A 56,269-nucleotide genomic window follows, 5' to 3' on the forward strand; every position below is an offset into this window, starting at 1 on the left:
GTCTGCGATAGCTGCTGCGACACGCCATAGATGAAGCGCACGCGTTCTTCGGTGGGTGTGGAGATCAGCCCGTCCTTCTTGAACATCTCCCCGAGATTGGCATGCCGCTCATGCGGCAAGCCGTGCGCGCGCAGCACCTCCAGCGAATAGGACACCTGATCGTGCGGTGCGTTCACCGCCCAGGTCTTGCCATCGTCCGGAGTGACCTTGGACGCGTCTACGCCGGCATGCAGCAGCACCTCCAGCATGTCGTTCGCATCATTTTCGGTGAGCCCGGAATACAGCTGCTGACTGCACGCAGACAGCAGCAGCGCCACCAGCAGCACCACCAGGTATCTCAGCGCGCGCATGCTATTGGTTCTTGACCAGTGTCTGCACGGCGTTCTTTCCCGACTGCGCCACGCCGACGCTGACATTGAGGTTGAAGCCGACCATGGTCAGCTCGTGCATCAACTTGATCTGCTGCGCTGCCATTTCCTGCAGCCCCATGGTCGGTGCCTGCATGCTGAAGGCATCGATATGCTCGGCGATGGTGCGCACGCCATCGTTCTGCACATCGACCACCCGGCTCATCATGCTCGGGTTGCCCACCCTCTGCATGGCGGGCGGCAACGGGCTGGAGGACTGCATCAGCGCTTGAAAGCGATTCACCAGCGCCTGGTTGGGCGCTGCCACCGGCGACAGCGCCTGGGTCGCGGCAGCACCGGTGCCGGCAATTGCTTGGACAGGAGGAATGAGCGTCATCGCATACTCCTATGGGGTCGGGACTGGCGTCACTCAGGCACGCAGGTATTGCGAATTTGGAACTTCCATCGGTGCTGAAGATTCAACCGGCGCTTCCGCCGGCGCGGCCGTTGGGGTTTTTCGTCCGGACAGCGCCTTGACCAGGGCAACGGCGTCGGCATCGGCGTCTTCTTCGATCAGCCCGTCTGCAATGCCATGCCACGACTGGTCGCCCATCGCGAACAGGCAGCAGGCGTACAAGGCCCTGCACATCGGCTTGGAGCCGGCGTCGCCCTCCAGCTCGCGCAGCAGGCGCGCGCCTTCCACGTAATTGCCGCGCTTGATCGAAATCCATGCATCGAACGTGTCGAGCGCTTTCAGGTCTGGCCGCAGTACCCGGACTGCGGCCAGGACCGCGGCAGCGTCCTGAATCTTGTCATGGGTGAGTCCGACCGTGATCAGTTCGATGAGCCCACTCACGACCGACCCGGGACATTGAATCTTCTCCACACTGCACCTCGTTTTAATGGAATGCGGACCGTACACGTGGGGAAAGCTACGCGCGCCACGGCGGCCAGATGCCTTCGGAAGCGAATATCGGAATTCGCTGGCGAACAAATCATTCCGGCTTCGCCAGGCTATCCACACATTCGCCTGGCACGCGGATCGCTCGACCACAGCTGCCCACAATCGGGGTCGCAGCGATCGCGGAAGGAGCGGGCAATGTCGGAAGAAAAAACCGAGAAGCCGACCGAGAAGAAACTGCGGGATGCGCGCAAGGACGGGGAAGTGCCGGTCAGCCCGGACGTCACTGCAGCCGCAGTGCTCTTCGGCGCGTTATTGGTGATGAAATCGGCCGGCGATTACTTCGCTGATCACGTGCGCGCATTGATGACGATCGGCTTCGATTTCCCGGAGAATACACGCGATGCAGCCGCAATAAACCGCGCACTCGGCCATCTCGGCATCCAGGGATTGCTGTTGATGCTGCCATTCTTGGCTGCATGCCTGATAGCTGGCGTGGCAGGCGGTGCGTTCCAGACCGGCCTGAATGCCTCGCTCAAGCCGGTGGCGCCCAAGTTCGATTCCCTCAATCCCGCTGCCGGGGTCAAGAAACTCTTTTCGTTGCGAAGTCTCATCAACTTACTGAAGTTGATTATCAAGGCCATCTTGATTGGCGTGGTGCTGTGGGTCGGTATCCGCGCCCTCATGCCGATGATCATCGGGCTTGCCTACGAAACACCGCTCGACATTGCCCAGATTGCCTGGCACACCCTGGGCATGCTCTTCGCACTGGGCGTGCTGCTGTTCGTACTGGTGGGCGCAGCAGACTGGAGCGTGCAGCACTGGCTGTTCATCCGCGACAAGCGAATGAGCAAGGACGAGCAGAAGCGCGAATTCAAGGAAAGCGAAGGCGACCCCGAAATCAAGGGCAAGCGTAAGGAATTTGCCAAGGAACTGGTCTTCGGCGACCCACGCGAACGCGTGGCCAAGGCCAAGGTGATGGTGGTCAACCCGACCCATTACGCAGTGGCATTGGCCTACGAGCCCGATGACTTCGGCCTACCGCAGGTCGTTGCCAAGGGCGTGGACGATGGTGCGCTGGAACTGCGTGCCCTTGCGCATAACCAGGGCATCCCGATCGTCGCCAATCCGCCACTTGCCCGTGCGCTGTACCAGGTCGAATTGGGCGATGCAATCCCCGAGCCCTTGTTCGAAACGGTTGCGGTGGTGTTGCGCTGGGTCGATGAGCTCGGTCGCGACCACGACGACGGCGATGGAGCCCTGCCATGCTAGGAGACCGCGTTCGCGCGACGAGATATTTCGCTTATAGCGGCGAAGTGGCCATCGCCGCCCTGGTGGTGGCGGTCATCGGGCTGATGATCCTGCCGCTGCCAACGCCCATGATCGATACGCTGCTGGGCATCAACATCACCCTGAGCGTGGTGCTGCTGATGGTCACGATGTATGTGCCCGACTCGATCTCGCTCTCGTCGTTTCCTTCCCTGCTGCTGTTCACCACGCTCCTGCGGTTGTCGCTGAATATCGCCTCGACGAAGTCGATCCTGCTGCATGCCGAGGCGGGCCATATCATCGAGAGCTTCGGCGAGTTGGTGGTCGGCGGCAATCTGGTGGTGGGCCTGGTGGTTTTCTTGATCATCACCACGGTGCAGTTCATCGTGATCGCAAAGGGCTCCGAACGCGTTGCCGAAGTCGGTGCGCGCTTCACCTTGGACGCAATGCCCGGCAAGCAGATGAGTATCGATGCCGACCTGCGTGGCGGCAACTTGACCGCAGATGAGGCACGCCGCAAACGCGCGCGGCTGGCCATGGAAAGCCAACTGCACGGCGGCATGGACGGCGCCATGAAATTCGTCAAGGGTGATGCGATCGCCGGCCTGGTCATTACCATGGTCAACATCCTGGCCGGCATCGTGGTCGGCGTGACGTACCACGGCATGACGGCCGGCGACGCCGCTAACCGCTTTGCGATTCTGTCGGTGGGCGATGCCATGGTGTCGCAGATCGCCTCACTGCTGATATCGGTGGCTGCCGGCGTCATGATCACCCGCGTGGCCAACGAGAACGAGACCAGGCTCAGCTCGCTCGGGCTCGATATCGGCCGCCAGCTCACCAGCAACGCGCGTGCCCTGATGGCAGCGAGCGTGCTGCTGGCCTGCTTCGCGTTCGTCCCTGGCTTTCCGGCCGCGCTGTTCCTGTTGCTGGCAGCGGCCGTCGGCGCCGGCGGTTATACGATCTGGCGCAAGCAACGCGACATCAGCGGTACCGATCAGCGCAAGTTGCCGTCGACGAGCCGGAAAGGTGCCAAAGGCGAGGCGCCGCATATTCGCAAGAACGCCCCCGATTTCGCCTCGCCTTTGTCGATGCGGCTGTCGCCGCAGCTGGCCGCTCAGCTCGACCCTGCGCGGCTGGACCAGGCGATCGAAAGCGAGCGCCGCCAATTGGTCGAGTTGCTGGGTTTGCCGTTTCCCGGGATCGCGATCTGGCAGAGCGAGTCCCTGCACGACATGCAATACGAGGTGTTGATTCACGATGTCCCCGAGACACGCGCCGAATTGGAGAACACCGATGACATGCAGGCAGCATTGGCGCGGCAGGCCATCGCACCCCTGCATGCACGCGCGCACTTGTTCGTCGGTATCCAGGAAACCCAGTGGATGCTGGAACAGGTGGCCGTGGACTACCCCGGGCTGGTTGCGGAGGTGAACAAAGCAATGCCCGCCCAGCGCATAGCCGATGTGTTGCGACGCCTACTGGAAGAACGGATTCCGGTGCGCAATATCAAGAGCATCCTGGAAAGTCTGGTGGTATGGGGTCCGAAGGAAAAGGATCTTCTGATGTTGACCGAGTATGTGCGCTGCGATCTGGGCCGTTATCTTGCGCACACCGCAACCGCAGGCACTGGGCAGCTACCTGCAGTGATGCTCGACCATGCGGTGGAACAACTGATCAGGCAATCGATTCGCGCGACCGCGGCCGGAAATTTCCTGGCACTTCCGCCCGAGCAGGCGAACCAGCTTGTCGAACAGGTCGAACGCATCGTCGGCGATCAGGCGCAGCATCCGCTGGCGGTGGTAGCGTCGATGGACGTACGCCGCTATGTGCGCCGCATGATCGAAGCACGGTTGACGTGGCTGCAGGTCTACTCGTTCCAGGAGTTGGGCTCGGAGGTGCAACTGCAACCGATCGGCAGAGTGGTGGTGTGATGCGCAAGCCGCCGCTCCGCCCTGTGCGCATCCTGCCGGTCAGCGGCGCACTGCAGCGGCCGGCGGCTGCAGCCACGCCGGCTCGGTCGGCGCAGCGCTCCAGCTTCCTGCAACTGCGTCAGCGCCTGCGCAGCGCCCAGCTCGCGCTTCCCTGCATGGTGTTGCCACCGCAGTGCGACGAAGATCGACCGGAACCTGACGCCGAGGAGAGCTTCACCGAGGCGCATGACGGCGCGCCCATGCAAACGGACACGCCATCAAGTATCGAAGGGCCGAAACACCTGGCGCCGTCCCAAGGCAACGACGATGGCACGGTAGGGCGACAGATCGCGACCGAGTGGATACGCACCCAACGCGCCCAGATGGCAATCGACCACATCGCGCTGCGCGTGGCCGAGTTCTGCAACGCCACGCCAGTGCGCAGCGCAGGCAGCTGGGAAGCCTGGCTGGATATCGATCAAGAGGTCGTCGCACAGACCACGTTGTTTTTGCGGCTTTCGCCGGACCAGCTATCGCTTCGCTTCAATACCCGTTCGCCTGACGCGCGCGAGGTACTTTGGTGCGGAAGGCAGCGTCTGGAGGCTGCGCTGACGTCCACGCTGAGCAGCACGCTCCAGATCAGCATCGAGGTTGTCTAACGCGGCACTGGCGACAGAAAGCCATTTGGAGGAACTCCATCTTGCTAACCGAGCAGAGCCAGGCTCCACCGGCACGTGCACTCTCCCAGGCGTTGACGCGCGTTGCGGCCGAGCGCACACAGCTGGGCAGGGTGTTCGGCGACCCACGCGCGGCACGCCACTGCGGCTTCGTCACGCATTGCCGTCGCATCTCACCCAATGATGCGGCCCGCCTGCGACTGCAGTTGGACACCGGCCAGATGGATATGCGGATTGCCGCGCGCGACGGCCTGGCGCCGCTATTGAACGAGGACGACGACGCCCTCCGCGTTTCGCTCGCAGGAATGTTGCTGGCCGATCGCCTGGGCGCGCTTGCGCCGCTCGGCCTGGGCGCTGCCGAGGTGATCGGCTTCGAGCGCGATGCAGCGCCGGACCACTGCCACGGCATCGGCATCACACTGGGCGATCTGGACGCGATTGCGCTGACGGCAAGCGCGTCGCTGCTGGCCACGCTGCAGGCTGCAGTCGACGGACTTGCCGGGCCTACGCAGCTGCCAGCCTGGCTGGCTGCACTGCGCGTCAACACGCGCCTGCGCATCGGCGGGCGCACCGCATCGGCGGCATTGCTGCAGTCGCTGCGGCCTGGCGATGTCTTGCTGCATTGCACCGCCTCGGCGGCGGTCACCAGCGGCGAGCTGCTCTGGGGTATCGCCGGAGGCGCGGTATTGCGCGCTCCGGTGCGCTTGAACCTGCAAAAGATGATTCTGGAGGCCCCCCCCACCATGCAGCACGATACGTTTGAGCCCGACGTCGCACCGTCCACCAGCAATGTGGCGGAACTGGAACTGCCGGTGCAACTGGAAGTGGATCAACTTGCGCTATCTCTATCGACCTTGTCGGGTTTGCAGCCAGGGCAGATCCTGGAGTTGTCGGTGCCCGTCGATCAAGCCGACATCCGCCTGGTGGTTTACGGCCAGACCATCGGCACCGGCAGGCTACTGGCAGTGGGCGAACATCTGGGTGTGCAGATCCTCAGCATGTCGGAGAGCACGCATGCAGATGCCTGACGTTGGCTCGCTGCTGCTGGTGGTCATCATGCTGGGCTTACTGCCTTTCGCAGCGATGGTGGTCACCTCCTACACCAAGATCGTGGTCGTGCTCGGCCTGCTGCGCAATGCGATCGGTGTACAGCAGGTGCCGCCGAACATGGTCCTCAATGGCGTTGCATTGCTGGTGTCGTGCTTTGTGATGGCGCCGGTGGGCATGGAAGCGTTCAAGGCCGCTCAGAACTACGGCGCCGGATCGGACAACAGCCGCGTGGTGGTGCTGCTCGACGCCTGCCGGGAGCCGTTCCGGCAATTCCTGCTCAAGCACACACGCGAGCGCGAAAAGGCCTTTTTCATGCGCTCCGCACAGCAGATCTGGCCCAAGGACAAGGCTGCCACGCTCAAGTCGGACGACCTGCTCGTCCTGGCACCGGCTTTCACGCTCAGCGAATTGACCGAAGCCTTCCGCATCGGGTTTCTGTTGTATCTGGTGTTCATCGTCATCGACCTGGTGGTGGCCAACGCGCTGATGGCGATGGGCCTTTCGCAGGTCACCCCGACCAACGTGGCGATCCCGTTCAAGCTGCTGCTGTTCGTCGCCATGGACGGCTGGTCGATGCTGATTCATGGCCTGGTTCTGAGCTATCGGTGACGCCATGGACCACGACGATCTAGTGCGATTTACCTCCGAAGCCTTGCTGCTCTGCCTCAAGGTGTCCTTGCCGGTGGTCGGTGTCGCTGCGCTGGCCGGGCTGCTGATCGCCTTCGTCCAGGCGGTGATGTCGCTGCAGGACGCATCGATCTCGTTCGCGCTCAAGCTGGTGGTGGTGGTGGCTGCCATTGCCGTCACAGCACCGTGGGGTGCCTCGGCCATCATGCAGTTCGGCCAGGCCTTGATGCAGGCGGCATTCCCATGATCCGTCGCATTTCGCCCGGCACCTTGGGGCCCTCGGTTTCCATCGAGCATGGCGGCTCGCATCACCATGGCGATCATCATGCCGATGCGGCAGGCACCAGCGCGGGGTCGCCTACCGACATTGCGGCACGAGCACCGCGCCTGCGCCCAGCTCCACCGCGCAGGCGACGACGCGGGATCCGGTCGCTGGACGGCCAGGAGGATGAATTCGAAGCCACCGAGCAGGAAGAGATCGAAGCCAAACGCGAGTGCGTACTGCGCGGACGGGTGAGCGTGGCCGTCGTTGCGGCCCAGGGGCGTGAGCAGGGCCAGGGCGATCAGCATGGCGGTGGCCGCAACGCGCATGCCGACGATCCGCAGACAGGACCGTGGCAGGCTGCCGCACCGGCAGATTTGAGCGACGGCGTGCGTGCACGCATCGACGGAATTCTCGATCGCTATGTGATGACGCGCGACGCCGATCCGATGGTCAGGCGACACGCGCTTGCCGCTGCGCTTGTCGAGTTACGCGCCATCGGCGTTTCATACCCTGCCCTCGCCTCGTTGACCACGACGGTCTGGAGGTTGATGCGGGAGCATTTTCGCTCGACCGGCAGGGCCACCACGGCCGAAAATCTACAGGCGTTGCGGAAGCGCTTGATGGAGCTGATGCCGTCGGAGCTGGAACCGGTGCCAGCACTCCGCAATTTTCACCTTTTGCTCCCGTTGATACTGCTGAATGCGGAAAAGCCGCGCAGGCAGGCCGATCGTACACATGCCATCACACGTCTGAACACACTGCTGATTGAGCAACCACACCAGGTGGCTCAGGAGGTTCGCCCATGACCATGCAGCTTCGCGTACTGACAGGAACCCACGCAGGCGCACGATTAGATTTGGCACAAGGTCGTTACAGTCTGGGGAGCGATCCCCAAACCGATATCCGAATAGACGATTGGCCTGGTTGCTCACTCATTCTCGAGGTAGACCATGACGGTCAAATCCGTTACAGCAGCGACACGCTGCCAGAAACGTCTTTTGTTGCGTTTCAGCCGGTTCGCTTCGGCCCCCTGGTGCTGTGTGTTGGCGAGGCTGCTGCCGATTGGCCCGACGATGTGGCGCTGCTGGAGCGGCTGCTTTCCCCAGCCCCCACGCCGGCGCCGCCCGCGTCCAGGCGCAAAGTCCTGCGCGCAGCGGTGGGTGCCATGCTAGCGCTTTCCGCAGCAGCGTTGATCCCCTCGTTGCAACCGGCATTTCTTTCCGATGCCGCCACCCCGCAGCGCCCAGAAAATGCCGTCAACCAGGCCAACGCCTTGTTGAAACAACTCGGTTTTCGCGAGGCGCACGCCCAACGCGTCGGCACGCGCGTGCTGATCGAAGGCCTGGTCCCCAGCAGCGCCGATGCTGCGCGCTTGCGTGCGCAGGTGCATCGCTATCATCCAGGCGTTGCCGTCAACGTGGCCGTGGTGGACGAGGTCGTGGCGACGCTGCGCGATGCCCTGGCTGACCCCGCTCTCAGCGTACGTTACCAGGGCAATGGCGTTTTCTCGGTTTCCGGCAGCAGCGACTACGCAGAACGCGCAAGCCGCAGGATTGCCGATGTCCGCAGCGACCTGGGCCCTGAGGTCCGCGCACTGCACGTGGAGATCAGCCAGCAAGACCCGTCCATCAAACCGCCGGACAATTACGACGCGGCATTGCTCGCCGATGGTCTGCATTATGTCGAAACGCCGGACGGTACCAAGCACATGACATCCCTGCCGCAGCAGGCGGCGCAATGAGAGCCCACTATGTTCGATGCCATGACCGAGACGGTCACCCAGGATATGAGCAAGATTTTGCAGACCAAGGCAGCGGATCCGTCTGGCGAGCGGCTGCGTAACCTCGAGGCAGCGCTCGATGCCACCGCGCAACAGATTCGCGTGCACTGGTCCGCGGCGAGCGATCAGACCTCACGCAACGACTTCAATGTCTTGCATGACGGTATGACCGCGGCGCGCAACATCGTCGCGCACATCGCCGGCCTGTCGTAAGTAAATCGATTTCTTGGTCACTTCGACCAAGCACAACGCGCCAGCAGGCGCATCACTACATGCAATATGAAGGAGGCTTGGTATGGAACTATTTCCGCAAACGAGTTCAATCACATCGCGTTTTGACCAGGGCATGGATGGCTACACCGGGGGTGTGTCCGGTGGAATCTCTGGTGCTAGTGCACTGTTCGGCTCGAACGGTCAGATGAGATCGTTGATCAGCGACTTGACCGCTTCTGACGAGGCCCAGAAATCCATGAACAACAAGATCACCATGCTCAAGAACGATCTGGACTTCAACGTGGCGTTGAACAAGTTCATCGGCAAGGCCGGCGACAACGCCAAGCAGCTCGTTGGCCAGTAATCGACATTGGCATGCGCAGGACTTGTAGGGGGTCCTGCGCATGTACCACCGCCGATGAGCAGCGCACGATTCGAAACCATCGTTCGACAGATGTGCGAGGCACTGGATCTACCGGATGTGCAGTCTGTGCTCAGCAGACGTGTACTCTGGGTGGAAGGGTTTGAAGTCTACCTCCACGAGCCGACGCCACAGCCCGACGATGAGGTGCAAGAGCAGGCACTGTATCTGCGCATCTCCTACGGGCTGCCACCCGCCGGACGGACATTGACGGTTTACCGGCTGTTATTGGAAGCCAATCTGTCCGTGTACGCGCAAGACCAGGCACAGCTTGGACTGAATGATGCCGGCGTCATCGTCCTGATCGTGCGCGTGCCGCTGGACGATGATGTGGATGGATCATGGATATGCGACCTGCTTGCCCACTACGCCGAGCATGGTCGTTACTGGAACAATAATATCTTCGTTGCGCACGACGAAATGTTCGAAGGAATCGCGACGGGGAACTATCTGTGGTTACGTGCCTGACCAAGGCTGGCAAGCATCTCGCCGCCTTGGCCAATCATGGCGACAGCGACGCTGGTCAGCCATGGCACCACGACCCCGCTTTCCAGCCAATTCCACCAGCCCTGGCGCGTTGTCTGGACGATGTCACCAATGGCTCGCACTGAATGCAGGTCGATTGAGCATGTCGGGTGTGACGCGCCTGGATCTTTCCCTGCAGATACCCTGCAGGCAGCCGTCGCACACCTGCCACGCAAGATAGTCGCGAGGACTGGCACTGCACAGAACCAGGGCAGCTGCGTGACAGATCTGCCCTGCCGCGCATTTCTGCTACGGCGGCGGGTGCACCCACGCGTTGGCGCAGCAGAGACATACGGCGACTTTCTGACGAGTTCCCTTTCCAGTGCGAGTTGCACGATGGCATCGATACGCACCGCGTCGCCCAGTCCGCCAACCAGCGTCACAGCAAGATCATTGCACGGCGGCAGGCACTGCCACTACGACCAGGTTGCGCAGTGGCATCGCTCTATCTCTGCTGGTGGGTGCTCATCTTCCGGCCGCCACCACCACGCCACAGACGCGACGGCAACTACGTCTGTGGCGGCGGTGTGCAAGACGCACCAGGATCAACGCGATGGCTGAGCGCTCATGCTCGCCCGGTGTCCCACCGACGCAGTTGCTCGCGTTCATGCAACGCACGCTTGAGCGTTTTCAGTTGATCATCCAGCGCCTGCGTCACGTTGTAGCGTGGCGTTGCGCTAAACGTGTCCCTCCAAACATCACGCAGCGCGGTGCGTACGGCATCGATGGTCGCAATCGAGGGAGACTGCGCGCCGATCTCCGTGCGCAATGTCTCCAGGGCCGTCCGCAATGCCTGGCCAAGCGTCCCAGGCCCAGGTGCAGCGCCCACCCCCTCCTCCATGGCACGCGTTTGGGCAGATGTGGGCCCGGAAAGCGCGGCGATCGTCTGGTCGATGGGCTCTGCCAGGGCCTCAAGCGTCTGTGCGATGGTGCGTTCACGCTCGGCTGCCCGGGTGGCACGCGCGTTATCCAGTCGCGCTGCCGGGGAGCTGTTGGTACCGTTCCTGGCCTTGAGCGCATTCCAGAACGTATCGTTGAACAGGGTTTGGACGGTCTGCTGCAAGACAACAGGCACGGAATTGACTGGTTCGCCAGCAACACGGATATGGCTCCCTCCACGCAACGGTGCGACGATCATGCGCGAGGCCCCAAGCGAGCCGAAGCTGGCCATGATATTGCTGAGCATGTGGCGGGCAAAGACGTCACGTACCGTATCGACGACCGCATTGGCGCTGTTGAAACCTTGCTTTGCCAACGCAAAGGCTTCCATTCCGCTTTCCAGCAGATAACGCAGCGGGAAATGGACAGCGTCGGACCATTGTGCGGGCCGACGTGTTTTGTCGGGGAGAGCCAGCGAAAACAGGTTCAAGCGTTGCTCTCCGCCAAGCAGATCCGGCACGTTCATCTGGCCGGTGTGCGCCAAGGCCTTGCTCGTCTCCAGCATTGCTTTTTGCACGATGCCAGCTCCGCCGATGGCGAGCGCGCTCAAGCCCAACTGGCCGACCGGCGTCAGCAAGCCCGGGTCACTGCCGGTCCGACGCGCGGCATTGAACCCTGCATTGATTACTGGCTTGAGCCACAAGGTATCAACCGACTTGTCATCCAGGGTCGATTGGCGATTGGCGATCGCCTGGCGGCGGTCGTGGGCCTGGGCCTTGAGCTCGGCCACCGTGTGCGCCGTGTTCTCGCCCGGACGCGCGAATCGCTTGGCTTCCGCGGTCACTTCCAGAACGACCGGCGGCGGATCGGGCACCAGGACCTTCGGGTCGATGGCCTTGAAGCGCGGCAAGTTGCCGGCGCGCGCGCGCCGGTCCATTGCGGGAAGCAGCAGCGTATCGCTGGTATAGGACGCCATTCCCGCCGCCGCACCAGCAAGAACCGCCGTACTCAGTTGCTCGGCGTCAGGCGGGCGTGCGCCGGCGTAGGCCGCGCCCGTGGCCAGACCGACCGGGTTGCGCATCGCGCCAGTGATGAAGGCCCTGAGACATTCGTAGGCGATCGGCAGCGTTGCCGTTGCGCCTGCCGACTTCATATCGCCGATGATCTGGTACCCGGCATCCGGCCCGAAGGCCGTAACGCGTTCCTACACGCGTGCGTCCGCCCATTCCAGGTAACTTGCCTGCAATGCACGTTGCTCCTGCGAGGGCGCGGCAAATGGCAGATCGTCCAGCGCGGCGCGCAGCTGCGCTTTCGCCTCGGCGACGGCTGCAGCGCTACGCGCCTCATAGGTGCCCGCAACGACCGCCCCATGCTGTAGTTCCAACTCCGCGTGCGGGGCTGCGGTCTGCGCGCTGTAAAACGTTGTATCCGAAGACTGCGATGACTGCGATGACTCGGACCGATGCGACCGACCGAGTGCGTCCGCCTCTTCGTCTGTATGAGTGGTCGTCTGACGTGAGGAAGCCCGGCGACCGCGCAGAGCCGCGCCGGAAGAGGACAAGCCGGCAAGCGGCCCAGAGAGTGCGCGCTCTTCTGGACCGGCAGGGCGCTTTTCGGCCTGCGTTGGTAGTGCCGGAACAAGACCCGACGTTGCACGGCTACTGGAGGCGGTCCCGATATGGCTGGGGAGCTTCATGATGCCACCTCGGCCTTCGTATCGACCTGGGTCGCCAGCGCGTCGAGCACGACACGTGCGACCACCTGCCCAAGTTCCAGTGCAGCGGCCACCTCTTCAGGGCTGCGCACGCGCAACAGCGGACACACGCATAGCAGGCCGAGGTCCGAGAGCGTGAGCCGCCATCCGTACTCGGTCAGCAGCTGCTCCTGCAGCGAGAGCAGGGTCACCACCTCGTCGCCACCGAATTCACGTGCCGCCAGGGGCAAGATCACTTCCGGAAAGGCCATCAGTTCGTCTTGCTCTCCCTGCGTATGGACACGGCACAGCATGCCGGCTGGCCCCAGAATGGTTTCGCCTTCACCGAGCCGCCGTGCAAGCTCTCCCGGAAAGCCGAGACATGCGCTCAGGCCGATAAAGAAAGCGGTATTCGCTGATTTTCGATTGTGCGACTCCAAGGTCATCAGAGGTACTCCGTGAGGACGTATTCGATGTAGGACTCATGCACCAACATGTCGTGCCACTGCACCAATTGTGTGCGGCAAGATTGTCTTGCGCTGTGCTTCGCACCCGAGCGAAGCACAGCGAACCACCTGCGCTGCACACGAAGCTGGGGCACTGCCAATCGGCTAACCAAAACCTGCGCCACACTTTCGTAGCGGACACAAGCGAAACAGAGGTGACCTCGATCCGGTGAGTCATCCGGCGCGCTAGCGGTACCTACAGGCAATGCAGAAAGGCCTCGTAACCTGGCGACTTACATGCGCACGGCACATCACATCGGTATTAACTCGCTGCGCACATCATCGACTTCGATTCCAGCGATCTCCATTACGATAATGCGTGTATTTCCACTGGAGCAGCCGGATATTCCGAACAAAGCGTATGACACCGATTCTTGCCACGCATCGGTGTGCGACGTCACGACATGCCGTGCGAGCAGTGCCCGGCAGCGCCTGGTGTTCGCCGCTGGATCCAGGTCTCGGCGCCAAAGGTTGTCCCGCACACAGCCGATAGCAATAGCGCTCACGGTCCATGCGGCGTACGGCATCGGCAACGTGACGCCGAACGCGGATGATTTGAGCAGATCGCCACCGGCGGGACGCGCGGGCGCACACGCGCGCGGGTGTCGATCGAATCACGCGACGCTATCGGCATCGCACACGCAACGCCGTATTAACTCGATCGTCAGGTTTTTGCAGGTCACAACAGGGGGCGCGCGTCTACCGGTCAGCTGCGCGCAACCGAGCAGTTCCTGAATAGGACATCGACGCATCGGTCTTTGCGCTTTTTTCGCCAAAATAGTTCGTCGATCAAGATGCACAGTGCGCACATTGGCACCATACGGCTACACCGCACGGGCGCGCCCGTGCGGCCGTATAAGACAATGCTTATACGCAGGTACTCTGCCAATTCTGCTATTGCGAGGCCGCCTATATGTCGCTCAATACACTTTCTACCGGGAGTAACCCCAGCCAATTGCTGGGTACTCCTCTCAACGAGTCGGATTCGTCGGAGCTATTCGGGTCGGATTCGTCCACGGACGACTCCGACTTGCCATCGACGATGGATAACATCTTTCAGCAAATCTACCTGCTGCTGGCGGCCCTCCAGGCCAACACGGCCAGCGGCGACACCGACACCCAGCTGTCCGCATCGGACTGGCAAGCCACCCAGCCGATCGAAAAGCGCACCTCCTGGCCATCGCTGGGCTACGACTTCGACCCCAAGCACATCAAGGGGAAGGATGCGCCGCCGGCGCTGGAAGGCTCAACGGTCACCTGGAACGGTGGCACGCTCACTCCATCGGAGCTGCAGATCGTTTCGACCTTGAATGCCCACAAGGATCAGATGCCGCTCGAGTACAAGAATCTCGACGACAAGATCAACGACCCTTCCACGCCCGCCGACCTGAAGGCCGCATTGCAGGGACTGAAGCAGGACCCGCGCCTGTTCTTTGCGATCGGTTCGCAGGGAGACGGCAAGTGCGGCGGCAAGATCAAGGCGCAGGATCTTTGGGATTTCTCCGATTCGCATCCGCAGGTCAAGGAGCTCGGCGGCAAGAACGATGAGTTCAACCCCAAGAACATCAAGGGTTCCAACCCGCCACCAGCTGCGGAGGGCTCGACGGTCACCTGGAACGACGGCCAGCTCAATCAATCCGAATTGGAAATTGTTTCGGTCCTGGATCGGCACAAGGACCAGGTCGACTCGTTGTCCTTCGATCAGCTGGACGCAAAGATCAACGACCCGTCGACGCAATCTGACTTGAAGGAAGCGCTTAAAGGATTGCAGAAGGATCCGCGGCTGTTCTTTGCCATCGGCTCGCAGAAGGACGGCAAGTGCGGCGGCAAGATCAAGGCGAAGGACCTGACGGACTTTTCCTCCCATCACCCGCAAATTGCCGAATACAACGACAAGAAGGCCAAGGATTACACGCAGAACTACATCGCATCCGATAGCCCCGACAAAACCAAGGCGTCGGTCATGACCAAAAGCGATGCCTTGCGCGAGCTGTATCGCTATTCCGACTATCTGCCCGACAACCTGAGCGAGGACGAATTCGCCAAGATCGTCGATGGCGACAGCAAGACCGGCAAGTGCCCGCCCCAGGTGATCGCGGCTGCCCAATATTTTCGCGATCACCCCGACGAGTGGAAGGAGTTTGCAGGAGATTCCGGCTCGATGAGTACGCCGGACTTCCTGCAGAAATCCAGCTCCGAGATTCACCTGACGGCGGACGAGCAGAAGACGCTGGATACCATCAACAGTCATCAAGACGCGTTCTACGGCGACGGTAAGGAGGTCACGCGCGACAAGCTCGACGCGATCTCCAAGGACGACAAAGCCGACCCCGCAGTGAAGCAGGCCGCCACGCAGTTGTTGAACGATCCGTTGCTGTTCGGCTTGTTGAACAACTCGATCACCGGCTACAAGAAGCCCCATCACTTCTTCGGCGGCGGCCATGTCGTCGATTCGGGCAAGATCAGCCAGAACGATTTCCGGCAGTTCTATGACCACATGAGTGCAGACAACAAGACCGTGGATACGCCGGCCACGCACGAGGCCAGCTCGCCCGATCAGCAAAAGGCCGTCGCAGACATGCTGGTGGGCAAGGACGATCCGCCGGCGATCAAGAAGCCCAAAAAGGACGTTGGCACGTTCCAACACGGCCTGCATGAGTTCCTCAAGTGGGACAGCAAGATCCTGGACTGGATGTCCGTGGGGCTCAGCGCATTGAACGGGATCCCCATCATCGGCGAAATTACCGATGCGGCGTCGATTGCATTGGAGAGCGAGGCGCAGGCGGCGCAGGTGGTCGACACCGCGATTCAAGGTGGCGACATGTCGCTGGCGTTGAAGCTGGCCGGCATCAATATGGCCGGGGCAGTCGTCGGAGCAGTCGGCGGACCCACGGCCAGAATCGGGGCCAAGGCGATTGCCAAGGGGGTCGCCGAGGCCGCGACCAAGGAAGCAGGCAAGAGCGCGGCCAAGGCAACTGCAAAGGGAACGGCCAGCGGCGTCGCCAAGGGCACCGGTAAAACGGCGACACAGCGTCCGACTGCCGGGGAGTTCTTAAAAGGCTATGCCGCCGGCACCAGCATCAGTAAATTTGTGGAAATTCTCAAGACGCCCGTATTGGCGGGCCTGCATTACGAAGAATACAAGTTGGACCAGCAGCAAAACGGACAAATCCACCAAAATCTGGAGAAGTCGGGCGGCGTTCCGGTGGGCAAGCAAATTATTCCCACGAACATTGCCAACAACTTCGAGGGAGACATGCGCCAGAATCTGAGGAACTTCAGAATACGTCGTCGATAACCTGTATAGGGCGATAATCCATTCAACGTCTTGCAGCCGGCGTTGGCGCTCGAGAGGGCAGGTCTTGAGGCAAGGCTGATCGATCCGCCACGACGTGCTGCAGGGCGCGCTGCGATGATGCGTTTGCCTATCGCCTAGCGGCTTCGCAGCGCGTGCCTCTAAGCGCCTGCATGCACGTTAAGCCGCCGCTGTGGCGGTGACGTGCCTTCCGGCGAACAGGCGAGGGGATGCCGGGCGCTCTCCCCGGATCATCTACGTCCTTGCAAGGAAGACGATCGACGCGCGTGAATACTGCATCGCAAGAGATGCGCCGCACCACCTCCTCGATCGCCTGTCGCCACCGCGTGTATCACGTCGAAGACCGATGCGATCGAACGCCGGACCATGCCCCGCTGTCGGTGAGCAGGTATGCAGCACAGGGACGCGCTTGCAAGAAAGCGCCCGATTCGTCAGGCGATGCAATCGCTTCGCTTTGGTGCAGCGATTGCAATTGCATCGCCGTAGCCTGGCTTCGGGAACGCTGCACTCAGCCGACTACGCAGGAGACACCTCCATGTTCAATGTCAATCGCCTACTACGCTCTCGCCCGCGAACGGATACCGCCGATCAAGCGCCTGCTGAAGACAGGCCTTCACGGCAATCTTCGCAACCGGAGGGCTTGCTAAGCCCTCTGCTCGCGCGGCCGCGACGGCGCGAAAGCACGTCAGCGGCAGACACGTCGACGCCAAGAAATGCCGCGCAAGGGCGCCTTTTCCGATCGCCGTTGCATCCGTCGAGTCAGCCGGCGGCACTCGCGGGCGCCTCTTCTGCACCACCGGGCAGTATCGAGCGCGACATCGACGAATGGCTGGCGCAAAGCCTACCGATGGCAGAGCGGGTCCGGACGGGCTACAACCTGCACGACGGGCAGAGGGATACGTCGCGGGAGGTGCTGCAAAGCGTGGCAGACGAAATCCGCCGTGCAGCGACCCGCCGCAGCACCGAACTTGTTCTCGACTACGGCCTCCCTGCCACGACGCTCCCCGATGCGATCGGCCGGCTCGACGCCCTACAGAAATTGACGCTGGTGCATACCGGGCTTCAGTCGCTGCCAGACAACCTGGGACAGCTGCGCCAGCTCCGCCATCTGCAGGTCGTTGGCGCGCACGGTCTGAAAAAGTTGCCACCCTCGTTGACGCGCCTGTCCAATCTAGAAACCCTTCAATTGGCGTTGGCTCCGTTGGACGAGTTGCCCGCAGACCTGGGGCGCATGCAAGGTCTGCGCAGCCTCACGCTGGCAGGCGGGCACTATGCGCGCCTGCCAGCCAGCATCGTTGAACTGAGCCACTTGACCGAGTTGCGTATGCCGCACTCTTCGCATTTTCACGAGTTGCCTGAGAACATCGGCCTCATGCGGGGCCTCAGGTCACTGGAGGTGGCATCGAATTCCAAGCTTGAGCGGCTTCCTGGCAGCCTCACCCAGCTGCATAGGCTGGAAAAACTCAATCTGTCGTCCAACCGCCGCCTGGCGCACTTGCCTGAGGACATCGGTCAACTGCGCGGCTTGACGGAACTGTCGCTGAAAGGTTGCGCCGCGCTCCGGCAGCTGCCCGACAGCGTGGCGGATCTGGCCCAATTGCAACTGCTGGACCTGCGCGACACGGGCCTGCAGACCCTTCCACAGTCGCTGGCCCGACTGCCCGCTCAATGCGATATCAAGGTGCCGGATCATCTGGCAGACCAATTGCTGCAGATCCGCGACCCGGAGCGCGCGCAGCGCCAGGCACAGCGGCTGGCCGAGCGGAGACAACGCGCGCCCGTGCCGGCGGCGCAGCAGGCCGGGTCGTCATGGAACCGCGTCCCCGAGTTCACGCGCGTGTTGCGCAGTGTCGATGCCGACCTGGGCGAGCGTTTTGACAAGTGGGCGCAGGGCCTGGCGCAAAATGCCAGGATCTTCGGCGCAGCCATTACATCGGCCGACATGCCCCTGCTGGACCAGGTGGTGGCCGAGGCCATTCGATCACCCGAATTCCGCAGCAGCTTCGGCCAATTCTTGAGCGACCACACCCCCAAGAGACTGAACCTGGACGGCATGACGCAGGTGGGTGGTTCCGGGCCGGCCGTGCGAGGAGACGTCAAGACCGCGTTTGCGGAGATGCTCAAGCATAAGCTCATGCACATGCAGGACCCCGAGACGGCGCTGGGCCTGCTGCAGGAAGCGCTGCAAAATCCCGACCTGGGGCTGTCCAGGGAGAGGCTGCTGCGCAGCAGGAATGAACTCAACGGGCGTGTGGAAATGTGGCCGCCACTGAAGGCCTACATCTCCATGCACGATGTGGAGGGAAAAGCGGCGCAGGATGCGGCGATCACGTGGGCGATGGCTCAGCTTGACGAAGCGCATGAGGGTGTCATCGGGGAAGCGGAGGCCAAGCAGGAGTCCGAGCAGGCGCAGGCCAACGCGAACCGCTTCATCGAGCGGCGGGCGCGTGTACTGCTCGGGGAATGGGGCATCCGTTAGGCCCTGGCGTCCGGCGAGGCCACTCCCGCAGTTGAGAATGGATAGGCATGCTGATGATGTTGATCGCAGAACGCGGCGGGTGTTTGCCCGCCGCGTCCATGCAGTGGTTATTGGCTGCCGGCAACCAGCCACACGGCGGCGGTCTGTTTGTTCGCTTCGCTCAAACTGCGGAACCCGTGCATCTCTAGGACGCCGCGTTGGTCGCTGTCGTTGAAGCGTTCCATGAAGCCGCTTGACTGCATGGGACATCCCTCTTCTGCGTGGCTGCGTTGAGGGCGGATGCGCCCATCTATGCCCGATCAGCCTGGATGCCAATGGATCCGAGTGGACCGTTCGCTGTACAGGCAACAAAAAACCCCCGATCTCTCGAGGGTTTTTTTTAAATCCCAGCACAAGCTCTGGAACTGAACTGGTGCGCCCGGAGGGATTCGAACCCCCGACCAATGGCTTCGGAAGCCACTACTCTATCCGGCTGAGCTACGAGCGCCTGGCCGCGCATTATGCCAGAACAGCCGGCGTGCGCGTGATGGGGCCGGGCGCCGCGGGTCTTGGCGAGCCGCGGCGTCGCTCCAGACGTGATGACGCCGGCGTCTCGGCCCGGGCGGTCGCTGTGCGACACCGGGTGCCCAGGTTCAAGCGCGCAGGGCCACGCGTACAGCCGTGTGGCCATCTCAAGCGGCCGTTGCCAGACGCAAGCCTGCTCAGCGTCCCCACCTGACAGTCAGCTTGAGCACGCGCCTGAGCGCGCTCACTGCCAAGCTTGCGTGGCAACCACACCGCCTGCCGCAGCCCGCCCGCATCAACGCCCGGCCCCCGGCCGCTCGCAGCATTGCTTGCTGCGGCCAGCCGCACCCCATGAACAGCCGGCCATCGCGCAGGCAGGGCATTGCCAGGATTGCCGCCCGCACAGCGCCCACCCCGCGTCCACATGACCACGGCCGAGCCGCGCTGCTACCCTTTGCCGCATGAGCAAGCATGGTGTCGAACAATTGCCCACAGCGCGCGCGCTGACGTGGCCGCAGCGATTGGGCCAGTACTGGAAGCTGGTCCGTGGCGACCGTCCGATCGGGAGCCTGTTGTTGCTCTGGCCCACCTGGTGGGCGTTGTGGCTGGCGGCCGATGGCCTGCCGCCGTTGTGGACGCTGTTCGTGTTCACCGCCGGGGTGTGGCTGACCCGTTCGGCCGGCTGCGTGATCAACGATTACGCCGACCGCTGGCTGGATCCGCACGTGGAGCGCACCAAATCGCGCCCGCTGGCCACCGGCGCGGTCTCCGGGCGCGAGGCATTATGGGTATTCGTGGCGCTGATGCTGGCGGCCTTCGCGCTGGTGCTCACGCTCAACTGGCTGACCGTGATGCTGAGCGTGCCCGGCGTCTTCCTGGCCGCCAGCTACCCCTACCTCAAGCGCCATACCCACCTGCCGCAGGTCTATCTGGGCATGGCGTTCGGCTGGGGCATCCCGATGGCCTTCGCCGCCGTGCAAGGCAGCGTGCCGTTGCTGGGCTGGCTGCTGTATGCCGCCAACATCCTGTGGGCCACCGCCTACGACACCTGGTACGCCATGGTCGACCGCGACGACGATCTCCGCATGGGCAGCAAGTCCACCGCCATCCTGTTCGGCAGGTTCGATCTGATCGCACAAGGCCTCTTGTATGCGCTGATGGTCGCGACGCTGGTATTGGTCGGCCTGCGCGCTGATCTCGGCGCTGCGTACTGGGCCGGCCTGGGCGTTGCAGCGCTGCTGGTCGCCTACGAATTCCGCATCGCCCGCCACCGCGAGCGCGGCCCCTGCTTCCGCGCCTTCCTGCACAACAACTGGGTTGGCCTGGCGATCTTCGTCGGCATCGCAGTGGCGGTGGCAGGGCGTTAGGTGCGGGATTCGGGATTCGGGGATGGGAAGTTTGTCGATTGAAGATCAGACCTTGAAATTGCGAGCAAGGATTCAAAGCTCGCCAGCATCACTGCTCGATTCCTCCATCTCTTCTGGCCATCCACCTACCGAAGCCGCGTCGCCATCCATCGCGCTGTGCTGTCAGACAGAGAGCCCGTCTCCTGCGGGAGAGAGGCCGGGGTGAGGGTGCGGGCGAAGCCTCGCGCATTCGGCGGCGGCCGGCTAGATCACGGCACCCGCGCGCAAACCCAGGCATCCACCCGTTGAACACCCGCCTTGCGCAAGGCCTTGGCCGCGGCGTGGAGCGTCGCGCCGGTCGTCATCACGTCGTCCACCAAGGCCACATGCGCCGGCAAGGCGCCGCGGACCTCGAACGCATCGCGCAGATTGCGCTGCCGCTCGGCCGCATCCAGTTCGGATTGCGGAGCGGTCGCGCGAACCCTGCGCAGCAACGGCCGGCACGGCAGCTGCAGCGCGCGGCCCAGCGGTCGGGCCAGCTCCAGCGCCTGGTCGTAACCGCGCTGGCGCAGGCGCTGCCGGTGCAGGCTTACCGGCACCAATGCCTGTGGGCGCGGCAGCCCCACGCAGCGCCGGGCCATCAGTTCGCTGAGCAGGCGGCCTGCCGCCAGGTCCTGATGGAACTTGAACCGCCGCAGCAGCCCGTCCACCGGCCAGCGATAGGTAAAACAGGCATGTACCCGCTGCAGCGCTGGTGGGTGCTGCAGGCACTGCCCGCACAGCGCCACCGCGTCGGAGGCGAACAGCTGCGTGGCGCAACACAGGCAGGCGTGGCCATGATCGGGCAAGGCGGCGCGACATGCAGGGCATAGATCGCCGTCGGGCGTACCGGCCTCCGCGCAGACCAGACACAGGCTCGGCAGCAACAGCCGCAGCACCCGCTGCGGCCATCTGTAAACCGATCGGACCTGATTGAAGTTGACAGCCTCTTCCATGCTCACCAGACTGCCTGGCTTCCAAGCCGCTGACTGTCAGGAAACTCCGATGTCTGTTGTCATCCGCCATGACTGGGATCGCAAAGAGCTGCAGGCGCTGTTCGATCTGCCGTTTCCGGAGCTGCTGCACCGCGCCGCCAGCGTGCATCGCGCCCATTTCGATCCGGCGCAAGTGCAGGTCTCCACGCTGCTGTCGGTCAAGACTGGCGGTTGCCCGGAAGACTGCGCGTATTGCCCGCAGGCGCAGCGCTACGACACCGGCGTGAGCGCGCAGAAGCTCATGGAGACCGAAGAGGTCGTCGCCAAGGCGCGCCAGGCCAAGGCCGCCGGCGCCTCGCGCTTCTGCATGGGCGCCGCCTGGCGCTCGCCCAAGGAGCGCGACATCCCCAAGGTGGCCGCCATGATCCGCGAGGTGAAGGCCATGGGCCTGGAAACCTGCGCCACGCTCGGCATGCTCGACGCCGGCCAGGCGCGTGCGCTCAAGGATGCCGGGCTGGACTACTACAACCACAATCTGGATACCGCGCCGGATTACTACGACTCGATCATCCACACCCGCCAGTACCAGGACCGCCTGAACACGCTTGAGCATGTGCGCGATGTCGGCCTGAAGACCTGCTGCGGCGGCATCGTCGGGATGGGCGAAACCCGCGAGCACCGCATCGGCCTGCTGCTGGCGCTGGCCACGCTGCCGGCGCATCCGGATTCGGTGCCGATCAACCAGCTGGTGCAGGTACCCGGTACTCCGCTGCACGGCACCCAGCAGCTGGATCCGTTCGAGTTCGTGCGCATGATCGCAGTGGCCCGTATCGCCATGCCGAAATCGATGGTGCGCCTGTCTGCCGGCCGCGAGGCGATGAGCGACGAACTGCAGGCGCTGTGCTTCCTGGCCGGTGCCAATTCGATTTTCTACGGCGAAAAACTGCTCACCACCGGCAACCCGGACACCGAGCGCGACCAGGCCCTGTTCCAGAGACTGGGCCTGCGTCCGATGCAGATCACCGTCGATGCGGCCGAGCACGATCACCCCGGCACCGTGCATGCGGAGATCACCCGCGGCGCGGCCTGCGAGCACGCCGCCTGACCCGGTGCCGGGCACCGGTCGTCGGTGGCGGCTGGGCGCCCCGAGCCCGGCACGCTACGCTAGCGGACCTTCCCTGCCGTTGAACGCCCCCATGGCTCGCCCCGATCTGCACGAACGGATTTCGTCGCTGCGTAAATTGCGCGTGGCCCAGGAACGGGTGCGGGTGCGGCGACAGGTGGGCCGGCGCGATGGCGTGCGGCTGGAGATCGACGGCCGTTGGCTGACCGGTTTCTGTTCCAACGACTACCTGGGCTTGTCGCAACAGTTCGAAGTGGTCGCCGCGCTGCAGGATGCCGCTGCCCGCGACGGTGCCGGCGCCACCGCCTCGCATCTGATCTGCGGGCACCACACCGCGCACGAAACATTGGAACGCGAAATCGCCGAATGGCTGGGCTATCCGTCGGCGTTGCTGTTCGGCAGCGGCTTCATCGCCAACCTGGCCGTGCAACAGGCGTTGCTCAGCGAAGAAGACGATGTCTGCGTGCAGGACCGGCTCAATCACGCCAGCCTGCTCGATGCCACGCGGCTGGCCGGTTGCCGGTTGCGGCGCTATCCGCACCTGGATGTGGAAGGCGCGATGCGCCGGCTCAAGGGCGCGCCCGAAGGCGCGGCGATGCTGGCCACAGACGGCGTTTTCAGCATGGACGGCGATGTCGCGCCGCTGCGCGCCTTGAGCCTGGTGGCACGCATGCAGCAAGCGCTGTTCTATGTGGACGACGCGCACGGTGTTGGCGTGCTCGGTCCGCAAGGGCGCGGTTGCGTCGCCGATGCGGGGTTGGGCGTGGCCGAAGTGCCGTTGCAGTTGGTCACCCTGGGCAAGGCGCTCGGTGGCTACGGCGCGGTGGTGGTGGGCGAAGAGGCGTTGGTGCGCCATCTGGCCGAAACTGCGCGCCCCTACATCTACACCACTGCATTGCCGCCGGCGCAAGTCGCGGCCACCCTGGCGGCCGTGCGCCTGGCGCGTCGCGACGATTGGCGGCGTGCGCGCCTGGTCGAATTGATCGGTGCGTTCCGCGATGGCGGGCGCAAGCACGGCTTCGAACTGATGGCCTCCGACACGCCGATCCAGCCGCTGCTATGCGGCGAGGAAGCAACCGTGATGGCGATGTCGGCTGCGCTCGAACACGCAGGTTTCATGGTTGGTGCCATTCGTCCGCCCACCGTGCCCGAAGGCAAGGCGCGCTTGCGCGTCACCTTGTCTGCGCTGCATACGCCGCAGCAGGTGCAGGCACTGATCGAGGCCATCGTGCAGGCGCGCGATGTGGTCAGTCGGCAGCCGCTGCGTGCCTCTGCCTGAGGCAAGTGGCAGCGCGTGGCTGGCCTGCACGCAGACACGCGTGGGCCACTCAGCCAATGCAGCGATTGCACGACGCACCTGCGTGGCAGGCGACCACGGCGCGCTGACCGTGCATTGCGCGATGGTTTGCCTGCATTGGACCAGCCGTGCCACCGGTGCGTGCCGGCCTCCGATCGCACCCTGGCACTGACATGTCACTCGCGACACCAGGCACAGCCACGGCGGCGCAACGTCGCGTGTGGGAAGCGTTGTCGCGGCTGTACCTGGACAGCGACAGTTGCGACGACGACGGCATCGCCCGCGTCCTGGCTGCCTCGCCCTTCACCCTGGAACAGTTGCGCACGATGTTGTTGTACGAAGTGCATCCGGTGCTGATCGGCAATCTGCGCAGCGTGGTAGGCGTCTGGGATGGCTTCGATCCCGACTGGCTGACTGCGTCGATCCAGGCACGGCACGCACGGCGCTGGCACTGGCCGACGCGCTGGCGCTGGTGCGGTCATGCGCGTGCGCGATGGGCGTTGCTGGCCCCGAGGATCGTCGCACTGCGTGCAGCCGCCATGCATTGACGCCAAGACGCTGCACCCAACATCGGATCTACGTGCCTCCAATCACCATCGTGCATTTCAATGAGGCGTGCCGGCACGCCACAATCGGCGACAATACGCGTATGCATATCGATGTCATCGGCCACGGGCCTGCGCTGGTTCTCCTGCACGGTTGGGCACTGCACGGCGGCGTGTTCGCACCGCTGGTGGAGCGCCTGGCGCCGCACTATCAATTGCATCTGGTCGACCTGCCCGGACACGGCTTCAGTCGCGACGACAGCACGCCGCTGGCATTGCCGTATGTGGTTGCAGAAATTGCGGCCGCCACACCGCCGGCGGTATGGCTCGGCTGGTCGCTGGGCGGGCTGTTTGCGCTGCATGCGGCGGCCACCCTGCCGCAGGTGCGTGGGTTGGCGATGATTGCCGCCACGCCGCGTTTCGTGCGTGGCAGCGATTGGCCGAGTGCCGTCCAGCGCGAGGTGTTCGTGCAATTCGGCGTCGAGTTGTCGCGCGACTATCGCGGCACGCTGGAGCGTTTTCTTGCGCTGGACACACTGGGCTCGGCGCATGCACGCAGCGAACTGCGCAGCCTGCGCGAGACGCTCACTGCGCGCGGCGAACCGGCACCGGAAGCGTTGCAGCAAGGGCTCACCCTGCTTGAACGCACCGATCTGCGCCGCGCGGTGCCGCAGCTCGCACGCCCCAGCCTGTGGATCGCCGGGCAACGCGATCGCCTGGTGCCTGCCGCCGGCATGCATGCCGCCGCCGCGCTCAGCCCGCATGCGCAGGCGCTCACCATTGCCGGTGGTGGTCACGCGCCGTTTCTTGGTCATGCAGATCAGGTGAGCGAGGCACTGCAACGCTTCGTTGCGTCCGTGCCATGAGCCGATCGTCGATCATGCGACATCGCTGATCGAGGGACACTCGCATGGATCTGGGAATCGCTGGCCGCTGGGCGTTGGTCTGCGCCGCAAGCAAAGGGCTGGGTTTGGGCTGCGCACGTGCATTGGCCGGCGAAGGCGTCAATGTGGTGATCGCCGCGCGCGGCCGTGAGGCACTGGAGCACGCCGCCGATGCCTTGCGCGCATTGCCCGGCGCTGGTCAGGTGCGCAGCGTGGTTGCCGATATCGCCACGCCGGAAGGGCGCAGCGCCGCACTCGCAGCCTGCCCGCAGGTCGACATCCTGATCAACAACGCGGGCGGCCCGCCGCCGGGCGATTTCCGCCAGTGGGACCGCGCCGACTGGTTGCGCGCGCTGGATGCCAACATGCTGGCGCCGATCGAACTGATCCGCGCCACCGTCGATGGCATGCGCGCACGCGGCTTCGGCCGCATCGTCAACATCACCTCCAGCGCGGTGAAGGCGCCGATCGACATCCTTGGCCTGTCCAATGGCGCGCGCGCCGGCCTCACCGGCTTCGTCGCCGGGCTCGCGCGCAGCACCGTGGCCGACAACGTCACCATCAACAACCTGTTGCCTGGGCAGTTCGCCACCGACCGCCTGCGCGGCAACTTCGCCGCCATCGCGCAGCAACAGGGCAGCAGTGCCGCCGAGGTCGCCGAACGCAAGCGTGCGGGCATCCCGGCGGCGCGTTTTGGCGAGCCGGACGAGTTCGGCGCGGCTTGCGCCTTTCTGTGCAGCGCACAGGCCGGCTATATCACCGGACAGAATCTGTTGATCGATGGCGGCAGCTATCCCGGCACGTTCTAGCGTGGCGTCGTCGCGCACCACGCATCGATTCCCTCCGCCCTAGCCCTGGGGCGACAATAGCGGCGCCATGACCAGTACTTTCGATCCCCGCCACGTCCGGCGCGCCTTTGCGCGTGCCGCCAGTACCTATACCGCCGCCGCCGCACTTCAACGCGAAGCGGAAACCCGCCTGCTCGAGTCGCTCGACTACCTGGGCGAGCAGGTGCCCAAAGTGGTGCTGGATGTCGGCGCCGGCCCCGGCCATGCCAGCGCCGCAATCAAGAAGCGCTGGCCCAAGGCGCAAGTCATCGCGCTGGATCAGGCCATGCCGATGCTGCGCCAGGCGCGCAAGGCCGCGGGCTGGTGGAAGCCGTTTACGCAGGTGTGCGCCGATGCGCGCGCGCTGCCGGTCGCCGACGGCAGCGTGGATGTGATCTTCAGCAATCTGTGCCTGCAGTGGGTGGAAGACCTGCCGGCGGTGTTCGCCGGTTTCCGCCGCGCGCTGCGCCCGGGTGGGCTGCTGCTGTGCTCCACCTTCGGCCCGGAAACACTGATCGAATTGCGCGATGCCTTTGCGCAGAGCGACCCGGCCCCGCACGTCAGCCGCTTTCCGCCGATCGCCCAATTCGGCGATGCCCTGCTGATGTCCGGGTTCCGCGACCCGGTGCTGGACCGCGACCTGTTCACCCTGACCTACAACGATCTGCCCGCGCTGATGCGCGAACTGCGTGCGATGGGGGCAACCAATGCACTCAGCAACCGCCGTGCCACCTTGACCGGACGCGGTCGCTTCGCGGCCGCCAGCGCTGCCTACGAACCGCTGCGGCGGCCGGACGGCACCCTGCCCAGCTCCTGGGAAGTGATCTACGCCCATGCCTGGGCACCGGCGCCGGGCGCGCCCATCCGCGAACACGGGCGTGACGTCGCCAGCGTGCCGGTCAGCGCCATCCCGATCCGCCGCCGCATCGACTGAGCGGCGGTGCAGAACGTTGGTCGTCGCGCATCCACTGCCGGTGAGACACAGAGTATTGCGCCCCCGCTCATACTCACCTGTCAGCCTCGGCGGAGACACTTGCTAGAATTCTGAAGTTAACGGCCACACCTCCCTGGTGCGGCTCACCTTGTTCGATGGTGACTACCGACACCAAGCAGCAGCGCTGCGTGTGCTGCTTGGCAGTCACTCTCACGTTTGCGGCCCCCCGCCCCCAATCGGCCTCCCCCATGTTGAAGTGGCTCCTCATCGCGTTGTTCATCGCATCGGCGCTCTACATCCATTACCGCGGTCGCGTGCGGCACCGGCTCAGCCGGCAGTTGCTGGACCATTCCACCTTCATGGCCCCCATCAACACGCTGATGTACCTGTGTTCGCGGGTGCCGACCACGCCATTCATCGACCCGGGCAAGGAATTTCCCGAGCTGGCGCCGCTGCGCGCCAGCTGGCCACTGATCCGCGACGAAGCGGTGGCGTTGCAGCAGATGCAGAAGATCCGCGCTGCTGAAGGCTATACCGACATTGGCTTCAATTCGTTCTTCCGGCGTGGCTGGAAGCGCTTCTATCTGAAGTGGTACGGCACCGCGCATCCGTCGGCAGCCGAATTGTGTCCGCAGACCACCGCCTTGCTGAAGTCCATTCCCACGGTCAAGGCAGCGATGTTCGCCGAGCTGCCGCCGGGCAGCGAACTACGCCCACACCGCGACCCGTTCGCCGGCTCCATGCGCCTGCACCTGGGCCTGGCCACACCCAACGACGACCGTTGCTTCATCGACGTCGACGGGCAACGCCACAGCTGGCGCGATGGCGAGTGGACCATGTTCGATGAGACCTACATCCACTACGCGCGCAACGACACCGACCAGGACCGCATCATCCTGTTCTGCGATATCGAACGCCCGATGCGTTGGCGCTGGGCAGCGGCGGTGAACCGCTTCGTCGGCCGCAGCCTGCTCTCGGCCGGCGCCTCGCCCAATCAGGAAGGCGACAAGACCGGCGGCATCAACCGCGTGTTCCGCTACTTCTACGCCGCGCGCCTGAAGGCCAAGGCGCTGAAGGAACGCAACAACCCGCTGTACCAGACGCTCAAGTGGGGCATCTTCGTGCTGGTGGTAGTGGGGATCGTGCTGCTGTAATACCGGACCAACCGCGTAGGAGCGCACCCGGGCGCGACCGGGCTTCCCGGTAACGCCTCATCGCGCCCAGTGCGCTCCTACGCAGCGCTGGCCCATGCCGGGCGATGCAATCAGCGCGATACCTGCGCAATCCATTCCTGCAGGTTGTAGTAGTTGGTGACGCGGGTGATCTTGTCGCCCTGCACGTCGAAGAACGCACCGCCCACCAGCACATAGGTCTGCCCGGTGGCCTCGGGCAGGCCTTCGTCGGTGGTGTGATAGACGCCATGCACCACGTACTCGGCGCCGACCCGGGTGCCATCGTCGCTGGCGATGACGACCACATCGCGCAATTGCTCGCGGTAACTGTCGTTCATGCGTTGCAGGAACGCGGCAAATTCGTTGCGGCCGATTTCGCGCGAGCCTTGGTTGAGGTCGTGGGCGACGTCCTCGGCCAGGAACGCCAACATGCCGTCCCAGTCGCCACGGTTGAATGCTGCGTAGTAGGCCTGGACCAGGCCGATGGCGTGTTGCCGATGGGTCTCGCTCATGCTCGAACCTACCGCTGGGAAAGCCGCATCATAGGCCTGCGGTCACGGCCCTTGCACCACCAGGTCGCGGTGGAAGTAATACACCTCCTGCAACAGGAAGCGCCAGCTGGTATGGAAGCTGCGAAAGCGCGTGCTCGGCGTGGACGAGGCCAGCGCGTCGATACCCAGTTCCTGGCTCAGTCGCAGCGCACGCGCCATGTGCAGTGGGTCGCTGACGATGATCGCCCGATGCAGGCCGTGCCGCTCCATCAGCGTGCGCGCCTGTTCCAGGTTCTGCCGGGTGGTACGCGAGGTGGTTTCGATCACGATGGCGTCCGGCGGGATGCCGTGGCGCAGCGCGTAGCGCCGGGCCACCTGCGATTCGGCAAAGCGCGCACCGTTGCCGAAGCCGCCGGTGAACAACAGCCGCGGCGCATAGCCCTGCGCGTACAGATCCAGTGCATGCCGGATGCGTTCTTCAAACACCGGCGAAGGGCGCGCATCGTAGGCCGCCGCGCCCAGCACGATGATGACATCGGCCGGCGCGGCCTGATCGCGGTCGCCGACCCACACGATCCAGCCTGCCACGGCCACCAGCCAGATCAGCGCCAGCATGCACAACCGCCAGCCCCAGCCCCACAGGCCGAGCCCGCGCGAGCGCCTGCTCACGCCGCGGCCCAAGGCAAGGCGTCCAGATCGACATTGCCGCCGGACAGGATCAGCCCCACCCGGCGTCCGGCAAACCGTGCAGGATGGGCCAGGACCGCCGCCAGGGCGATCGCCGAAGACGGCTCGACCACTTGCTTGAGCAACTGCCAGACCAGCCGCATGGCCTGCACCACCGCGGCATCGTCCACCGTGACCACCTGCGCCCCGGCGCGCTGCAGCACTGCGAAGTTGGGCGCGCCCAAGGTGCCGCGCAGGCCGTCGCAAATGGTATCGGGCACGAAATCGACCAGCCTCTGCCCGGCCGCCAGCGAACGCGCGGTGTCGGCTGCGCCGGCAGGCTCGGCCAGCACCAGCTCGCAGTCCGGCGACGCCTGCAGCGCCAGTGCGGCGCCGGCCGCCAGCCCACCACCGCCGACCGGCGCCACCAGCACATCCAGCCCGCCGCTTTGGTGCAGCAGCTCCAGCGTGGCGGTGCCCTGCCCGGCGATCACCGCACGATCGGTATACGGGTGCACCAGCGTGGCGCCGCTGCCGGCCTGCACCTCGGCGCACATCTGTTCCCGCGCCGCGATGGTCGGCGCGCAACGCCATAACGTGGCGCCGTGCCGGGAGATATTGGCGAGCTTGGCCGCCACCGCGCCTTCGGGCACCACCACATGGCAGCCGATGCCACGCGTGCGTGCGGCAAGCGCCAGCGCCGCGCCGTGATTCCCGGAGGAATGCGTGACCACACCGCGCGCAGCCAGCGCATCCGGCAGCGACCATACGGCATTGCAGGCGCCCCGGAACTTGAATGCGCCACTGCGCTGCAGATGCTCGGCCTTGAAGAACAACTGCGCACTGCTGAGCGCATCCAGGCTGTGCGATGTCAGCAACGGTGTCGGCGCGCAGTGCGGCGCAATCCGCGCAGCGGCTTGCAGGACGTCGGAATGGGCAAGGGGGACCGTCTCGATCATGCCTGCAAGATTAACGTATCGCCTCCTCTTCACGGGTCGCACGCACTGCCGCCGCGCATGCTGGATCGATGACAAAGCGTCGCAATGCCGCACAATTAAGGACCGATTCAATACATCGGTTCGACAGTGGCACCATGGTTGCAGGAGGGCACCATCCATGAAATTCCGTCTGATCGTCGCCGCCGGGCTGCTGGCCCTGGGCGGCTGCGCAACTTACGACTACACCGGCGGTGGGTCGGGCGGCTATTACCGTGGTGCGCCTGCCGTGCAGTATCGCTATCCGCCCGGCTACTCCCCGTACTTCTACGGCAACCCGTACGGTCTGCCGTATGGCTATGGCGCCGGGTCGATCAGCCTGTACGACTACCCGGTATACCCGGTCTATCGTGGTGGTGGCGGCTACTACTACCGGCAGTACGATCGCCGTCCGCAGTACCGTCCGCCGCGCCCGAACGGCTCGTTCAACAACGGGCCGCGCCCCGGCAGCTCGCGGCCGCAACAACCCAACCGCCCACCGGCAACCGGCGCACCGCCGTCGCGGCCGCCACCGCGTATCGGCGCACCGCCGCGTGTCATTCGCGAGATCCAGCGGCAAACCGCGCCGCGCACGACACGCGAACAGATTCCGTAGGGCGCTGACTGCGACCTGGCCCACACTTGGCGATATTGGGGGCTTGCGTTCAGCTGACGATTGGCTGCAAGCTAGGTGCTCTGTGTGACCAGCCACGTCATTTTTTGACCGGGCCAGCCCCACTGAACGACTTATGTCGATGTCCGACAGGGAAATCTGGATCCCCCCTGTTCCGGCCCTGTCGGATATCGGCGCCTACAGCACAGAAAGCCCCGGCATGCCGGGGCTTTCTGTTTTTGTTCCGATGTTGCCGAGCAGGCGCTGCAGCGCAGGGGGCGCATGCGCAAACTCGCAGGAATCATAAAAAATAAGGGCCGGCAGTCCCCCGACTACCGACCCTTACGCTACCCCATCGCACGCGCGGCTGGCCCCTGTTCCAATTCCAGCCTTTGCGCCCATGTCGCAATGCCACGACGGGTGCAGTAGGGATATCCGCACGAAACATGCCAACTTGAGGGTCACTTGCTGAAAATGTGATTTTCACCACACTTTCCACCGAGCAAGTGACCTGTCCCGCCCTTCAGCCGATACTTCTGCGGCCGTTTTCCCTTTTCCGTTCCTGGTCCATGCCCATGTCCGACTCCTTCTATCGCTACGACGTCATCGTGATCGGAGGTGGCCATGCCGGCACCGAGGCCGCCCTGGCGTCTGCACGCACGGGGGCGCGTACCTTGCTGCTCACCCACAACATCGAGACGGTGGGAGCGATGAGCTGTAACCCGGCCATCGGCGGGATCGGCAAGGGCCACCTGGTCAAGGAGATCGACGCACTCGGCGGGGCGATGGCACGTGCAGCGGATCTGGCCGGCATCCAGTGGCGCACGCTCAACGCCTCCAAGGGGCCGGCAGTGCGTGCCACGCGCTGCCAGGCCGACCGCAACCTGTACCGCACTGCGATCCGCTGCATCGTCGAGGCCCAGCCCAACCTGACCGTCTTCCAGGCGGCCGTGGACGATCTGATCATTCATCACGGCGCCAGCGAAGCCGACAGCGTACGTGGGGTCATCACCCAGACCGGGCTACGTTTCCAAGCGCCTTCGGTGGTGCTGACGGCCGGCACGTTCCTGGCCGGCAAGATCCATGTCGGCCAAACGCAGTACGCGGCCGGGCGCATGGGCGATCCGCCTGCCACCACGCTGGCCGCGCGCCTGCGCGAGCGCCCGTTCGCGATCGACCGGCTCAAGACCGGCACCCCGCCGCGGATCGACGGGCGCACCCTCGATTACGGCGTGATGGCCGAGCAGCCCGGCGACGACCCATTGCCGGTGATGTCGTTCATGGGCCAGGTCAGCGACCATCCGCGCCAGGTCAGCTGCTGGATCACCCAGACCACCGAGCAAACCCACGAGATCATTCGCAACGCGCTGCATCGCTCGCCGCTGTATTCGGGGCAGATCGAAGGCATCGGCCCGCGCTACTGCCCGTCGATCGAAGACAAGGTGGTGCGTTTTGCCGAGAAGACCAGCCACCAGATCTTCGTCGAACCCGAAGGCCTGGAAGTGGCCGAGATCTATCCCAACGGTATTTCCACCTCGCTGCCGTTCGATGTGCAGCTGGCGCTGGTGCGCTCGATCCACGGCTTTGCGAACGCGCACATCACCCGCCCCGGCTACGCCATCGAGTACGACTTCTTCGACCCGCGCGGGCTCAAGGCCTCGCTGGAGACCAAGGCGGTGGGCGGGCTGTTCTTCGCCGGGCAGATCAACGGGACCACCGGTTACGAAGAGGCGGCCGCACAGGGTCTGCTCGCAGGGCTCAACGCAGCGCGCCATGTGCAGGGGCTGCCGGCGTGGTCGCCGCGCCGCGATGAGGCCTACCTGGGCGTGCTGGTGGACGATCTCATTACCCACGGCACCACCGAGCCGTACCGCATGTTCACCAGCCGCGCCGAATACCGATTGCAGCTGCGCGAGGACAATGCCGATGCGCGCCTGACCGGTGTCGGGCGTGAAATGGGCCTGATCGACGATGCGCGCTGGGCGCGCTTTGCGGCCAAGCAGGAGGCCGTGCAACGCGAAACGGCGCGGCTGGCTGCACTGTGGGCCACACCGGGCAATGCGCTGGGCCGGGAGGTGGCCAACGTGCTGGGCGTGACGGTCAGCCGCGAAACCAACGTGCTGGATCTGATCAAGCGCCCGGAACTCAATTACGCCACTTTGATGCGGGTGCCGACCCTGGGCCCGGGCGTGGACGATGCGCAGGTGGCCGAGCAGGTCGAGATCAGCGTCAAGTACGCCGGTTATCTGGATCGCCAGCGCGACGATATCGCGCGTCAGCAACGTCACGAAACCACGCCGATCCCGGACGGTTTCGATTACGCCAGCGTGCGCGGCCTGTCGATCGAAGTGCAGCAGAAACTCGAACGCGTGCGCCCCCAGCACATCGGTCAGGCACAACGGATTCCCGGCATGACCCCGGCGGCGATCTCGCTGCTGCTGGTGCATCTGGAGCGCGCACGACGCAGCCAAGTGGCGTGATCGACGCGGCGGGCCCTGCCCGGCGCCACTGATCGTTGGCATCCATCCCTCTGACGACAGCGGCGACCGCGCCGGTCATCGCGAAACGATGGCGTGTCCCGATTTGCGAACACGCGGGCGAGCAAAGGCGACCTGAGCCGACCGAACGGTCGAAGCGGGCTCGAGCGTTATTGCTATGATTTGCCAACGACGACACATTTCGACACATGAACGTATCCAGCACGTTATTGCCGGCGATGTTCCGCAGCGTCTGCGCTCTGCTGCTGTTGACACTGGCATGCAGTTGGCCGGCGCATGCCAAGACCGAAGAAGACGGGCGTTACTGGCTGAGCGTTTACGCGCAAGGCAGGCTACCGGTCGAAAACCTGTACTGGAGCATGGATGTCCATCCGCGCTGGCGCGAGGAAGGCGAACAGTTCGATCAACTGATCTTGCGACCTGCCGTGTTCTATCGGCTCAATCCCAAGGCCAGTGTCTGGATGGGTTACGACACCATCATCAGCCATCCGGCCGAGCAGCCATCCAACCGCGAAAATCGCTGGTGGGGGCAATTTCAATATCAATTCGATCCGATCGCCGAGATCACCATTACCAGCCGCACGCGCCTGGAACAGCGTCACCGCGAAGGCTTCCGCGATGAAGGGTATCGCGTGCGGCAGATGATCCGCGCGGTGCGCCCCAGCGGGTTCAGTCCGCAATTGTCGTGGGTCGCGTTCAACGAAGTGTTCGTCAATCTGGATCAGACCCGATGGGGCGCGCAACGCGGTCTCGATCAGAACCGGGTGTTTGTCGGCATCAACTGGAAATTCAATGCCATTGCCAACGCCGATGTCGGTTACCTGAATCAGTTCGTCAACACGCGTGCGGTGGATCGGGAAAACCACGTCTTGATGACCACGTTCCGCTTCAATTTCTGAGCACCGCGTGCGCGTGGCCTAGTTGCAGGGCGAGGTTGAAGGCAGTGCGTTTCAATCGACGCCGGACGCCATGCTGGGCGATTCGAGAAAACCTGCGCGTTGCCAACGAGCAGCCGATGGCAACCATGACAGTCCGCGTGGTACGCCGCGGCGCCAGCAGACGGGCAGGCGCATGCCTGCATCCAGGTCTTCTTGTCGCAGGGCGCACAGGCATGCGATGCCACACGCACCGAAGCTGCAGTGATACCGCCGCTGTTGCGCCAGCGCGAGCATCGGCACGGCTGCCGCCGGTTGTCAGGCGGCCCTGCGTTCGATCGCCGGCAGCAGGCGCTGGCGCAGCGTCAGTGCCGCCAGGTCCAGCGTTTCACCGGCCGCACGCAAGACGCTGCCCATGTTGATGAAGCCATGGATCATGCCCGGGAAGCTATGCAGGGTGACTTCCACTCCCGCCGCACGCAGGCGCTCGGCATAGGCGCGGCCTTCGTCGTAGAGCATGTCGCGGTCGCAGACCACGACCAGCGCAGGCGCAACGCCGGCGACATCCGGCGCCAGCATCGGCGAGACACGCCAGTCATCGGCCACCGCCATATCCGGCAGCAGGTGGCGGTTGAAGAATTCCACCGCTGCCGCCGTCAACGGCGGCAGGCCGGCGTTGAGCGAGCGCGATGGATACAAGCCGCTGTCCTGGCGCGCGTCGGTCAGCGGATAGACCAGCAGCTGGCAACGCAAGGCGATTCCGGCATCGCGCGCGGCCAGTGCGGCAACCGCGGCCATGGCGCCGCCGATACTGTCGCCGCAGACGGCAAGGCGCTGCACATCGGCGCCGACCGTGTCCGGGTGCGCAACCAGCCAATGCAATATCGCAATGACATCTTCCACACCGGCCGGCGCCGGGTGCTCGGGGGCCAGACGGTAATGGATCGCCAGCACCTGACAGCCAGCACGCGCTGCCAATTGCCGACACACATCGTCATGCGACTCCAGATCGCCGACCAGACCTCCGCCGCCGTGCACGTACAGGCAGGTCGGGGCTGGGCCGGTTGCGAGCCCGGTGGGGCGATACAAGCGCAAAGGCACTGCACCGGTAGCGGCATCGGCATTCAGATCGCGTACCTCGGCCATCTCGATGCGCGGGAAACCGAACTGCGCGCCCACCGCGCGCATCATCGCGCGCGCGCCTTCGATCGGCAGGGTTTCCATGGGCGGCTGCGCCGCCTCTTGAAGCTGGGCGAACAGGCGCACGACATCAGGATCAAACGACATGACGAACTCTCCGAGAAACAGTTGTCGAGCTTGCCAGATTGTTATGAACCATCACTATTCAACTCGTTAACTAGTATTAACGGATTGACCTGCTGGCCGGGCACACATGCGAAAAGCCCAGGATTGCCGGGAAAAATAGGCGCCCCTACGTGGACCCGCCCCTTGGCAACGGTGCAGGTACGGCAGCCCCGCGCCTTGAATTTGCTGCGCTGCATCGCGACCACTGCGCTGCTGCGGACCTGACAGCTGGCGCAGCGACCTGCTGGCAATTCCTAATCGTTGTCTTCGGCAGCGGCTTCGCGGCCTTGCTGGCGAATGAGGTTTTCCTGGCGCGCATCTTCGATCGAGGCACGGACGGCGCGTACATCGGCGCGGCGGGTGTCGAATTTGAAGCGCCCGGTGAGCACGCTGTCCGGGCGCAGTTCGCCCTTTTCGAACAGCGCCCACATCTCTTCGCCGTAATGGGTGTTCAGCAGTTCGGGCGCGAAACGGCCAAGGCAATCGCGCAGGTTGTGCACGTCGCGCAGCAGCATGTCGCGCGCGGCATTGTTGCCGGCGGCGCTGACCACCTGCGGAAAGTCGATCACCACCGGGCCATCGGGCGAAACCAGCACGTTGTATTCGGACAGATCGCCGTGCACCAGGCCCAGCGACAGCATCTTGACCACATCGCCGATCAGGCTTGCATGGAAGGCACGCGCCTGATCGGGCTCCAGTTCCACTTCGCCCAGCCGCGGTGCGCTGTGACCGGCGTCATCGGTAACCAGATCCATCAGCAGCACGCCGTGGAAGTAACCGCGCGGTTTGGGCACATGCACGCCGGCATCCACCAGTTGATAGAGCGCATCGGCTTCGGTGTTCTTCCAGGCGGTTTCAGCTTCCTTGCGGCCGAACTTGGTGGCCTTGCCCATCGCACGCGCCTGACGGCTGCCACGCACCTTACGGCCTTCCTGGTACTGCACGCGGGCCTGGAAACTGCGTTGCGCCATGTCCTTGTAGACCTTGGCGCACAGGATCTCCGCGCCTGCGCTCACCACGTAGACGGATGCTTCCTTGCCGCTCTTCAGTGGTCGCAACACTTCGTCGATGACGCCGTCGTCGATCAGCGGCTGCAGGCCGTTGGGGGTTTTCATGGACTAAGAGCACCGATCCGTCACAAACCAGCGGCGATTATGCGGCAAGCAGGGTGAAGCGCTTACATGCCCATGCACAGAGTGTGAGCCGGGGCATGCCATGGCGCGAGCGCTTACCATGCATGGACCTGTCCGCTGCCGCACTCCTATGCCCGAGCCCGCCTCCAGCCGCCGCAAACGTCCCGCCGCCGTGGTTGCGGCCGGCAGCGATCGCGGCCTGCCGCATGAGCTGATGCAGCAGATCGCCGCCGCCCAGGGCGATCCGGACTTCATGACCTCGCTGGGGCGCGGGCTGGTGGTACTGAGCGTGTTCGCGCAGCACGCGCGCGAAGTGACGATGTCGCAGATCAGCCTGGAAACCGGCATTTCGCGCGCGGCTGTCCGGCGCGTGCTGCATACGCTGGCCAAGCTCGGCTATGTGGGCGAGCAAGGACGTGGCTACGTGTTGCTGCCGCGCGTGCTGGGAATCGGCGGCGCGTACGCGGCGTCTTCATCGATGACCGCGGCCGCGCAGCCGGTCCTGGACGGGCTGCGCGACCAGTTGCACGAATCGTGTTCGCTGGGCGTGCTGGATGGCGACGACCTGTTGTACGTGGCGCGATCGGAAACGGTGCGCATCATGTCGATCGGGCTGCGCCCGGGTACGCGGCTGCCGGCCTACTGCACCTCGATGGGCCGCGTGCTGCTGGCCGCCCTGCCCGGCGACACCTTGCAGGCGTATCTGGAACGTACCACCTTGCGTCCGCGGACCGACCGCACGGTGACCCAGGCCTCGGCATTGCTGGAGGTGCTGGCGCGCACGCGCCGCAAGGGCATGTGCCTGACCGATCAGGAACTGGAAATCGGCCTGCGCTCGATCGCCGTGCCGGTGCGCAACCTGCGCGGCGAGGTGATCGCCGCGCTCAACATCGGCGCCCAGGCAGGGCGGGTGAGCCTGCAGACGATGCAAACGCAGTTGCTGGAACCGCTGAAGCAGGCGGCGCAACGGCTGGGAACCTTGCTGAGCTAGTGCGCGACAAGGCGGCGCTGACGGAGCATGCAGACTGCGCATGCGCTTGCGCTGCGTGAGCTGGCAGTACAGCGATGGAGCACAGGTCAAGCAATTGCAACTCCGCATTCCGCGTGGGCCGATGCGCATACGGACGACTGGTCGCAAAGCGCTGCGCACCCCAGGTACGGATTAATTGCCACCCGTTGTTGCGCCCTTACCGGCTCAGAACGGCGACGAAAGTCGCGCGATCCGTCATCAGTGCGTGGGATGCGTGCAGGAGCTGGAGTTGCGACTTGGCACGGACCGAGTCCGAGCATGTGCCGCGCCCGGCTGGCGGCCGCGCAGTCGTCCTGTGCGCTGCGCTTGGAGCGTGTTATGTACGTTGAGTTGAGTGCGAAGCGGAAGGTGGCCGTCAGCGGCACGAGTGCGCGCCGGTGGCGGCCAACGGATCTCATCTCAACGTGCATGACACGCTCTAGCGCGGCCGGTGCAGAAAGCTCACCACCGTGTCCACCCAGGCCGCGTGGCTGTCTTCGACCTGGGCCACGTGGTCGGCGTGCGGCAGGGTCACCCAGCTGCGATCTTCGCTGCGCAGACGTGCGTAGAGATGGGCGTTGTCTGCCTGGGTGGCGATCGGGTCGTCGACGCCGCGCAACAGCAGCACCGGCAGCGTTGCGACCTGCTCGGGGTGGAAGGCGAACTGCTCCATCGCGCGCCAGTCGGTGCGCACCGGGTCCGCTGCCAGCGCCTGGGCGACGTAAGCCGCACGTACGCTCGGTGGTGCCGCGTTGGCGGTGATGAAATCCTCGCCGGCCGCAGCGGCCGTGGTGGGTGTGCGCAAGGGCCGATCCGCCGGAACCGCTGACGCGGGTGGTGTATCCACATCGTCCGGGAAGCCGAACAACACCAGTGCGGAAATCTCTTGCGGTTGCTGCTGCGCGAGCAGCAACGCCACTCGCGCGCCGTTGGAATAGCCCAGCAGTGCGGGCGGCGGCACATCGGGATGTGTCTGCGCGACCCAGGCCAGCACGCTGCGGACATCGGCCACTGCACGGGCGGGCGTATTCCAGCCCGTGCGGTCGCGTGGGCTGCCGCCGTAGCCGCGCAGATCCACCGCGTACGCGGCAAACCCGGCTTGCGCGAGCGCCGCAAGGACAGAGCGCGCATCACGCGGCTCGTCAGGCACCTGCAAATCGAAGTTGGGCAATGCGCTCCAGGTGCGGCCGTGCACCAGCACGATCGTGCCACGCGGCTGCGCGGGCACGCGCGACCACACCGCCAGCGTCTGCCCATCGTCGGTGCGCACCTGCGACAACACGGTGCCGGGGCCGGGCTGCGGTTGTGCGTGCAGCGCCGCAGCAGCCAATGACAACAACAGCAGGCAGGCAAATCGATGCGGCATGCGATGTCTCCGGACGCGGTGGGTTGAGCGCGGCCAACGCGCGCGCGCAGGCCGAAGTGGGCGGCGCGCCAGGCAGCACAGTGTACGAGTGGCCCAGCCGCACCGAGAACGACCTTACCCGGGTTGCGCTGTCGATGCTGTGCCGGCGTCGGCGGCTTGTTCTTCCAGGATCGGCCTGGCCAGCGCGAACGCGTGGTTGGCGGCCGGCACGCCGCAGTAGATCGCCGCCTGCAGCAGCACTTCCTTGATCTGCGCAGGCGTCACGCCGTTGTTGCGCGCCGCACGCACGTGCAGCTTGAATTCGTCGTCGTGGCCCAGCGCGATCATCATCGACAAGGTGATCAGCGAACGGGTGTGGGCCGGCAGGCCATCGCGGGTCCAGATGCCGCCCCAGGCGTAGCGGGTGATCAGGTCCTGGAATTCCTCGGTGAAATCGCTGCGCGCGGCCAGCGCGCGATCGACATGCGCATCGCCAAGGACGCGGCGGCGTACACGCATGCCGGCTTGATAACGTTCGTCTTCGTGCATGGGGTGTCCTTGCAAGGTGGGAAAGCTCACTCGCCCTGAAGAAAGCCGAGCACCGCGTGGTTGAACGCGGCCGGCGACTCCAGGTTGCAGATGTGGCGGCCGGGCACCTGGGCGTAATGACCGTGCGGCGCGGCATAGGCGATCTCGCGCAGGTCAGGCGGCGGACACACCGGGTCGTCGTCGCCGGCCAGCGCCAGCAGCGGCAGGCTCAGCCCGTCCAGTGCACCGCGGAAATCCGCATCGGCCACCGCCTGGCAGCAGGCGATGTACCCGGCCGGCGAAGTGGAGACGAAGGCAGCGGCGATCATGTCCAGGCGCTGCGCGTGGCTGACGGCAAATTCCGGGGTAAACCAGCGTTGCAGCGTGGCATCGATCAGCGTCGGAAGGCCCTCGCTGCGCACCTGTTCGATGCGGGTTTCCCAGGTGGCGGCATTGCCGATCTTCTGGGCGGTGGCGCATACCACCAGCCGGCGCAAGCGCTGCGGTGCATGCAGGCCCAGCCACTGGCCGGTGAGCCCGCCGATCGACAGGCCGCAGAAATCGCTTTGTGCGATCTCCAGCGCGTCCCACAGTGCCAGCACGTCCCGACCCAGGTCGGCCACGCCATACGGGCCGGGCGGCGTCTCCGAATACCCGTGGCCACGGCGGTCGTAGCGCAGGATGCGGTAGTGCGGGGCGAAGGCTTCGATCTGCACGTCCCACATGTGCAGATCGGTGCCCAGCGAATTGCAGAAGGTCAGCCAGGGGCGTCCTTCGGTGCCGTCCAGGCGGTAATGCAGGCGATGCGTGGGCAACTGGAGATAAGCCATCGAGGCACCGTCAACAGGAAGAAGATCCAGCCAGCACGCGGTCGATCCACACCGAGGACATGCCGCGCCAACTTGCGCTATCGAACACTGCCTGCAGTTGCGCGTGCGTGAGCACCGCGCGCAGATGCCGTTGCTGTGCCTGCGCGCGCAGCGCTGCCTGTTCCACCAGGGCGTGCGCCTGCGGCTTGCCTAGGTGTGGCGCGAGCGCGAACACCGCCGCCTCGGCGTAGAGCAGCCCGCCGTGGCTGTCCAAATGCGCCTGCATGCGCGTGCGATCCAGTTCCAGGCCGGACAGGCACAGCTGCATCTGCGCCAGGCTGCCGGCGGTGAGGCAGACGATCTGCGGCAAGGTGTCCCATTCGGCATGCCATTGGCCGGCCGCGCGCTCGTGCGGCTGTGCCATGGCGCTGAACAAGGTGGCGACCAGGCCCGGTACGCGGGTGGCCGCAGCCACCGCTGCCACGCTGGAGGCCGGATTGCGCTTGTGCGGCATCGCCGACGAGCCGCCCTTGCCGGTGGCGGCCGGCTCGAACGCTTCGCCCACCTCCGATTGCATCAGCAACACCACGTCGCCGCCGATCTTGCCCAACGTGCCAGCCAGCAGGCCGAAGGCGCAGCCGACCTCGACGATGCGGTCGCGCGCGGTATGCCAGGGCAGCGCAGGCAGCGGCAACGCCAGCGTGCTCGCCAAGGCCTGCGCCACTTCCAGGCCACGGCCCTGCAACGAGGCCAGGGTGCCGGCCGCGCCGCCGAACTGCAGCACCAGGGCATCGCGCCGCAAGCCGTGCAGGCGCTGCTGCGCACGCTGCAGGGCGTCCAGCCAACCGGCGACCTTGAGCCCGAAGGTGACCGGCACGGCCTGTTGCAGCAGGGTGCGTCCGGGCAGGCCGGTGTTGCGCTCGCTTTCGGCCAGCACCGCCAGATCGGCGTACAGGGCGTGCAGACGCGGCAGCAACAGATCGAGCGCAGCGCGCAGCTGCAGCACCGTGCCGGTATCGATGACGTCCTGGCTGGTCGCGCCCCAGTGCACCCAGCGCGCAGCGGAGTTGTCGTGCGCGGCCACCTGCGCGGTCAGCGCCTTGACCAGCGGAATGGCGGGGTTGCCGGCCAGCGCCGTGGCCTGCGCCAACGCGGCCAGGTCGTAGTGCTGCACATCGCAGGCAGCGGCAATGGCCTGCGCGGCCTCGGCGGGAATCACCCCGCACTGCGCCTGGGCGCACGCCAGTGCGGACTCGAACTGCAGCATCGCCTGCACGCGCGCGGCATCGTCGAACAAGGCCTCGCACGCAGGCGCGCCGAACAAGGATCCCAACAACGAAGATGTCGCGCTCATGCATTGCATCTCTAGGCGTGCCGGCAGCATCGCACCGATGTCCCAGGGTGCCAACTAGACCAAAGGGCAATGCATGCGGCGCGCCTGCCACTGCCGGGGTGATGTGGATGAGGCCATGCGTACTTGCGGTGCGTGCACGCGCGTTTGCCACGCGGACCGCCGCCCCTGAGGCGTGTGCGTGCGCCGTCATGGCGCATTGCGTGCCGCCGGAGAGACCTGGGCGGTTTTGTGGCGGCGGGCGCTTGTGCACTCGCGCGCGTAGCGCTGTTGGCGCTGTTGGCGCTGTTGGCGCGGCAGCGTGCCGGCAGGATGCAGCGCGGTCCCCGCACACAGACGGCGTTTCAAGATCGGCATGCGGATCAATAGCGGAAGAACACCGTTTCCGCTTCACCCTGCATGTGGATGTCCCAGGTGTAGGCACCACCTGGAAGCGGCTGGGCCAGCAAGGTGGCGCGCCGCTCAGCCGGCACCAGCGCCAGGATCGGGTCGCTGCCCAGCTGCGGGTCGTCGGCGAAATACAGCCGCGTCGACGCCGCGCGCAGCAGGCCGCGCATGAACACCAGCACCGTCAGATGCGCTGCTTGCTGCTTGCCGTCCGGGCCCGCCACCCTGCCCGGCTTGATGGTGCTGAAGGAAAAACGCCCGTGCGCGTCGGTCGGCACGCGGCCCCAGCCGTCGAAGCTGGGGTCGTGCGCCTGGCAGCGAGGGTCGGCCGCATGCGCATAGATGCCGGCAGCATCGGCTTGCCACACTTCCAGCACCGCATCGGCCACGGGCGCGCCGGCACCATCGAAGATGCAACCGCTGATCTGCACATGCGCGCCCGCTGCCTGCGCAGGTGCGATCTGTTGGCGATACAGCGGCTCCAAGCCAAGCCGGTAATATGGGCCGACGGTCTGCGACGGCGTTGCATGCAGGCTCATCGTGTCACTCCCAGACCGTTTGCTTGCGACCGCGCAAGACGATGTCGAAGCGGTAGGCCAATGCGTATTCGCTGACCGCATTTTCCCAGTCGAAACTGGACACCATGCGTTCACGCGCCAACGCATCGTCGACGCAGTTGTAGATGGGGTCGTGCGCCAGTAGCGGGTCGCCGGGGAAATACATCTGAGTGACCAGCCGCTGCCCGATGCCATCGCCGTGCAACGAAAAATGGATGTGCGCCGGCCGCCAGGCGTTGTAGTGATTGCGCCACGGATACGCGCCCGGCTTGATGGTCTTGAAACTGTAGCGGCCGTGCGCATCGGTCAGCACCTGGCCGGTGCCGCGGAAGTTGGGGTCCAGCGGTGCGTCGTGCTGGTCGCCAGCGTGCTGGTAGCGGCCTGCCGCATTGCATTGCCACACTTCAACGATGCTGTTGCGGACCGGCCTGCCGTTTTCGTCGAGCACGCGGCCGGAGACGATGATGCGCTCGCCCAGCGGCGCGCCACTGAAACCGGCAGTGAGATCGGCCGCGTGCGCGCCCAGCGTAAGCCGGTCCAGGCGCGGGCCAGTGACTTCCGACAGCGTGACCGGCAGGTCGATCGGCGCACGCGTGGGCCCGCGCAGGGTGGTGGAAGCGTATGCCGGATGCAGGTAGGCCGGCTGCGTACCGGGCCGGCTGCGGCGATAACCGAGCAGCGGTTCGGCGGCGATGGCAGGTTGCTCAGCGGTGGGATCGCGCATCTTGAATCTCCGTCGGCAGCAAGACGACTCGAACGACATGGGTGCGAGGGAAGGACGAGGGAGGTTGCAACGGCAGGTTCACAGGCGCTCGATCGCCAACGCCACGCCCTGCCCCACGCCGATGCACATGCTGGCCAGCCCGAACCGCCCGTTGCCCGCCTCCAGCTGCCGCAGCAAGGTCAGCGCCAGCCGCGCGCCGCTCATGCCGAGCGGATGCCCAAGCGCAATGGCGCCACCGTTGGCATTGACGTGTGCGGCATCGTCGGCCAGGCCCAATGCACGCGTGCAGGCCAGCGCCTGCGCGGCGAAGGCTTCATTGAGTTCGATCGCATCGAACTGCGCGATGCGCAGGTTCAAGCGCGCCAGCAGACGCTCGGTGGCCGGCACCGGGCCGATGCCCATGTACGCCGGCTCCACGCCCGCCGAGGCGAACCCCAGCACACGCGCACGCGGCGTCAGCCGATGCGTCTGCACGGCCTGCGCCGAGGCCAGCAGCAAGGCAGCGGCGCCATCGTTGAGACCGGAGGCATTGCCGGCCGTCACGGTACCGGGCTGGCGGAACACCGGTTTGAGCTTGGCCAACATCTCGGCGGTGGTGTTGGGACGCGGCGCTTCATCGTGTTCGACGGTGGAGGCATCGCCGCCCTTGCGCGCGGCCACGGCCACCGGGGTGATTTCTCCATCGAAAAAACCGGCCGCCTGCGCCGCCGCTGCGCGCTGCTGGCTGCGCAGGGCAAACGCATCCTGGTCTTGGCGCGCGATGGCATACCGCTGTGCCACGTTCTCTGCCGTTTCACCCATCAATTCGATGCCATAGACGGCTTGCAGGCGCGGATTGATGAAGCGCCAGCCCATGGTGGTGTCTTCCAGCTGCTGGGTGCGGGCGAAGGCGCTGTCGGCCTTGCCCATCACCCAGGGCGCGCACGACATCGATTCGACACCGCCGGCAATGGCAAGATCCAGTTCGCCGGCACGCATGCCGCGCGCCACCGTGCCGATCGCGTCCAAGCCCGAGCCGCACAGGCGATTGAGCGTGCTGCCCGGCACCGAAGACGGCACGCCGGCCAGCAACAGACTCATCCGCGCGACATTGCGATTGTCTTCGCCGGCCTGGTTGGCGCAGCCCAGGTACACATCGTCGATTGCGGCCGGCTCCAGCTGCGGCTGCCGCGCCAGCAATGCGGCGATCGGCACTGCGCCCAGGTCGTCGGCACGCATGCTGGACAAGGCGCCACCGTAACGGCCGATCGGCGTGCGGATGCCATCGATCAGATACACCTCGCTCATGCCTGGGCTCCCGCTGCCTGCGCGCCATGTGCCGCATCGGTGCGTGCCTGCAGCGCGCGCAGGGCGTCCAGCTCGGCACCGCTGGGCGGCGTGGTGTGTGCAAGGTCGGCGGCGAACCGGATCGGCCACCCGGTCGCCGCGCTGACCTGCTGGCGCGTGGTGCCGGGATGCAACGAGGTCACGGTGAGTTCGCGGGTCACAGGGTCGGGCTCCATCACGCACAGGTCGGTGACGACTACGGTCGGGCCGGCGCCGGGCAGGCCGGCACGCGCGCGCGCATCGCCCCCGTCCAGATGCCCGACCGTGGTGATGAAGTCCAAGCGTGAAACGAAGCTGCGTGTGGATTGGCGCATGATGATGAACACCTGCTTGGCGCTGGCCGCGATTTCCGGCGCGCCACCGGCGCCGGGAAGCCGCGTCTTCGGTGCGTCATAGGAGCCAATCACGGTGGTGTTGAGGTTGGCGTAGCGATCGATCTGCGCCGCGCCCAGAAAGCCCACGTCCACGCGCCCGCCCTGCAACCAGTAGCGGAAGATCTCTGGCGTGGAGACCACGGTGTCGGCGGTTTCGGCCAGCTCGCCATCGCCGATCGAGAGCGGCAAAACCTGCGGGCGCGCACCGATCGGGCCGGATTCGTAGATCAAGGTGACGTCGGGCGCATGCGTAAGCCGCGCCAGATTGGCGGCAGTGGACGGCAAGCCGATGCCGACAAAACACACCGCGCCATCGGGCAGGCGACGCGCAGCGGCCACCGTCATCATTTCGTTGGTGCTGTAGGCGCTCATGCGGCCACCTGCTGCTGCGACCGTGCATACACGCGCTGAAAACCGGCGAAGTCGTCGGTGTCGAGAATATGCGCCTGGATCCAGGCCTGGAACGTCGCACGGTCGCGCGCGATCGCATCCCAGGCCAGATAGAACCGGTTGTCGCGCGCGTAATAGCCATGCGCATACGAGGGCGCGGCGCCACCGGGCACCACGCAGACCGCATCGACCACCCAACGCGGCAGGATGCAGGCATTGGGTGGCGCATCGAGGCTGTCGACGATCTCTTCCACCGTCACGATCACCTTGCGCGCTGCCAGCGCGGCCTCTTTCTGCACACCCAGAATGCCCCACAGCAGCACGTTGCCGCGGCGATCGGCCTGCTGGGCGTGGATCACCGTGACATCGGGATTGACGGCCGGCGAGGTGGCCAGTGTCTGGCCGGTATACGGGCACTGCAGGAACCTGATGCTGTCGTTGACGCGCGGCAGATCCGAACCGACATACCCGCGCAACACTGCAAACGGCAGCCCCGACGCACCGGCCACATAGGCATTGGCCATATCGGCGTGACTGTGTTCGCGAATCTGCAGCGGCTGCGGCCAGGCGTGTTCCACTGCATCGCGCAACCGGTGCAACGAGCCGACGCCGGGATTGCCGCCCCAGGAAAACCGCAGCGCTGTCGCGCAGCCGGCGCCGATCAACTGGTCGTAGATCAGGTCCGGCGTCATGCGCACCAGACGCAGCGCGCGCTTGCGCTGGCGAATGACTTCGTGCCCGGCCGCTTGCGGAATCAGATGGGTGAAGCCTTCCATCGCCACGCAGTCGCCATCGGCGATCAGCTGCGACACCGCGTCGGCGAGAGCGACGATTTCGGCCATTGCGTTCCCTTCAGCACAGCGAGCGTGGGGTCACGGTAGGCGCAGCCGACGGGACGGTCAATCCGATAATCGGTGACTCGAATCGATATTCGCACAATTTCGCCAGACCAGTGGCGCGCCCACATTGTCTCCGGTGTACACATAACTTCGCTCGCAAGCGGACGCCAGCGTTGCGATGCGCGCTAACTAGCTGCAGGCCGGCGCAAGCCGCGTCGCATCCAGGTTGCCTACATACCCAGGAGTCACGGTCATGTCGCAGTCCAAGCCGCTGTTTCCCCTCAACGCGTGGTATGCCGTTGCCTGGGACCATGAGATCAAGCACGTGCTCAGCCCGCGCAAGCTCTGCAACCTGGACGTGGTGGTCTACCGCACCACCGCCGGCACAGTCGTTGCGCTCGAAGACGCGTGCTGGCATCGGCTGGTGCCGTTGTCGATGGGCAAGCTGCGCGGCGACGATGTGGTGTGCGGCTATCACGGGCTGGTCTACAACACGCAGGGGCGCTGCGTGCACATGCCCTCGCAGGACACCATCAATCCCTCGGCCTGCGTGCGCAGCTTCCCGGTGGCCGAAAAACACCGCTACGTCTGGATCTGGCCGGGCGACCCGGCCAAGGCCGATACGCGCCTGATCCCCGACCTGCACTGGTCGCACGATCCGGCGTGGGCCGGCGATGGCCGTACCATCCACGCCAAATGCGACTATCGGCTAGTGCTGGACAACCTGATGGACCTGACCCACGAGACCTTCGTGCACGGCTCCAGCATCGGCCAGGACGAAGTGGCCGAAGCGCCATTCGATGTGGTGCATGGCGATCGCAGCGTCATCGTGTCGCGCTGGATGCGCAATATCGACCCGCCGCCGTTCTGGGCCAGCCAGATCGCCCGCCACCTGGACTACCGCGGCAAGGTCGATCGCTGGCAGATCATCCGTTTCGAGGCGCCCTCCACCATCGCCATCGATGTGGGGGTGGCCATCGCCGGCACCGGTGCGCCCGAGGGCGATCGCAGCCAGGGCGTCAACGGCTACGTGCTCAACACCATCACTCCCGAAACCGACACCACCTGCCATTACTTCTGGGCGTTCATGCGCAACTATGCGCTGCACGACCAGTCGCTGACCACGCTCACCCGCGAGGGCGTGACAGGCGTCTTCGGCGAAGACGAAGCAGTGCTGGAAGCGCAGCAACGCGCCATCGATGCGCACCCGGATCACACCTTCTACAACCTCAACGTCGATGCCGGCGGCATGTGGGCGCGACGCGTGATCGACCGCCTGATCGCGCAGGAACAACGCGCGCAGGATCTGTCGTTGCGCATGGTGGGCTGAGCACGTCGCATGCGGACCGCCCTGTCATCGATCACAGCGACGCATTGCAGCCCCGTCGCAGCCGGCGCCGGCCCACAGACCTCATTGCCTGGAGCCCTTCATGCGTAAAGACACCCAGTGGCATCGCGCCCGCGTGGTCAGTATTGCCGACGCCTGCCCGGGCGTGCGCGAAATCGTGCTCGATCCCGGTACCGCCGCGCGCAGCTTCGAGGTGGGCAGCCACGTGGATTTCCGTTTGCAGTTGCATGGCCGCGACGATGTGCGCTCGTATTCGTTGGTGGGCGAACCGCGTGCCGATGGGTACTACCAGATTGCAGTACGACAAATGCCCGACAGCCGCGGCGGCTCGCTGCAGATGTGGACGCTTGCGCCGGGCGACGTGGTGGAGATGTCCCCGCCCAGCAACAATTTCGCGCTGGACGAAAGCGGCGAGGAAATCCTGCTGATCGCCGGCGGTATCGGCATCACCCCGATCATCGGCATGGCGCAGCGGCTGGCGCGCCGGCATCGCGCGTTTCGTCTGCTGTACGCCGGCCGCTCGCGCAGCGCAATGGCGTATGTCGGCACGCTGGAAGCACTGCTGGGCGAACGTTTGCAGTTGCAATGCGACGACAGCGCCGGCCCGCCGGATCTGGCTGCCGAACTGGCGCGCCTGTCGCCCAATGCCGAGGTGTATGTGTGCGGCCCGCTGGGCATGCTCGAAGCGGTGCGCCAGCACTGGCACGCCGCCGGACGGCCACGTGCGCGCCTGCACTTCGAAACCTTCGGCAATAGCGGGCGGGTGCCGGCGCAGGCGTTCGTGGTGAAGTTGCCGGAGCTGGGCCTGGAAGTGCCGGTGGCTGAAAACGAATCGATGCTGGACGCATTGGCCGATGCCGGGGTGGAGCTGATCGCCGAGTGCCGCCGTGGCGAATGCGGTTTGTGTGCAGTGGACGTGCTGGACAGTTCCGCCGATATCGATCACCGCGACGTGTTCTTCAGCGACGAGCAGCGCCGGGAGAATCGCAAGCTGTGTGCCTGCGTGTCGCGTGCGGTAGGCGGCAGCATCAGCATCGACACCGGCTATCGCAGCGCGCTGGGCTGAATCCGGCCGTCCAGCCGTTTGGCGGCCAGCCACTCCTGCGTGTTCACATCTCGCCGGGGTGCAGCGGCAGGCGCACATCGCTGCGCGTATCGTCTGGCGGCTGCGGTTGATACTGGGCTTCAGCAAGGAACGCGTTTGCGGCGCCCGCGTTGCATCGGCCAACCCACTGCCGTGTCCACGCATGCTGGCAACTTCTCGTTGGCGCTTCAGCAGCACACATCGAGGGCGATGATTCTTACCGAGCCCTGGCCGAGCCTGCTGGGCAATCGGATGCGTCCAGGAACGCGAAGCCTGGGCGCAGCGCATCCGGCAATCGTCAAGCGTGCACCGCTTCAGGCCGATGTTCGCCCGCAAGCCCATATCGCGCGCTGCGTGCACGCGGCCGTGTTTGCATCCTCACGCGTATGCGCGATCATCTGCGCATGGAGTCGACTCACTACAGGACTGTCCCGGCGCCGGCATTGAACCCGCGCCAGGAGCAATTGGTGGCGCTGGTGCGGCAGCAGGGCTTTGCCGAGGTCGAAGGTTTGGCCACGCGCTTCGAGGTGACGCCGCAGACCATCCGGCGCGATCTGACCCTGCTCTGCGATGCCGGCGTGCTGCGCCGCTATCACGGCGGCGTCAGCATGCCCTCCAGCGTGGAGAATCTGGCCTACACCGCACGCAAGGCGCTGCAGGCCCGCGAAAAACAGCACATCGCCGCACGTGTTGCGCGCTTCATTCCCGACGATGCCTCGCTGTTCATCAACCTGGGGACCACCAACGAAGAAGTCGCACGCGCGTTGCTGCAGCACCGCGGACTCCGGGTGATCACCAACAATCTCAACGTAGCGGTGATGCTCAGCGCCAACCCCAGCTTCGAGGTGATCGTGGCCGGCGGTGTGGTGCGCGGGCGCGACCAAGGCGTGAACGGCGAGGCGACGGTGGAGCTGATCCGCCAGTTCAAAGCGGATTTCGGGGTGATCGGCATTTCCGGCATCGATCTGGACGGCACCCTGCTGGATTTCGATTACCAGGAAGTGCGGGTGGCGCAGGCCATCATCGAGCACTCGCGGCACGTGCTGCTGGCCGCCGACCACAGCAAATTCGGCCGCAACGCCATGGTGCGGCTGGGCGCACTTGCACAGGTGCACGACTGGTTCACCGACCGGCCGCCGCCGCAGGAGCTGGCGAGTGTGCTGGCCGAGGCCGGCACCCGGGTGCACCTGGCGGACGCGAACGCAACCGACTGAGGCGGATGTTCGTTTTTGATCGTTTTTATGCGATGGCCGCCAAGAACCACCGAGTTCGCCAATAAGCCGCATTTAATCTCCGTTTCCACAGCCGATTTGCGTGCCTGTCCCTGGTCGCGTTGGCGCCAACCGTCTTCACGCCGCCGCAAGGTTCGATGTTCGAATATGTTCGAACATGACAACTTGGGTTCGCTCGTCAGCGCACCCGGACGGAGGCACCGATGGGCGAGATGTACGATCTTCTGGTAATCGGCGGCGGCATCAACGGGGTCGGCATTGCCCGTGACGCGGCCGGGCGCGGTTTGTCGGTGTGCCTGTGCGAGCAGGACGACCTGGCCGCGCACACCAGCAGCGCCAGTACCAAGCTCATTCACGGCGGCCTGCGCTATCTTGAGCAGTACGAATTCGCGCTGGTCGGCAAGGCACTGGCCGAGCGCGAAGTGTTGCTGCGGCTGGCCCCGCACATCATCTGGCCGTTGCGCTTCCTGCTGCCCCATCAACCGCACCTGCGTCCGGCCTGGATGATTCGCGCCGGACTGTTCCTGTACGACCATCTGGGCGGCAGCAAGCGCAGCCTGCCGCGCTCGCGCCGGCTATCGCTGCGGACGCACCCGGTCGGTGCGCCGCTGCAGGAGTCGCTGCGCACCGGCTTCGTGTATTCGGACGCCTGGGTACAGGACGCGCGGCTGGTGGTGCTCAACGCGATGGACGCCGCCAGGCGCGGTGCCAAGATCCACACCCGCACGCGTTGCGTCGGTGCCTGGCGCGATGCGGGCTTCTGGTATGCCGAGCTCGAAGACCGCCAGGGCCGCCGCCGCACGGTGCAGGCGCGCGCGCTCGCCAATGCGGCCGGCCCCTGGGCAGTGTCGTTCCTGGACACCGTGGCCGCGGTGCCGCACGAACACGCACTGCGGCTGGTCAAGGGTAGCCATATCGTGGTGCCCAAGCTGTTCGATCACGACCATGCATACATCTTCCAGCAACCGGACCGGCGCATCGTGTTCGCCATCCCCTACGAGCACGACTTCACCTTGATCGGCACCACCGACGTGGACTACGAGGCCGACCCCGCCGCGCCGAAGATCGATGCGGCCGAAGTGCAGTATCTGTGCGATGCGGTGAACCTGTATTTCCAGCAGCAGATCTCCCCCGCCGATGTGGTGTGGAACTACAGCGGCGTGCGCCCGTTGCTGGACGACGCCGAAGACAACGCAGCCGAAGTGACCCGCGATTACCAGCTGGAAGTGGTCACCGAGGGTGCGCCGTTGCTCAACGTGTTCGGCGGCAAGCTCACCACTTATCGCAAGCTGGCCGAAGAGGCGGTGGACCGGCTGACCCACGCGCTGGGCGCACGCAAGCCGGCGTGGACCGCGCGTGGCGAAGCATTACCGGGCGGCGAGCAGCGCGATATCGCCAGCTTGCTGGAACGCGTCGGCCGCGCGCGCCCGTGGCTACCGGCAGCGACCGCGCAGCGGCTGGTGCGCAACTACGGCACCTGCGCCGAACAACTGCTCGGCGATGCGCAAAGCCTGGCCGATCTGGGCACGCACTTCGGCGCGGACCTGTATCAGGCCGAGGTGGATTACCTGCGTGAACACGAATGGGCGGTGGCTGCCGACGATATTCTGTGGCGGCGCAGCAAGCTCGGCCTGCGGATCGATGCGGCCGCGCGGCAGCGCCTGGAAGACTATCTGCAGACGCAACCGATCCGGCAACGCGACGTCGTTTCTGCTTGAACACACCGCGTTGTCGGCGAGGACGGGTCGTCCGGCAACGTATTACGGCGCTTCAGCCAGCATCACCCAAGTCACGTGGAGGGCACCCCAGATGAGCATCACCGACCACCGCTGCGCGCAAGCAAGCGTGCTGCACGCTGTTATCTGCATCACTGATCTTGCGGGCATGCGCGCATGAGCCGGCAACTCGTGGGTGAGTTGATCTCCGAAGCGGTCGCCATGTTCATCATCATCGCGCTCGGCGATTCGGTGGCGGCGATGTACATCCTGTACGACCCCAGCCCCTATCAAAACGCCTATTGGGGCGTGTGTATCGCCTGGGGCCTGGCGGTGACGCTGGCGATCTACGTGACCGGCTCGGTGTCCGGCACGCACGCCAATCCGGCGGTCACGCTGGCACTGGCGCTGTTCCGCGGCTTTTCCTGGAAGAAGGTGGTGCCCTACTGGGTCGCTCAGGTCGTCGGCGCATTCCTGGGCGCGGCCATCGTCTATCAGTTGTACGGGCCGGTGATCGATCACTTCAACCAAGTGCAGCAGCTCACCCGCGAAGCCGGCGGCGCGGCCGGGGTGTTCTTCACCGCACCGGGTTTGGCGGTCACGCCGATGCACGCGTTGGTCGACCAGATCATCATCACCGCGTTCCTGATCTTCGGCATCTTCGCCATCACCGAGCAGTTCAACGAGGCCGCACCGACTGCCAACTCCGGCGCGTTGATGATCGGCTTGCTGGTCGCCACGCTAGGCGCGTCGATGGGCTATCTGGAAGCCTGGGCGATGAATCCGGCGCGCGACTTCGGCCCGCGCCTGTTTGCGTATTTCGCCGGCTGGGGCGAGGCCGCGTTGCCGGCCAAGGACAACTATTGGTGGATCCCGATCGTTGGCCCGTTGATCGGTGGGCCGATCGGCGCGCTGGCCTATCAGTGGTTGATCCTGCCATTCCTGCCGGCGCGGGTGCGCCATCTGCAGGGTGGCGGCAAACCACACGATCCGCTGTGATGGTGCTGAGCGAAGTCAACGATCACCCTGGCCACGCGTGACGTTATCTGTGGCCAAACCCTGACGGCCACGCGTCGTCATCGCCTGCACCGACCTTTCTCGCCGTGCGCCAATGCCGGCATTGTTCGAGGAATCTTCGATGGAAAAGCAGTACGTCCTTGCGATCGATCAAGGCACCACCAGCTCACGCGCGATGTTGTTCGACCGCCAGGGCAAGGTGGCCGGCGTGGCGCAGCGCGAATTCGGCCAGATCTTTCCGCAGCCGGGTTGGGTGGAACACAACCCGCGCGAGATCATGACCAGCGTCTATACCACCATCACCGAGCTGCTCAACAACGCGCAGATCGATGCGCGCGCGATCGCCGGGATCGGCATCACCAACCAGCGCGAGACCGCGGTGGTGTGGGACAAGGCCACCGGCCAGCCGATCTACAACGCCATCGTGTGGCAGTCGCGACAGACCAAGGACATCTGCGCCCAGCTCAAGGAAGCCGGGCATGAGCAGATGGTGCGCGACAAGACCGGTTTGCTGATCGACGCGTATTTTTCCGGGACCAAGGTCAAGTGGATCCTCGACCACGTCGAAGGCGCGCGCGAACGCGCGCAAAACGGCGAGCTGGCATTCGGCACCATCGACAGCTGGCTGATCTGGAATCTCACCGGCGGCAAGGTGCACGTCACCGACTACACCAATGCTTCGCGCACCATGATGTTCAACATCCACACCCTGGAATGGGATGCCGAACTGCTGGCCATGCTGGACGTGCCGGCGCAGATGCTGCCGGAAGTACGCTCCTCCAGCGAGGTCTATGGCATGACCCAGACCCAGTATTTCTATGGCGAGCAGGTGCCCATCGCCGGCATTGCCGGGGACCAGCAGGCCGCGTTGTTCGGCCAGGCCTGTTTCGAACCTGGCATGGCGAAAAACACCTACGGCACCGGCTGTTTCATGCTGATGAACACCGGCGACAAGGCGGTGGCTTCCAAGGCCGGTTTGTTGACCACGATTGCCTGGGGCATCGACGGCAAGGTCGAATACGCCTTGGAAGGGGCCATCTTCGTCGCCGGCTCGGTGGTGCAGTGGCTGCGCGATGGCCTGCGCATGCTGGGCAAGGCCAGCGATTCGCAAGCCTACGCCGAGCGTGCCGGCGACAACGACGGCGTGTACATCGTGCCGGCCTTCGTCGGCCTGGGCGCGCCGTACTGGCGCAGCGACATCCGCGGCGCGGTGTTCGGGCTGACGCGTGGCACCACCAAGGAACACTTCGTGCGCGCAGCCGTCGAATCGATGGCCTACCAGACCCGCGACGTGCTCACCGCGATGCAGAGCGATTCCGGCATCGAACTGAAAGAACTGCGTGCCGATGGCGGCGCCATCGCCAACGACTTCATGGCGCAGTTCCAGAGCGACATCCTCGATGTGCCTGTACTCCGCCCGGAAGTCGCGGAAACCACGGCGCTCGGTGCGGCCTATCTGGCAGGTCTTGCAACCGGGTTCTGGGGCAGCCGCGAGGAAATCGCCAAGCAATGGGCGGTGGATCGCCGCTTCGAATCGGCCATGGCCGACGACAAGCGCGAGGCCTTGTACGCCGGCTGGCAGCAGGCAGTGGAAGCGACGATGGGGTTCCGCATCAGCTGACACGGGTGTCGCCAACACGACAGCGCCCACCATGAGGTGGGCGCTGTGACGAGCGAATCCTCTGGGTCGAGGACACACGCAGGGCTAGGCAACGCAGCCTGGTGTGCAGCAGTGGTTACTGGCCGCCGGTGCTGGCACGGCCAGCGATGGTATCCGAGTCCAAATGTTCCTTGATCAGACCGTTCTCGATCCGGAACATGTCGAACCACGTGGTGGTGTACGTGGTGCCGGGCTTGTTGGGGTTGGGCAAGGTGCGCACCGACACCAGGGTGACCAGATCGCCATCGGCGGTGATGGCGACCAAGGGCAATTGCACCCGCGGCTGCACCGGCGTCGGCTTCACGAACGCGGTCAGGAAGGCGATAAACGCATCGCGTCCATTGGCCACGTTCGGATTGTGCTGGATGTAGTTCTTGTCCATGTACATCGGCGCGTACTACACCTGGCCAGCTTCGAACACGGTGCGCCAGAAATCGTAGACTAGCCGCTTGTTGGCAGTTTCATACCAGGTGCTGCCGAGCAGCATCTTCTGATGATTCGGATTGGCCGTCACCGCAGTCTGCGCGAACGCGGCCATTGGCGCGACCAACATGACCAGCAACAAGGTACGGGAGAGCAACTTCTTCATGGAGTACTCCTGGGTGGAGAGTGGCATTGCGCTCATCGGAGATGCCAGCAACGTGTCCGTTGAGCGGGGGGAAGACGCGTGCGTGTGCACAGCTGCATGAACGCGTCATCGCCACCCTACCGGTGCCGTTGATTGGCCCGCTAGACGCCTGGAAATGCACCTGGGCACTTGCGCAGCAGTTGGTGAGAAAAACATCACCGGCATGGTGGCCACCCGCGTGCTGTGCCCCCGCGTGCTGGATGGACCGGATGTTGCGATTGAGCGGGCGTCGGCTGACACGGAGCATGTGCGCTGACGGGTGTCATGCAAGCCGGTTTGTGGAAGCCTGTTGTGCGCACGCATCGCATTTCTGGAGCCAAGGCGGCGTTGAATCCGTACTGCCACCGTGCGCGATGATGGAGATTCGTCAGGCGGTATCTGGCGTTAAGCAATCACCGACGCCCGATCAATCGGCCAGCGCGGTCAACGGGAGACCTGCATAATTTTCCGCCAGCGTTGCGCGTCCCGCCTCGCTACCGAGCAGATAGTCCAGCTCCGCTGCGTGCAGCCGCGCCGTGAATGGGTCTTCGTCATCGAAGCGATGCAGCAGCGTGGTCATCCACCACGAGAAACGTTCGGCCTTCCACACCCGCTGCAAGGCCAATGTCGAATACTGTTCCAGCACACTGGCATCGCCGCTTGTCTTCCACCGCTCGAACAGCTGCGCCAACACGCCCACATCGCCAAGCGCCAGGTTCAGCCCCTTGGCGCCGGTAGGCGGCACGATATGCGCAGCATCGCCGGCCAGGAACAGGCGACCGTACTGCATGGGTTCGGCAACGAAGCTGCGCAGCGGTGCGATGCTCTTCTCGATCGATGCGCCGGTGACCAATTGCGCCGCCAACGCGGACGGCAGCCGTGCACGCAATTCGTCCCAGAACGCCTGATCGCTCCAGGCCTCCACCTGCGCGCTGGCCGGTACCT

The 56,269-nt window shown here is 64.9% G+C and carries 52 protein-coding genes, 1 tRNA gene and 3 pseudogenes (2 of these 56 only partly in view); 32 read left to right on the top strand and 24 right to left on the bottom strand.

Annotation, left to right across the window (positions count from 1 at the left end; genetic code table 11):
- The 3 genes in view from sctJ to J7360_RS01025 are tightly spaced (at most 33 nt apart) and all read right to left on the bottom strand, a layout consistent with a single transcriptional unit that may run on beyond the window.
- Nucleotides 1–350, bottom strand: the beginning of a protein-coding gene (sctJ, locus tag J7360_RS01015) for a type III secretion inner membrane ring lipoprotein SctJ (protein ID WP_057658833.1). It extends 412 nt beyond the left edge of the window; the window shows 350 of its 762 coding nt (coding positions 1–350); it begins with the start codon at nt 348–350; its stop codon lies off the left edge, out of view.
- Between the two features lies 1 nt (nt 351).
- Nucleotides 352–744: a type III secretion protein HrpB2 gene (locus J7360_RS01020; protein WP_057658835.1), complete on the bottom strand. Its 393-nt coding sequence runs from the start codon at nt 742–744 to the stop codon at nt 352–354.
- Nucleotides 745–777: 33 nt separating this feature from the next.
- Complete coding sequence (locus J7360_RS01025) at nt 778–1,233, bottom strand: HrpB1 family type III secretion system apparatus protein (RefSeq protein ID WP_057658837.1); 456 nt, start codon at nt 1,231–1,233, stop codon at nt 778–780.
- A 213-nt stretch (nt 1,234–1,446) separates the two neighbouring features.
- Between J7360_RS01025 and sctU the strand changes: the two genes are divergently transcribed.
- The 11 genes from sctU (at nt 1,447) to J7360_RS01080 (ending at nt 9,931) form a co-directional block, all read left to right on the top strand.
- Complete coding sequence (sctU, locus tag J7360_RS01030) at nt 1,447–2,520, top strand: type III secretion system export apparatus subunit SctU (protein ID WP_057658839.1); 1,074 nt, start codon at nt 1,447–1,449, stop codon at nt 2,518–2,520.
- A complete protein-coding gene (locus J7360_RS01035; protein ID WP_057658841.1) occupies nt 2,514–4,451 on the top strand; it encodes an FHIPEP family type III secretion protein in 1,938 nt (645 codons plus the stop codon). The genes sctU and J7360_RS01035 overlap by 7 nt, the downstream gene beginning before the upstream one ends.
- On the top strand, nt 4,451–5,089 hold the full coding sequence (gene sctP, locus J7360_RS01040) for a type III secretion system protein SctP (protein WP_057658843.1): 639 nt from the start codon (nt 4,451–4,453) through the stop codon (nt 5,087–5,089). The genes J7360_RS01035 and sctP overlap by 1 nt, the downstream gene beginning before the upstream one ends.
- A 92-nt stretch (nt 5,090–5,181) precedes the next feature.
- Nucleotides 5,182–6,135 carry a type III secretion system cytoplasmic ring protein SctQ gene (gene sctQ, locus J7360_RS01045; RefSeq protein WP_057658846.1) on the top strand — a complete coding sequence of 318 codons (954 nt, stop codon included), beginning with the start codon at nt 5,182–5,184 and terminating at the stop codon, nt 6,133–6,135.
- Nucleotides 6,122–6,766: a type III secretion system export apparatus subunit SctR gene (sctR, locus tag J7360_RS01050; RefSeq protein ID WP_003485742.1), complete on the top strand. Its 645-nt coding sequence runs from the start codon at nt 6,122–6,124 to the stop codon at nt 6,764–6,766. The genes sctQ and sctR overlap by 14 nt, the downstream gene beginning before the upstream one ends.
- Nucleotides 6,767–6,770: 4 nt before the next feature.
- Nucleotides 6,771–7,031 carry a type III secretion system export apparatus subunit SctS gene (gene sctS / locus J7360_RS01055; protein ID WP_008575435.1) on the top strand — a complete coding sequence of 87 codons (261 nt, stop codon included), beginning with the start codon at nt 6,771–6,773 and terminating at the stop codon, nt 7,029–7,031.
- Nucleotides 7,028–7,855: a hypothetical protein gene (locus J7360_RS01060; protein WP_057658849.1), complete on the top strand. Its 828-nt coding sequence runs from the start codon at nt 7,028–7,030 to the stop codon at nt 7,853–7,855. Before sctS ends, J7360_RS01060 begins: the two co-directional genes overlap by 4 nt.
- The gene (hrpD5, locus tag J7360_RS01065; protein WP_209033067.1) at nt 7,852–8,790 is read left to right on the top strand and encodes an HrpD5 family protein; all 939 of its coding nucleotides are present in this window, start codon (nt 7,852–7,854) and stop codon (nt 8,788–8,790) included. The genes J7360_RS01060 and hrpD5 overlap by 4 nt, the downstream gene beginning before the upstream one ends.
- Before the next feature lie 9 nt (nt 8,791–8,799).
- Nucleotides 8,800–9,042, top strand: a complete 243-nt coding sequence (gene hrpD6, locus J7360_RS01070; RefSeq protein ID WP_057658854.1) for an HrpD6 family protein — start codon at nt 8,800–8,802, stop codon at nt 9,040–9,042.
- Nucleotides 9,043–9,124: 82 nt separating this feature from the next.
- Nucleotides 9,125–9,406 (top strand): HrpE family protein, encoded by a 282-nt coding sequence (gene hrpE / locus J7360_RS21580; RefSeq protein WP_139792750.1) that lies wholly within the window; start codon nt 9,125–9,127, stop codon nt 9,404–9,406.
- Nucleotides 9,407–9,460: 54 nt separating this feature from the next.
- Complete coding sequence (locus J7360_RS01080; RefSeq protein WP_017156500.1) at nt 9,461–9,931, top strand: CesT family type III secretion system chaperone; 471 nt, start codon at nt 9,461–9,463, stop codon at nt 9,929–9,931.
- A gap of 622 nt (nt 9,932–10,553) precedes the next feature.
- Here the strand turns inward: J7360_RS01080 and xopF1 are convergent.
- A pseudogene (gene xopF1, locus J7360_RS01085) lies at nt 10,554–12,563 on the bottom strand (type III secretion system effector XopF1).
- Entirely contained in the window at nt 12,560–13,006 is a 447-nt protein-coding gene (gene hap3, locus J7360_RS01090) for an Hpa3 family type III secretion system protein (RefSeq protein ID WP_209033069.1), read from the bottom strand. The pseudogene xopF1 and the gene hap3 overlap by 4 nt, the downstream one beginning before the upstream one ends.
- A 973-nt stretch (nt 13,007–13,979) precedes the next feature.
- Between hap3 and J7360_RS01095 the strand changes: the two genes are divergently transcribed.
- The 3 genes from J7360_RS01095 (at nt 13,980) to J7360_RS01105 (ending at nt 19,049) form a co-directional block, all read left to right on the top strand.
- Nucleotides 13,980–16,364: an HrpF/NolX family T3SS translocon protein gene (locus tag J7360_RS01095; protein ID WP_209033071.1), complete on the top strand. Its 2,385-nt coding sequence runs from the start codon at nt 13,980–13,982 to the stop codon at nt 16,362–16,364.
- 1,057 nt (nt 16,365–17,421) lie between these two features.
- The gene (gene xopAE, locus J7360_RS01100; protein WP_057658919.1) at nt 17,422–18,861 is read left to right on the top strand and encodes a type III secretion system effector XopAE; all 1,440 of its coding nucleotides are present in this window, start codon (nt 17,422–17,424) and stop codon (nt 18,859–18,861) included.
- Between the two features lie 47 nt (nt 18,862–18,908).
- Complete coding sequence (locus J7360_RS01105) at nt 18,909–19,049, top strand: hypothetical protein (protein ID WP_209033094.1); 141 nt, start codon at nt 18,909–18,911, stop codon at nt 19,047–19,049.
- On the opposite strand, the pseudogene J7360_RS21240 reads toward J7360_RS01105, so the two are convergent.
- Together J7360_RS21240 and J7360_RS01110 are read right to left on the bottom strand one after the other, a co-directional pair.
- Nucleotides 19,002–19,118, bottom strand: a pseudogene (locus tag J7360_RS21240) (IS3 family transposase); the annotation flags it as partial. The gene J7360_RS01105 and the pseudogene J7360_RS21240 overlap by 48 nt on opposite strands.
- Before the next feature lie 153 nt (nt 19,119–19,271).
- A tRNA-Arg gene (locus J7360_RS01110) sits at nt 19,272–19,348 on the bottom strand.
- A gap of 478 nt (nt 19,349–19,826) precedes the next feature.
- On the opposite strand from J7360_RS01110, the gene ubiA reads away from it, so the two are divergent.
- A complete protein-coding gene (gene ubiA / locus J7360_RS01115; protein WP_057658858.1) occupies nt 19,827–20,732 on the top strand; it encodes a 4-hydroxybenzoate octaprenyltransferase in 906 nt (301 codons plus the stop codon).
- Nucleotides 20,733–20,980: 248 nt separating this feature from the next.
- On the opposite strand, the gene J7360_RS01120 is transcribed toward ubiA, so the two are convergent.
- Nucleotides 20,981–21,706 carry a ComF family protein gene (locus J7360_RS01120; RefSeq protein WP_174232304.1) on the bottom strand — a complete coding sequence of 242 codons (726 nt, stop codon included), beginning with the start codon at nt 21,704–21,706 and terminating at the stop codon, nt 20,981–20,983.
- A 49-nt stretch (nt 21,707–21,755) separates the two neighbouring features.
- On the opposite strand from J7360_RS01120, the gene bioB reads away from it, so the two are divergent.
- The 7 genes from bioB (at nt 21,756) to lpxO (ending at nt 28,449) form a co-directional block, all read left to right on the top strand.
- Nucleotides 21,756–22,790 carry a biotin synthase BioB gene (gene bioB, locus J7360_RS01125; RefSeq protein ID WP_057658861.1) on the top strand — a complete coding sequence of 345 codons (1,035 nt, stop codon included), beginning with the start codon at nt 21,756–21,758 and terminating at the stop codon, nt 22,788–22,790.
- A complete protein-coding gene (gene bioF, locus J7360_RS01130; RefSeq protein WP_209033073.1) occupies nt 22,714–24,087 on the top strand; it encodes an 8-amino-7-oxononanoate synthase in 1,374 nt (457 codons plus the stop codon). The genes bioB and bioF overlap by 77 nt, the downstream gene beginning before the upstream one ends.
- A 191-nt stretch (nt 24,088–24,278) precedes the next feature.
- The gene (locus J7360_RS01135) at nt 24,279–24,653 is read left to right on the top strand and encodes a hypothetical protein (protein WP_057658867.1); all 375 of its coding nucleotides are present in this window, start codon (nt 24,279–24,281) and stop codon (nt 24,651–24,653) included.
- A gap of 101 nt (nt 24,654–24,754) precedes the next feature.
- Entirely contained in the window at nt 24,755–25,516 is a 762-nt protein-coding gene (gene bioH, locus J7360_RS01140; RefSeq protein WP_057658869.1) for a pimeloyl-ACP methyl ester esterase BioH, read from the top strand.
- 44 nt (nt 25,517–25,560) lie between these two features.
- Entirely contained in the window at nt 25,561–26,343 is a 783-nt protein-coding gene (locus tag J7360_RS01145) for an SDR family oxidoreductase (protein ID WP_007968480.1), read from the top strand.
- A 67-nt stretch (nt 26,344–26,410) separates the two neighbouring features.
- Nucleotides 26,411–27,295: a malonyl-ACP O-methyltransferase BioC gene (bioC, locus tag J7360_RS01150; protein WP_007968479.1), complete on the top strand. Its 885-nt coding sequence runs from the start codon at nt 26,411–26,413 to the stop codon at nt 27,293–27,295.
- A gap of 248 nt (nt 27,296–27,543) precedes the next feature.
- Complete coding sequence (lpxO, locus tag J7360_RS01155; protein ID WP_007968478.1) at nt 27,544–28,449, top strand: lipid A hydroxylase LpxO; 906 nt, start codon at nt 27,544–27,546, stop codon at nt 28,447–28,449.
- A gap of 110 nt (nt 28,450–28,559) precedes the next feature.
- Here lpxO and J7360_RS01160 read toward each other — a convergent pair whose 3' ends face one another.
- Genes J7360_RS01160 through J7360_RS01170 form a run of 3 tightly spaced genes read right to left on the bottom strand, consistent with a single transcriptional unit; the run spans nt 28,560 to nt 30,583 of the window.
- Complete coding sequence (locus J7360_RS01160) at nt 28,560–28,979, bottom strand: ketosteroid isomerase-related protein (RefSeq protein ID WP_007974235.1); 420 nt, start codon at nt 28,977–28,979, stop codon at nt 28,560–28,562.
- A 42-nt stretch (nt 28,980–29,021) separates the two neighbouring features.
- Complete coding sequence (locus J7360_RS01165; RefSeq protein ID WP_033481400.1) at nt 29,022–29,639, bottom strand: YdcF family protein; 618 nt, start codon at nt 29,637–29,639, stop codon at nt 29,022–29,024.
- Entirely contained in the window at nt 29,624–30,583 is a 960-nt protein-coding gene (locus tag J7360_RS01170; RefSeq protein ID WP_007968475.1) for a pyridoxal-phosphate dependent enzyme, read from the bottom strand. Before J7360_RS01170 ends, J7360_RS01165 begins: the two co-directional genes overlap by 16 nt.
- 157 nt (nt 30,584–30,740) lie before the next feature.
- Between J7360_RS01170 and J7360_RS01175 the strand changes: the two genes are divergently transcribed.
- The 3 genes from J7360_RS01175 (at nt 30,741) to J7360_RS01185 (ending at nt 34,608) form a co-directional block, all read left to right on the top strand.
- Nucleotides 30,741–31,214, top strand: coding sequence for a hypothetical protein (locus J7360_RS01175; protein WP_209033075.1), 474 nt, complete (start codon nt 30,741–30,743; stop codon nt 31,212–31,214).
- A 572-nt stretch (nt 31,215–31,786) separates the two neighbouring features.
- A complete protein-coding gene (gene mnmG, locus J7360_RS01180; protein WP_057658872.1) occupies nt 31,787–33,691 on the top strand; it encodes a tRNA uridine-5-carboxymethylaminomethyl(34) synthesis enzyme MnmG in 1,905 nt (634 codons plus the stop codon).
- 236 nt (nt 33,692–33,927) lie between these two features.
- Complete coding sequence (locus J7360_RS01185; RefSeq protein WP_057658921.1) at nt 33,928–34,608, top strand: DUF2490 domain-containing protein; 681 nt, start codon at nt 33,928–33,930, stop codon at nt 34,606–34,608.
- Nucleotides 34,609–34,902: 294 nt separating this feature from the next.
- Here J7360_RS01185 and J7360_RS01190 read toward each other — a convergent pair whose 3' ends face one another.
- Both J7360_RS01190 and J7360_RS01195 read right to left on the bottom strand, forming a co-directional pair.
- Nucleotides 34,903–35,871 carry an alpha/beta hydrolase gene (locus J7360_RS01190; RefSeq protein WP_007968470.1) on the bottom strand — a complete coding sequence of 323 codons (969 nt, stop codon included), beginning with the start codon at nt 35,869–35,871 and terminating at the stop codon, nt 34,903–34,905.
- A gap of 272 nt (nt 35,872–36,143) precedes the next feature.
- Nucleotides 36,144–37,004, bottom strand: a complete 861-nt coding sequence (locus tag J7360_RS01195; RefSeq protein WP_057658876.1) for a PA4780 family RIO1-like protein kinase — start codon at nt 37,002–37,004, stop codon at nt 36,144–36,146.
- A gap of 148 nt (nt 37,005–37,152) precedes the next feature.
- Between J7360_RS01195 and J7360_RS01200 the strand changes: the two genes are divergently transcribed.
- The gene (locus J7360_RS01200) at nt 37,153–38,013 is read left to right on the top strand and encodes an IclR family transcriptional regulator C-terminal domain-containing protein (RefSeq protein WP_209033077.1); all 861 of its coding nucleotides are present in this window, start codon (nt 37,153–37,155) and stop codon (nt 38,011–38,013) included.
- 457 nt (nt 38,014–38,470) lie between these two features.
- On the opposite strand, the gene J7360_RS01205 is transcribed toward J7360_RS01200, so the two are convergent.
- From J7360_RS01205 to J7360_RS01245, 9 genes are all read right to left on the bottom strand, one after another.
- Entirely contained in the window at nt 38,471–39,397 is a 927-nt protein-coding gene (locus J7360_RS01205) for an alpha/beta fold hydrolase (RefSeq protein WP_057658877.1), read from the bottom strand.
- A gap of 114 nt (nt 39,398–39,511) precedes the next feature.
- The gene (gene pcaC / locus J7360_RS01210; protein ID WP_007968463.1) at nt 39,512–39,925 is read right to left on the bottom strand and encodes a 4-carboxymuconolactone decarboxylase; all 414 of its coding nucleotides are present in this window, start codon (nt 39,923–39,925) and stop codon (nt 39,512–39,514) included.
- Between the two features lie 26 nt (nt 39,926–39,951).
- On the bottom strand, nt 39,952–40,734 hold the full coding sequence (gene pcaD, locus J7360_RS01215; RefSeq protein ID WP_057658879.1) for a 3-oxoadipate enol-lactonase: 783 nt from the start codon (nt 40,732–40,734) through the stop codon (nt 39,952–39,954).
- Between the two features lie 10 nt (nt 40,735–40,744).
- Complete coding sequence (locus J7360_RS01220; RefSeq protein ID WP_057658882.1) at nt 40,745–42,067, bottom strand: 3-carboxy-cis,cis-muconate cycloisomerase; 1,323 nt, start codon at nt 42,065–42,067, stop codon at nt 40,745–40,747.
- Between the two features lie 359 nt (nt 42,068–42,426).
- The gene (gene pcaG, locus J7360_RS01225) at nt 42,427–42,990 is read right to left on the bottom strand and encodes a protocatechuate 3,4-dioxygenase subunit alpha (protein ID WP_057658890.1); all 564 of its coding nucleotides are present in this window, start codon (nt 42,988–42,990) and stop codon (nt 42,427–42,429) included.
- Between the two features lie 4 nt (nt 42,991–42,994).
- Nucleotides 42,995–43,732 carry a protocatechuate 3,4-dioxygenase subunit beta gene (gene pcaH, locus J7360_RS01230; protein WP_022558020.1) on the bottom strand — a complete coding sequence of 246 codons (738 nt, stop codon included), beginning with the start codon at nt 43,730–43,732 and terminating at the stop codon, nt 42,995–42,997.
- 78 nt (nt 43,733–43,810) lie between these two features.
- On the bottom strand, nt 43,811–45,019 hold the full coding sequence (gene pcaF / locus J7360_RS01235) for a 3-oxoadipyl-CoA thiolase (RefSeq protein ID WP_057658892.1): 1,209 nt from the start codon (nt 45,017–45,019) through the stop codon (nt 43,811–43,813).
- Nucleotides 45,016–45,804, bottom strand: a complete 789-nt coding sequence (locus tag J7360_RS01240) for a CoA-transferase subunit beta (protein WP_057678528.1) — start codon at nt 45,802–45,804, stop codon at nt 45,016–45,018. Before J7360_RS01240 ends, pcaF begins: the two co-directional genes overlap by 4 nt.
- The gene (locus J7360_RS01245) at nt 45,801–46,664 is read right to left on the bottom strand and encodes a CoA-transferase (protein WP_057658895.1); all 864 of its coding nucleotides are present in this window, start codon (nt 46,662–46,664) and stop codon (nt 45,801–45,803) included. The genes J7360_RS01240 and J7360_RS01245 overlap by 4 nt, the downstream gene beginning before the upstream one ends.
- Nucleotides 46,665–46,914: 250 nt before the next feature.
- Here J7360_RS01245 and J7360_RS01250 point away from each other — a divergent pair, with 250 nt between their 5' ends.
- The 6 genes from J7360_RS01250 (at nt 46,915) to glpK (ending at nt 54,678) form a co-directional block, all read left to right on the top strand.
- On the top strand, nt 46,915–47,991 hold the full coding sequence (locus tag J7360_RS01250; protein ID WP_057663630.1) for an aromatic ring-hydroxylating dioxygenase subunit alpha: 1,077 nt from the start codon (nt 46,915–46,917) through the stop codon (nt 47,989–47,991).
- 100 nt (nt 47,992–48,091) lie between these two features.
- Nucleotides 48,092–49,075, top strand: coding sequence for a PDR/VanB family oxidoreductase (locus J7360_RS01255; RefSeq protein ID WP_057663627.1), 984 nt, complete (start codon nt 48,092–48,094; stop codon nt 49,073–49,075).
- A gap of 404 nt (nt 49,076–49,479) precedes the next feature.
- Complete coding sequence (locus J7360_RS01260) at nt 49,480–50,307, top strand: DeoR family transcriptional regulator (protein WP_057663624.1); 828 nt, start codon at nt 49,480–49,482, stop codon at nt 50,305–50,307.
- 221 nt (nt 50,308–50,528) lie between these two features.
- Nucleotides 50,529–52,043, top strand: coding sequence for a glycerol-3-phosphate dehydrogenase (gene glpD, locus J7360_RS01265; protein ID WP_057663621.1), 1,515 nt, complete (start codon nt 50,529–50,531; stop codon nt 52,041–52,043).
- Nucleotides 52,044–52,217: 174 nt separating this feature from the next.
- Nucleotides 52,218–53,039, top strand: coding sequence for an MIP/aquaporin family protein (locus J7360_RS01270; protein WP_057663618.1), 822 nt, complete (start codon nt 52,218–52,220; stop codon nt 53,037–53,039).
- Nucleotides 53,040–53,178: 139 nt separating this feature from the next.
- Nucleotides 53,179–54,678: a glycerol kinase GlpK gene (glpK, locus tag J7360_RS01275; RefSeq protein WP_209033079.1), complete on the top strand. Its 1,500-nt coding sequence runs from the start codon at nt 53,179–53,181 to the stop codon at nt 54,676–54,678.
- Nucleotides 54,679–54,793: 115 nt separating this feature from the next.
- Here glpK and J7360_RS01280 read toward each other — a convergent pair.
- Together J7360_RS01280 and pobA are read right to left on the bottom strand one after the other, a co-directional pair.
- Nucleotides 54,794–55,306 (bottom strand): annotated as a pseudogene (locus tag J7360_RS01280) (nuclear transport factor 2 family protein).
- Nucleotides 55,307–55,751: 445 nt separating this feature from the next.
- A protein-coding gene (gene pobA / locus J7360_RS01285) for a 4-hydroxybenzoate 3-monooxygenase (RefSeq protein WP_057663615.1) crosses the window boundary here: on the bottom strand, nt 55,752–56,269 show its 3' portion. 667 nt of this gene lie beyond the right edge of the window; 518 of the gene's 1,185 nt are visible here — the last part of the coding sequence; the start codon falls outside the window, past its right edge — the gene reads right to left on this strand; it ends in the stop codon at nt 55,752–55,754.

This window comes from Xanthomonas sp. D-99 (genome assembly GCF_017746145.1).
In the GTDB taxonomy this organism is placed as follows: Bacteria; Pseudomonadota; Gammaproteobacteria; order Xanthomonadales; family Xanthomonadaceae; genus Xanthomonas; species Xanthomonas cissicola.

What these genes read in the sequence shown, in the direction of transcription:
- J7360_RS01135 (WP_057658867.1), top strand. Translation starts at nt 24,279, where the DNA reads ATGTCACTCGCGACACCAGGCACAGCCACGGCGGCGCAACGTCGCGTG.
- J7360_RS01060 (WP_057658849.1), top strand. Translation starts at nt 7,028, where the DNA reads ATGATCCGTCGCATTTCGCCCGGCACCTTGGGGCCCTCGGTTTCCATC.
- hrpD5 (WP_209033067.1), top strand. Translation starts at nt 7,852, where the DNA reads ATGACCATGCAGCTTCGCGTACTGACAGGAACCCACGCAGGCGCACGA.
- glpD (WP_057663621.1), top strand. Translation starts at nt 50,529, where the DNA reads ATGGGCGAGATGTACGATCTTCTGGTAATCGGCGGCGGCATCAACGGG.
- J7360_RS01205 (WP_057658877.1), bottom strand. Translation starts at nt 39,397, where the DNA reads ATGCCGCATCGATTTGCCTGCCTGCTGTTGTTGTCATTGGCTGCTGCG.
- J7360_RS01270 (WP_057663618.1), top strand. Translation starts at nt 52,218, where the DNA reads ATGAGCCGGCAACTCGTGGGTGAGTTGATCTCCGAAGCGGTCGCCATG.
- J7360_RS01105 (WP_209033094.1), top strand. Translation starts at nt 18,909, where the DNA reads ATGCTGATGATGTTGATCGCAGAACGCGGCGGGTGTTTGCCCGCCGCG.
- J7360_RS01195 (WP_057658876.1), bottom strand. Translation starts at nt 37,004, where the DNA reads ATGAAAACCCCCAACGGCCTGCAGCCGCTGATCGACGACGGCGTCATC.
- J7360_RS01120 (WP_174232304.1), bottom strand. Translation starts at nt 21,706, where the DNA reads ATGGAAGAGGCTGTCAACTTCAATCAGGTCCGATCGGTTTACAGATGG.
- bioH (WP_057658869.1), top strand. Translation starts at nt 24,755, where the DNA reads ATGCATATCGATGTCATCGGCCACGGGCCTGCGCTGGTTCTCCTGCAC.
- glpK (WP_209033079.1), top strand. Translation starts at nt 53,179, where the DNA reads ATGGAAAAGCAGTACGTCCTTGCGATCGATCAAGGCACCACCAGCTCA.
- pcaD (WP_057658879.1), bottom strand. Translation starts at nt 40,734, where the DNA reads ATGGCTTATCTCCAGTTGCCCACGCATCGCCTGCATTACCGCCTGGAC.
- J7360_RS01020 (WP_057658835.1), bottom strand. Translation starts at nt 744, where the DNA reads ATGACGCTCATTCCTCCTGTCCAAGCAATTGCCGGCACCGGTGCTGCC.
- J7360_RS01255 (WP_057663627.1), top strand. Translation starts at nt 48,092, where the DNA reads ATGCGTAAAGACACCCAGTGGCATCGCGCCCGCGTGGTCAGTATTGCC.
- mnmG (WP_057658872.1), top strand. Translation starts at nt 31,787, where the DNA reads ATGTCCGACTCCTTCTATCGCTACGACGTCATCGTGATCGGAGGTGGC.
- hap3 (WP_209033069.1), bottom strand. Translation starts at nt 13,006, where the DNA reads ATGACCTTGGAGTCGCACAATCGAAAATCAGCGAATACCGCTTTCTTT.
- bioC (WP_007968479.1), top strand. Translation starts at nt 26,411, where the DNA reads ATGACCAGTACTTTCGATCCCCGCCACGTCCGGCGCGCCTTTGCGCGT.
- sctR (WP_003485742.1), top strand. Translation starts at nt 6,122, where the DNA reads ATGCAGATGCCTGACGTTGGCTCGCTGCTGCTGGTGGTCATCATGCTG.
- pcaG (WP_057658890.1), bottom strand. Translation starts at nt 42,990, where the DNA reads ATGAGCCTGCATGCAACGCCGTCGCAGACCGTCGGCCCATATTACCGG.
- J7360_RS01145 (WP_007968480.1), top strand. Translation starts at nt 25,561, where the DNA reads ATGGATCTGGGAATCGCTGGCCGCTGGGCGTTGGTCTGCGCCGCAAGC.
- J7360_RS01160 (WP_007974235.1), bottom strand. Translation starts at nt 28,979, where the DNA reads ATGAGCGAGACCCATCGGCAACACGCCATCGGCCTGGTCCAGGCCTAC.
- J7360_RS01220 (WP_057658882.1), bottom strand. Translation starts at nt 42,067, where the DNA reads ATGAGCGCGACATCTTCGTTGTTGGGATCCTTGTTCGGCGCGCCTGCG.
- J7360_RS01200 (WP_209033077.1), top strand. Translation starts at nt 37,153, where the DNA reads ATGCCCGAGCCCGCCTCCAGCCGCCGCAAACGTCCCGCCGCCGTGGTT.
- ubiA (WP_057658858.1), top strand. Translation starts at nt 19,827, where the DNA reads ATGAGCAAGCATGGTGTCGAACAATTGCCCACAGCGCGCGCGCTGACG.
- hrpE (WP_139792750.1), top strand. Translation starts at nt 9,125, where the DNA reads ATGGAACTATTTCCGCAAACGAGTTCAATCACATCGCGTTTTGACCAG.
- pcaF (WP_057658892.1), bottom strand. Translation starts at nt 45,019, where the DNA reads ATGAGCGAGGTGTATCTGATCGATGGCATCCGCACGCCGATCGGCCGT.
- J7360_RS01250 (WP_057663630.1), top strand. Translation starts at nt 46,915, where the DNA reads ATGTCGCAGTCCAAGCCGCTGTTTCCCCTCAACGCGTGGTATGCCGTT.
- sctP (WP_057658843.1), top strand. Translation starts at nt 4,451, where the DNA reads ATGCGCAAGCCGCCGCTCCGCCCTGTGCGCATCCTGCCGGTCAGCGGC.
- J7360_RS01095 (WP_209033071.1), top strand. Translation starts at nt 13,980, where the DNA reads ATGTCGCTCAATACACTTTCTACCGGGAGTAACCCCAGCCAATTGCTG.
- J7360_RS01185 (WP_057658921.1), top strand. Translation starts at nt 33,928, where the DNA reads ATGTTCCGCAGCGTCTGCGCTCTGCTGCTGTTGACACTGGCATGCAGT.
- J7360_RS01190 (WP_007968470.1), bottom strand. Translation starts at nt 35,871, where the DNA reads ATGTCGTTTGATCCTGATGTCGTGCGCCTGTTCGCCCAGCTTCAAGAG.
- lpxO (WP_007968478.1), top strand. Translation starts at nt 27,544, where the DNA reads ATGTTGAAGTGGCTCCTCATCGCGTTGTTCATCGCATCGGCGCTCTAC.
- J7360_RS01170 (WP_007968475.1), bottom strand. Translation starts at nt 30,583, where the DNA reads ATGATCGAGACGGTCCCCCTTGCCCATTCCGACGTCCTGCAAGCCGCT.
- pcaH (WP_022558020.1), bottom strand. Translation starts at nt 43,732, where the DNA reads ATGCGCGATCCCACCGCTGAGCAACCTGCCATCGCCGCCGAACCGCTG.
- bioF (WP_209033073.1), top strand. Translation starts at nt 22,714, where the DNA reads ATGCGGCCGAGCACGATCACCCCGGCACCGTGCATGCGGAGATCACCC.
- J7360_RS01260 (WP_057663624.1), top strand. Translation starts at nt 49,480, where the DNA reads ATGCGCGATCATCTGCGCATGGAGTCGACTCACTACAGGACTGTCCCG.
- J7360_RS01035 (WP_057658841.1), top strand. Translation starts at nt 2,514, where the DNA reads ATGCTAGGAGACCGCGTTCGCGCGACGAGATATTTCGCTTATAGCGGC.
- J7360_RS01245 (WP_057658895.1), bottom strand. Translation starts at nt 46,664, where the DNA reads ATGGCCGAAATCGTCGCTCTCGCCGACGCGGTGTCGCAGCTGATCGCC.
- J7360_RS01175 (WP_209033075.1), top strand. Translation starts at nt 30,741, where the DNA reads ATGAAATTCCGTCTGATCGTCGCCGCCGGGCTGCTGGCCCTGGGCGGC.
- bioB (WP_057658861.1), top strand. Translation starts at nt 21,756, where the DNA reads ATGTCTGTTGTCATCCGCCATGACTGGGATCGCAAAGAGCTGCAGGCG.
- J7360_RS01240 (WP_057678528.1), bottom strand. Translation starts at nt 45,804, where the DNA reads ATGAGCGCCTACAGCACCAACGAAATGATGACGGTGGCCGCTGCGCGT.
- sctS (WP_008575435.1), top strand. Translation starts at nt 6,771, where the DNA reads ATGGACCACGACGATCTAGTGCGATTTACCTCCGAAGCCTTGCTGCTC.
- hrpD6 (WP_057658854.1), top strand. Translation starts at nt 8,800, where the DNA reads ATGTTCGATGCCATGACCGAGACGGTCACCCAGGATATGAGCAAGATT.
- J7360_RS01080 (WP_017156500.1), top strand. Translation starts at nt 9,461, where the DNA reads ATGAGCAGCGCACGATTCGAAACCATCGTTCGACAGATGTGCGAGGCA.
- sctU (WP_057658839.1), top strand. Translation starts at nt 1,447, where the DNA reads ATGTCGGAAGAAAAAACCGAGAAGCCGACCGAGAAGAAACTGCGGGAT.
- pcaC (WP_007968463.1), bottom strand. Translation starts at nt 39,925, where the DNA reads ATGCACGAAGACGAACGTTATCAAGCCGGCATGCGTGTACGCCGCCGC.